Raw genomic sequence first — 56,434 nt, 5'->3', positions numbered from 1 at the left:
CTTCGTTGATCTTGGCGATCAGCTCGGCTTCCTTGGGCGGCTTGATGATATAGCCGGCTGCGCCCTGGCGTTGCCCCCAGACCTTGTCGGTCTCCTGATCCTTGGTCGTCACCAGGATCACCGGAATCTGTTCGGTAGCCGGGTCACGGGTGATTTTGCGGGTGGCCTGGAAGCCATTCAGTTCCGGCATCACCACATCCATGAGGATCAGGTCAGGCTTTTCCTCACGGGCTTTTTCGATACCTTCCATACCATTGGTGGCGGTGATGACCTCATGGCCTTCGCCCTGAACGATCTTGACTAGATTGGTCAGTTGAGTCGGCGAGTCGTCCACCACAAGAATTTTGGCCATGTTGCTCTCCTCGCGCCGATCCTGCTGTGCGTCGGCGGTACTTTGTTTTTGTCTGTTTGCTTTCAGACGCGAATAATACCAGTCACTGGTCAAAAGGTAAGCTGTCGAATTATGGCACTGTGATGCCGTTTTCGGTCAGCGTGTCAGGGTATGGGCGCTGCGCCGACTCCAGAACAGCAATGGCAGTACGATTACGGCAGTGAAAAGGCTCCAACCTGCCAGTGACCAGAACGCGCCAGCCAGCAACTCCCCTTGCCGGCCTGACAGAGGCGCCAATGCCGCTATCAGCAGACTGCCGAAACCTGTCACCAGCAGCCAGTGTACAGCCAGCCCGGTGGCCCGCTGCCGGCGGCGGAACAGTTGCCACAGGAAGGCGCCACCCAGCCCCATCATTACTAGCCACAGCAGCGCGGAAGGCGCTATCACCAGCAGCCCGGCATCGGCTTTCAGTGCCTGCAGCAGCAGCGGTAGTTTGCCCACTATCGTCAGTAACAGCCAGGGGCCGAGAATCATCACCCACCACAGGTGCCCACCCAGCCCCTGGGGACCCGCTTGCTGGCGGTAATGGATGGGGTCGAAACGCCAGGCGCGGCGGGCCAGTTCGCCCCAGTTGGTTGGCGCCAGGTGCGGGCCCAGGCCCTGAAAGCGGTCACGCTGTTCTTCGATCAGCATCAGCATGGCCGGCACCACCAGCAGGATCAATACGGTGCCGAACAGCAACCCGAAGACAATGCTCACCGCCATGGGCTTGAGGAACTGGGCCTGCAGGGAGCTTTCGAACAGGATCGGGGTGAGGCCGGCGATGGTGGTGATGGAGGTCAGCAGCACGGCCCGCAGTCGCCGCACACAGGCCTCCACGATGGCCTCGAACCGTTCCATGCCTTCGGCCACCAGTTGTTGGTAGAAACTCACCAGCACGATGGAATCGTTGACGATAATGCCGGACAGGCCGAACAGCCCCATGGCCGAGAACATGGAGAACTTGATGCCGAACGGTGCGGTGAGGATATGCCCGATCACCGCGCCGGTGAGGCCGAAGAAAATGGCGGTCATGATCGCCAGGGGCCAGGAGTAGGAACTGAATACCCAGGCCAGGACCACGTAGATCAGCGCTAGCCCGAGCAGGGCGCCGGTGGCCATGTCCTTGAGGTTGTCAGCCTGCTCCTGCAGCTTGCCCTCGTAGCCGACACCGATGCCGTATTTGGCTTTCAGGTCGGGCAGGGTGCTGTCGTTGAGGCTGGCGATGATTTCGTTGGCATTGCCCTGCTCCGGGTCCAGATCGGCGTAGACCGTGACCGCCAGTTCGCCATTCACTCGGCGTAGCAAGTCCACACCCTTGCGGGCGTCGAAGTTCACCACGTCACGCAGGGCGATGGCTTCCCCCTGGGGGGTGATCACGGGCAGACGTTCCAGAGCGCTGAATTGTCGCCGCTCGTTGTCCGGCAGCATCACCCGCACCTCGATTTCCTCGTCTTCCTCGTTGTACAGCTGGGCCAGGTTGCCGTCGAAGGCAGCACGTAACTGGCTGGCCACCTCATTGAGGGTCAGCCCCAGGGCCCGGCCCCGGGCGGTCAGTTCAAAGGTCAGCTGTTCCTTGCCGTAGGGCAGGTCGTCGTCCACGTTGCTGACCCCGGAGAAATCGTTGAGGCGTTCCTGCAGGGCAAGGGAGGCCTGTTTCAGAGTCGGCGCATCGCTGCCGGTTAGCTTCACCTCGATGGGCTTGCCGGGCGGGCCGGCTTCCGGCTGGGAAATGGTTAGCTGGTCGAGGCCGGCGGGCAGGGTCAGTTTGTCCCGCCAACTCTGGATCAGTTCGTCATTGCTGATCTGTCTGTCGGAGCCCACATAGACTTCCACCACCAGGGTGCCGTATTCGTCGCCGTATTTTTCCATCCGCCCGCCGGGGTTGGGGAAGCCGGCGGCGGCGCCATGGTGGCTGATCACGGTTTTGACCAGATGGCCGCCCAGTTCCTCATTGGTCTCGTTCAGGGCGGTTTCCAGTTGCGCCAGGAAGCGGTCCACCTGGTTGCGGTCGGTGCCGGAGGAAAATTCCACCACGGCGCGCAGCTGGTCGCCATCCACCGGCGGGAAGAAGGTGAACTTGAGCCAGCCGGTGGCGATCAGGCTCAGCGCCAGAATGAAAGCGGCCACGGCGGAGACGCTGACCAGATGGCGGTGGCGGATGGCCCAGGCCACCAATGGCCGGAAGCGTTCTTCGCGCAGTCGGTTGAAACCCGCGTCGATGCGTTCGCGTAGCCCAGAGGCCTTGACCTGAATGCCCCGGAAGCTGTGATGCAGATGGCCGGGCAGCACCAGAAAACATTCCAGTAGCGATGCCAGGATCACGCAGATCATCACGAAAGGAATATCAAAGGCGATCTTGCCCATGGCGCCGCTCATCATGCCCAGTGGCAGGAAGGCGGCAATGGTGGTGGTGCTGGAGGCCACCACCGGCCAGAACATGCGTCGGGCACCGCCCAGGGCAGCGCGCTGGGCGGATTCCCCCTGCTGTAAATGGGTGAGGGTGTCCTCGCCCACCACAATGGCATCGTCGACGATGATCCCCAGGGCCAGAATCAGACCGAACAGGCTGATCATGTTGATGGTGCCGCCGAACAGCCACACCAGCCCCAGAGTGGCCATGAAGGACACCGGGATGCCCACGGTGACCCACCAGGCGACCCGGGCATTGAGGAAGAAGTAGAGCGTGGCGATGACCAGCAGCAGACCGGTGATGCCGTTCCACAGCAGGGTGGAAATACGCTCTTGCACCAGCTTCCAGGCCTCGAAATAGAAGGTCATCTGTACGCCTTCCGGGAGGGTGGCGCGGTAGTCGGCCCCCCAGCTGCGCACCTTGTCGGCCAGCTCCAGCATGTCGCCGTCTTCGCCGCGCATCACCTGCAGCTCGATGGCCGGGTTGCCCTGGTAGGTGAGGGTGGGTTGGTCATCCCGGGGGCGCCGTTCGATGATGGCCACGTCGCCCAGGCTCAGCTGCTGGCCGTCGGCGGTGGTGATCAGCGGCAGGTCGGCGAAGGCCCGTTCGTCACGGCGCTGACCGAGGGCGCGCAATTGTTTGGCGGCGTCATCCCGGCCCACGGTGCCGGCGGGAATGTCCTGGCTGAAATTGCGCACCCGATTACCGATCTCGCCAAGGCTCATGCGCAGATCATGGAGGGCAGCGGCGGGCACCTGGATGGCCATTTCCTCTTCCGGCAGGCCGAGGAAGTCCACCTTGCCGGCACCCAGGGCAAGGATCTCGTCCTCCATGTTGCGCACCAACGGGCGCAGCTCCTCCAGGGAGCCGTTTTCCGTGGACACCATGATGGAGGTGACCAGCGAATAGTTGGTGATCTTCTGGATAACCGGTCGTTCTGCGTCCTGGGGCAGGTTGCGGATGGAGTCGATACGCTGGCGCACTTCATCCAGGGCCAGGCCCAGGTCGGTGCCGTCCTCCAGTTCGATAAAGATGGCCGAGGCACCCTGCTGGGAGCGGGCGATCAGTTTCTTGGTGTTGGGCAGGGTCTTGATGGCCTGCTCCACCGGAATGGTGATGGAGCGCTGCACATCCTCGGGGCTGGCGCCGCGCCAGGGGATAGTGACGGTGATGTAGTCAAAATCGAAATTCGGGAACAACTGGGTGTTGAGCCGGTTGAGGCCGAGAAACCCGAGCATCACCATCAGCAGCATCAGCAGGTTGGAAGCAACCTTGTGCTGGGTGAAGCTGGCGATCAGACCCCGTGGCTCACTCACCCTGATCACCCTCTTTTTTACTATTGATAGCAGGCGTAGCCGGCGCGTCTTTCACATCCGCCTTGTCGGTGTCGGCGTTGCTTCCCGGTACCGGTTGCGGGTCCACCGGCAGGCCGACGATAGCCTGGGGGAGCTGGGTGGTCATGATGCGCTCGCCGCCCTGCAGGTCGGGGACCTGCAGCAACAGTTGCGACTGCGTCTGCGTCATGGCTTCGCCGACGATGTCCGCTGCGGTTCTCTGCAGACGGTTGTCGTCATCAATGAGGTAGAGCCGGTTGAGTCCGTGCAGGGCGGTGGCGGGCACGGCGATCAGGTTGTCCCGGGCCGGCAATGTCAGGGTAATGGTCAGCGGGCGGCCCAGGGCCGCCGCGGGCACGCCGTCGACAAATTCGAATAACCCATCAATGCCGCCACGGGCATCGCTGGCTTCGCCGGCCAGCCGTTTCAGATTCAACGCCAGGGTGCGGCCTTCCAGGTCGGTGCTGGCGGCCAGCTCACCCTGGTCGAGACCATCGCGCACGGCGGCCAGGTAACGCTCGGGAATCTGCGCGCGCACTTCCAGCTCGGCGTCGGCGAACAGACTGAGCAAGGGGTCGCCGGGGCGCACCCGTTCCCCGGGCGCCACCGGGATTTGCGTCACGGTGCCATCGAAGGGGGCTTCAACGCGAGTGCGGGTCAGGTCCAGTTCGGCCTGCTGCAGCTGGGCTTCAGCGCTGGCCAGGCGGGCTTCCATGCGGGCCAGCTCATTCTTGAAATCGCTGACACTGAGTTGGCGCTGACCCAGCGACAACTCGGCGCGTGCCTTGGCTTCTTCTGCCTGATCCAGTTGGGTCTGGGACACCAGTTGCTTGCCACGCAGGGATTGCAGCCGTTGCAGATTATCTTCACTCAGTTGCGCCAGCTTTTTTTCCAGCGCCAGGTTTTTCTTGTCGCTCTGGTAGCGCAAGCGGGTGGTCTGCAACTGGGCGGCGGCTTCATCGCGGGTGGCCCTGGCCCTGTCTCTGGCCAGGGCGGCTTCGGTGTCGTCCAGCTGGATCAGCAACTGGCCGGCGCTGACCTTGCTGCCGGCCCGCACCGGGATCGTTGCCACGTTAGCGGTGACCACGGCGGTCAGACTGGCGGCACGGGGTGACTGCACCCGACCAAAAAGCTGGATCTGGGGCGAATGGGCGCCGGGGTCGGCCAGTATAAAACGTACCCGGTCGTGACGTTCACTGACATCGCGGGTGGGGGCCGAGGGTTTGAATACGGCCAGCAGCACAATGGCCAGAATCGTCCCCAGGATGACCAGGGCCACGGGCGGAAGCTGTTTCAGGCGGTCTCGCAAGGGAGGAATCCTTTATTGATAGCCATTCTCATTTGTCGCGTACTCTAGCGATTTCTTTTTCTCGTGCCTACTTTGGCGGTGCTTCTGCACCGACCACAATGACCCAGATTCGCAGACTGCAATGTTTTTATACAATCTGCTCAGACCATTATCTTGCACGTTCGGTCCACAACGCGTAAATCAGAGTCTGCGATAAGTGGAGGCACCGTGACAGAACAACAGGACAAGATTCTCGTCGTCGATGATGACGCCCGCCTGCGCAGTCTGCTGCAGCGTTTTCTTGAAGAGGCAGGCTATGCCGTGAAGGCAGTAGGTGATGCGGAACAGATGGATCGGGCCCTGTCCCGGGAGCTCTATTCGTTGATGGTGTTGGACCTGATGCTGCCCGGTGAGGACGGCTTGTCCATCTGCCGCCGGCTCCGGGAGGCAGAAAACCGTATGCCGATCATTATGCTCACCGCCAAGGGCGATGACGCGGAGCGTATTGAAGGGCTGGATGCCGGTGCGGATGACTACCTGCCCAAGCCGTTCAACCCCCGTGAGCTGGATGCGCGCATCCGGGCGGTGTTGCGTCGCCATGTGCGTGAACTGCCGGGGGCGCCGAGCAAGGAAGAAGGCGAGGTGAGCTTCGGGCCGTGGGAGCTGGATCTGGGTAACCGCACCCTGCTCCGCGACGGTGACCCGCAGAACCTGACCACCGGCGAATTCGCCGTGCTCAAGGCGCTGATACAGAATCCCCGTGAGCCGCTGACGCGCGACAAGCTGATGAGCCTGGCCCGGGGTCGCGAATGGTCTGCCATGGAACGCTCCATCGACGTGCAGGTGTCGCGCCTGCGCCGCCTGCTGGAAGACGATCCCTCCAAGCCCCGCTATATCCAGACCGTGTGGGGCGTGGGCTATGTGTTTGTGCCTGATTAAGAGACGCTTCAGGCCGCACGCAGCAGGCATCATGCGCGTGTTGCGTGCGGCGTGGAGCGTGTAAGCTTTGCCGATGAAAATCTATCCTCGCACTGCCTTTGTCCGTTCCGCCATCGTGGTGGGGCTGGTCATCGGTATCAGCCAGGCGCTGACCCTGTGGTTCTTCGCCCGCAATGCCTACCTGCCCGGTATTCGTGAATACGCTCGCCTGACGGTGCTGCAAGCGGAGCTGGCGTTTTCTTCTTCCGGTGAGGAAGACGCCCGCCTGGCCCAGCGACTGGCCGGCGCCACCGGTATTGAAGTGGCCACCCCGGACAACCTGCATCAGGGTACCGTGCTGTTATCCCAGCCGGTGGTCAGTCGGTTTCGGGAAGAGGTGCAGGAACGCCTGCGCGAACCGGTCACGGTAAGGCTGGAGGACAGTCGCCAGCCAGTGCTGTGGGTCAGTGCGCCTTCTTTTCAGAAGCAGTGGTTGCGGGTGCCGATGGAATTCTTCCGCGACTATGACCGCTATCTGCTGCTCGGCTGGGGGGTGACGGTGCCGCTGCTGGCCATTATCGGTGGCTTGCTGATTGCCCGGGGGCTTAACCTGCCGTTGCGGCGGTTGGCCCGGGTCGCCTTGAAAGTGGGGAGAGGTGAAGCGGTGCCGGTATTGAATACCAGTATCGGGCCGGAGGAAATTCAGGCGGTGAATGCGGCCTTCAATCGCATGACCAGTGACCTGCAACAGGCCCAGCGGGATCGGGCGCTGTTACTGGCGGGGGTATCCCATGACCTGCGTACGCCGCTGACCCGATTGCGTCTGTCGGCGGAATTCATGCAGGACGAGGAACTGGCCCACGGCATTATCGAAGATATTGAGGACATGGATGCCATTCTTGATCAGTTCATTTCCTTTATCCGCGATGGCGCCGATGAGCAGCCCGACCTGGAAAATCTCAACGAGCTGATACAGGAAGTGGCCGGCAAGTACCCCACGGAGCAGACCCGTTTTGAGCTACAGGATCTGCCGCGCCTGATGCTCAAGCGGCTAACGGTAAAACGGATGCTCGCCAACCTGATCGGCAATGCACTCAAGTACGGCGCGCCACCGGTGGAGGTGCGTACTGCTGTGATGGAAAACGTGGTGTGCCTGACCGTCCGTGATCATGGCAAGGGCGTTCGCGAAGAGGATATTCCCCTGTTGCTGCAGCCGTTCTCGCGGGGTGAGAAAGCCCGCACCCTCAGTGGCAGCGGCCTGGGTCTGGCCATCGTCAAGCGCATCGTCGATATGCACCACGGTGAGATTCGTCTGGCGAACCATGAACATGGTGGCCTGTTGGTAGAAGTCCGATTTCCGGTTACCGGCAAGTTTGTTCAGCCGGAATCACTGTCCGCCGGGGTACGTTAAGGAACCTGCCGATAACAAAAAAGCCACATTTTCGGGTCGGGAATGTGCGCTGGCGCAAAGTCTGTTTTTGCCGAGCAGCGCATTCTATTGAACACGTCACCGAGCGTACTGCTAAAACAAAAAAACGACAGGAAAAATGAAAGAGATACGCTGTCGGGAAACAATAATACTGCTCCGGAAATATTGCCAAATGGACTTGGGAGAGCCCGCCATGATTTATCCCCCGCACCAGCATCATGCCGATGTGCTGATAACGTTTTCTACTACCTGATCGCTGATTCCTGACCGGGAAAACCCGTGTTATGAATGCCGATAGCCTGTCGCTGCAGTAGCAGAAACAGGTCGTTGGGCCGCACTGTTTTGCGGCCTTTTTTTTGTGTCGGAATAATGTCATAGGACCTATGAAAATAGGGTTTCATAACGATACTCTTGATGTGCGAGAAAAACTGACCAAGGAGAGATCATGAAAAAAACGTTGCTGTTGCCTTTGCTTGTTATTGCTGTCCCTGGCTTTGCCTCTGATGTGTATCAACAGGATGGATATTTCGGCGTGCAGTACAACATGCTGAATCAGGAAACAGGGGGTGATGATCTTGAGCCGTCGGCTCTGCAGGCCCGTTTTGGTTTGCAGTTCAATCCCTTTGTGGGGCTGGAAGGGCGTCTCGGTTATGGCTTTGATGATGATGACATCAGTGATGGTGCTGCCTCGATATCACTGGACCCTGAATGGCTGGTAGGCGCTTATCTAAAGGTGGGCCTGGACCGGAGTCTGCCGGTGGTGCCCTATGTTTTGCTGGGCCACTCCACGGCCACCGCTGAAGTCACCACGGAATTCAGCACCTTGCTCGGAACGGCACGTAACACAGAAGAGCGTACCGCCAGTGATCCATCTTACGGTGCCGGGGTGGAAGTGAATCTCAGCGAGGAAACGGCGATTACCGCCGAATGGGTGCAGCTTGACGATGATGATGACTTTGATCTGACCACCATCAACATCGGTTTCCTGCAGCGTTTCTAGTCTCTGTCGGAGAGGGCGGGCGCAGCGTGCGAGCTGCGTTTCTCCAGCGCCCGCCCGGACAGAAAGATCAGTAAACCGCCAATAGCCAGTGCCGCGCCTACCAGGCCGGTGCTGGACCAGGCCAGTCCCTGTTTGACGGTGATGCCTGCCAGCCAGGCGCCCAATGCATTGGCCAGGTTGAAGGCGGCATGGTTCATGGAGGCGGCCATGGTCTGGGCGTCCTCGGCCACGTCCATCAGGCGGGTCTGCAGGGCTGGCCCCAGCGCCATGCTGGTGCCCACCAACCCCACGAAAAGGATGCCTGCCACCGTCCAGTTCGCCGCAAAATAGAAGCCCGCCTGGATCAACGCACACCAGATCAGAATTAACGGAATGGCCCGCAGCAGATTGCCGTCGGCAGCGCGGGCACCGGCAAAGTTGCCAATAATGGTGCCAATGCCGAACACCATCAGCACCAATGGCCCCCAGCGCTCCGCCATGCCGGCCTGTTCGGTGAGGGTGGGCATCACATAACTGAATACCGCAAACATGCCGCCGAAACCGATACTGGCCACGCCCAGGGTGAACAGCACCCGCTGTTTCACCAGGGCAGACAGTTCGCGGCGTGGGCTGGCGTTCGGGTCCGGGGATTGGGCGGGCACCCACAGGCGTATCAGCAGGGCGGTGCACAGGGCAATGACGCCGACGCCGATAAAGGCCACCTCCCAGCCAAACAGGTTGCCGGCCCAGGTGGCCAGCGGTGCGCCCACCACGATGGCAATGGTCAGCCCGCTCATCACCCGGGCCACGGCCCGGGCACGCATGTGATAGGGCACTGCCGATGCCGCCACCAGAGCGGCTACGCCGAAGTAGGCACCATGGGGCAGCCCGGCCAGAAAGCGCAGGCCAACAAAGGTCCAGAAGTCCGTTGCCAGGGCGCTGGCCATGTTGCCCACGGCAAAGACCAGCATCAGGGTAATCAGCAGACCCCGGCGTGGCACCCGGGCTGCCAGGGAAGAAATCAGCGGCGCGCCCACCACCACGCCCAGTGCATAGCTGCTGATGGCGTAGCCCACATCTGGCACCGGCACCTGCAGGTCGGTGGCCACCCGTTGCATCAACCCCATGATGACGAACTCGCCGCTGCCGATACCGAAGCCGCCCAGAGCGAGGGCCAGGGAAAGGCGAAGCAGACGAGCAGAGTCGGTGGTCATAGGGGCTCCTGCGCAGGGCTGCGAGTTGCGTTAGGGGTGGCAAGGGGGAATGGGATTACCGGAATTGAAGAGAGTTCATTCTAGCACGGAGAAAAATGCCCTAGGGTGGCTGATGAGAGGGCGGGCATGTTCGAAGGCGCCCTGAAAGCAGACCAGGAGAAAGCATGAAGGTGAAACGCATCATGGCCAACCTGGCCACCCCGGATCCGGAAAAGGCGGAGGCCTTTTATGGCGGCATTCTGGGGCTGGAACGGATCATGGATCACGGCTGGTTTCGCACCTATGGCTCGCCAGAAACCATGCGGGTCCAGGTGAGTGTGGGGTCAGAAGGCGGCTCAGGAACGGCGGTACCGGACCTGTCCATCGAGGTGGACGACCTGGAGGCGGCGCTGGAACGAATCCATCAGGCCGGCGTGGCCGTGGAATATGGCCCGGTGAGTGAGCCCTGGGGCGTTCGACGGTTCTACGTGCGCGATCCCTTTGGTCGGCTGCTGAATATTCTCCAGCACCAGTGACGGGTGCTGGCCCTGCCCGCTAAGGCAGGGCCACCGGGTTAGAGTGCGCTGGCCGGCACCAACGGAATATTCACCCGTGACGGCATGGCCGGGGTGCTGTAGACGGTCATGGCGCCCAGCAGGCTGGTGAGCAGATCCGGGATCGGGCTCAGGCCGTGGGGCAGGTCGCTGGTGCCCACGCTGATACGCAGTTTTTCCCCGGCCTTGATCCGGGCGCTGGTGGGGAACACTTCCACATCGGCCCGGAACGGTTGCAGGGGCGTGATGGTCTTTTGCGACGCTTCGGTGAACGGGTGCCAGGGTTGAACCAGTTTGCCGTTCATAAAGCGCGATTTGCTGGCATCGAAGGCACTCATGGACGCCATCTGAATGCCGTGGGTCAGCGGCCGGGCAATGCCGTTTTCACCCACCACGCTCACTCTGACGGTGACGTTGGTATCCAGGGCGGTGGTGGAGGCCCAGATCTGCCCGGTGATCGGCCCGTTGATAACCATGTCTTCTTCCAGCGGCTCGCTGGTGTATACCGCTTCCAGCAAATTCACCACATTGTCCTGGGCCGAGCAGGGCGGCAGGATCAGGCCGAGCACGCCGGCGGTCCACTGGCTGGCACTGGCGGAGCACAGGCCATTCACCGGGGTCTGCAGCAGGCTGGTCTGCTTGTTGGTGACGGGGGCGCTCGGTGAAATACTGCCGAACAGCGGGGCGCCGGGCTGGCCGTGGAGGAAAAAGGTTTCTGCTTTTGCCTCAGGGTGCGGCCAGTCGGCGGCAGTGACGTAGCGTTCCTCACCGGTGTAGTACTGGGTGACAGGCGGGTAATCGCCGGCACCGCTGTCCATGCCTTTCAGGTACTGATCAAACCAGGCTAGGCGGATAGTCGACAGCGCCGGCACCCCGTCGGCGGGCAGTCCGGCGCCGGAAGAGCCGTCCAGATGTTCCCAGGGGCCAATCAACAGCTTGGCGGTGGTGTGATCTTTCAGGCCCTCGTAGATCAAGGGCTCGCCGCGCTGAAAAATATCGTTGAGCCCGCCCACCACAAAGGTCGGTGCGGTGATCTTGTCGATTTGCTCCAGCGGTGAGCGGATACGCCAGAATTCAGTGTCGTATTTATTTTCATCGCCGATCAGGGCGCCAGCCACTACCGGCACCTGGAATTCTGTCAGGGCGCCCTGCAGGTGTTGCAGTGTGGTGTTGAGGTAATACCCCGGTTCATTGTTATCCAGCCCGGCGGGGGTGGGAATGATGCCGAGGCCGGTGACCAGGGTGACCCACAGGGGGATGAAGCCGGCATTGATCTGGCCACCGGTGAAAACGATATCCCGGTAGGCATCGCCCATGGGCACAATGGCAAAAATGGCTTTCACTGCCGGGTCTTCCCGGGCACCGGCGAGCAGCCCGGTAATGCCCATATAGGAAGCGCCGTTCATGCCGATGCTGCCGTTGCTCCAGGGTTGGGTCTTGATGTGGTTCAGCAGTTCGCCGATGTCATCCTGATCTATCTGGCTGAACGCCTGCCAGCTGCCTTCGGAGGCACCGGTACCACGCAGATCGACGATGATGTAGGCGTAGCCCCGTTTCACCAGCGCCGGGTCGGCGGCACCGATGGCGCCGAGCGCCTGGTTATAGCCGGTAAAGGTGGCGATCACCGGAAACTGGCCGTCGATGGCATTGCCGTTTTCATCCGCTGGCAGGGTCACGGTGGCGGCCAAGCGAATGCCGTCGCGCATGGTAATCAGCTGCTGGGGGAGGTCGACGGTGTTCGGGTACTGCTCGTCGCGCTGATAGGGTTCGCCCCAGCTCAGGTTCCGCGGTGCTGGATCTTCCGCCGACCCGCTGCCGTCCCCGTTGCTGCCATTGGTATCGTTACCGGCGTTGGCTTCCGGGGTGTTGCTGTTGTTGGAGACGGTGGCCGCACTGCCTCCACCGCCGCCACAACCGGTCAAGGGCAATGCGATGCAAAGCAGGGTTGCCAGGAGCCATGGCCCGGGCCGCAGAAAGGATGAAGGCATGGTGCTATCCCCGAATTGTTATACATGTTTTAGCCTATGAGGATAGAAGCGGAACCGGGACGGGTCTGTTGGTACACTGGTACAAGAAAGTGAATGAGCCGGCGGGTTTTGTGTCGGACTGTAAGGCCCCGGCAGGCGTCGGGGCGGTGTATTAGCGAGAGGATTTGACGCGCAGCAAGGCGCCATTGCTGCTGTCGGTGAGCAGGTAAAGATAGCCATCCGGGCCCTGGCGAACATCACGGATGCGATCGCCCCTTTCTTCCAGCAGGCGGACTTCCGACAGCGGTTTGTGGCCATCAAAGGCCACCTTGTTCAGATGGGTCAGCTTCAGGGCGCCATGGACGGTATCGCCCTGCCAGTCCGGGTAGCGATCGCTGGTCACGAAGGCCATGCCTGACGGTGCAATAGAAGGGGTCCAGTGCAGCAGCGGCTGGGCCAGGCCTTCCTGCTTGGTGTCACCGATGCCGGGGCCATAATACTCCCGGCCATAGGTAATCTCCGGCCAGCCATAATTCTCGCCGGCTTCCACAGCATTGATTTCGTCTCCGCCGCGGGGGCCGTGCTCATTGAGCCAGGGTTTGCCGGTGTCGGGATGCAAGGCCAGCCCCTGTGGGTTGCGGTGGCCCCAACTCCAGATGGCCGCGGCCTTGCCAGACTGACCGGCCAGCGGATTGTCATCGGGAGTGCGGCCATCGTCGTGCAGACGCAGCACGCTGCCGGCCGGGTCTGCGGTGTCTTGGGCGCGCTCGCGCTCACCCCGGTCGCCCACGGTGACAAACAGGTAGCCGTCGTTATCAAAGAGGATGCGCCCGCCGAAGTGTTTGGCGGTGTTGGTGCAGGCTTTTTCCGCCACGTAGATATCGCGAAAGTCTTTCAGGGCGCCATCCCGGTAAGTGCCGTAGCCCACCGCCGTGGTGCCGCCATTGTCGCCACAGGGTTTGGCATAGCTCAGATAAAGGCGCTGGTTGTCGGCGAAATCCGGGTGTGGCATTACATCGAATAGCCCGCCCTGGCCACTGGCCACCACCTCTGGTACCCCGCTGACCGGATCTTCCTGCAGGCTGCCATTCACCAGTCGGCGCAGGGTGCCGCGCCGTTCAGTGATCAACCATTCGTTACCGGGCAGAAATGCCAGGGACCAGGGGTGGTCCAGGCCATCGGTGATTTGCTCGGTCTTAACCCTGTCATTGCTTTGCGGGGTCAGGGTGGCGGCGTTGTCGGCACAGGCGCACAGGCTCAGGGCCGTGAGGGTGACGGTGATCAGTGATCGCATGAGGAGCTCCCTTGTTCGGACTGGCTTGAGCATGCCATGCCCGGCGTGAAGGGTGAACCATCGTCACTAACGCTGGCGTTTTCGATTCACCGCCCAGGCCAGGGCAACAGGAACCAGAAATACCACAAAGAAAATAGGCAGTTCGGCCATAAAGGAATAACCGGCATGGACAATGCCCACGGTCATATTGATGGCCGAGGCGATAAACCAGAACAGGGTGAAGACGGCGAGCAGATGGTGTCGCAGCCAGGGGATGGAGCGGCCGATTAGCGCCAGTATGGCGAACAGCAAAAGACCACCGAGAATGACGATAAGCGTATGCATGTGCGGCTCCCAGTGAGATGGGCGGCAGGCACGGTACGTGCCTGCCTGTTGGCGCTAACGGGTAGTGTAACCGCCGTTGGCAAAGATTGTCTGGCCGGTGATCCACCAACCCTCGGTGGCCAGGAATTTGATGATGGGGGAGATGTCCTCGATTTTGGTCAGGTCCCCGTTCATGGCCTGGGACTTGTGGAAGGCCACCCGTTCCGGGGTTTCCTGGCCGTAGAAGAAGGGCGTGTCCATGGGGCCGGGGGCCACGGCGGAAACCGAGATGCCGCGACCTCCGAATTCCTTGGCGGCTGCACGGGTGAAGTGCTCTACCGGTGATTTGCCGCCGGCATAGGTGGAATAGCCATCGGTAAAGGCAGCCAGCAGAGAGGTGAGCACGGTGACGATCTTGCCGTTGTCGTTCAGGTGTTTGCCCGCTTCCTTGATGAAGAAGTAGGCGGATTTGGCGTTGATATCGAACATGGAGTCGTATTCATCTTCACTGGTCTCCATGATCGGTTTGCGCAACACCTTGCCCACGGTATTGATGGCGATATCGATGCCGCCGAATTTGTCCTTGGCTTCCTGGAAAAGCGCTTCCACATTGGCAGGCCGGGTCAGGTCGCCCTGAGTCATGTAGGCCTCGCCGCCCAGGTCTTGCACTGCCTTGACCGTGTCTTGCGCATCGGCGCGGCTGGCATCGCTGTTGTAGTGCACCACCACTTTGGCGCCTTCGCGGCCGACTTCCCGGCTCAACAGGCCGCCCAGGTTCTTGGCGCCGCCGGCAATCAGTACCACCTTGTCCTTGAATCCGTAGTCCGTCATCAGTCTTGCTCCAGGTTGTTTGTGGTGGAGCTATTGTCGGCAGGCTTGGCAGGGGCATAAACCGGTGTAAGCTGACAGCACTTGTCGAAAATAACGAACAATGAGAAGCCATGGATCGTCTTGAAAGAATGCATATCTTCGTCCGGGTGGTGGATTGCCTGAGCTTTACCAGGGCCGCTGAAAGCCTGGAGATACCCCGTTCCACGGTGTCCACAGCGATCAAGGAACTGGAGTCCGAGATGGGCGCGCGTCTGCTGAATCGCACCACCCGGGCTATCAAGGTCACCGAAGAGGGCCGCTTCCTCTACCGGAAAAGCCAGTCACTGTTGCAGGATTATGAACAGTTGGCAGGGGCGTTTGCCGTCAACGATAGCCGCCCTCAAGGCAAGCTGCGCATCAATGTGCCCGGGCGCCTGGGACGGCGTGTGCTGGCACCGGCGTTGCCGGATTTCCTGGATCGTTACCCGGATATCGATATTCAGATGGGTGTCACCGATCGGGCAGTGGATCTGGTGAGCGAAGGCGTGGATTGTGTGATTCGGGTGGGCGAGCTGGCAGACAGCAACCTGATCGCTCGGTCGCTGGGAAGCTTGCCGTTGTGTAATTGTGCCAGCCCAGGCTATCTGACCCGTTATGGTCGACCTGACACGGTAAAGGACCTGTCATCCCATCGCATCGTGGCGTTTGCGTCGTCCATGACGGGCAGGGTGGAAAGCTGGGAATACCGGCAGGGAGACAAGCTGGACAGCCTGGCGCTCCCCGCCCGTGTCACTGTGAATACGGCGGAGGGGATGATCGCCTGTGCCCTGGCGGGGCTGGGGATGATCCAGGTGCCGCACTACGATGTGCGCCACCATCTGGATTCCGGTCGGCTGGTCAGCGTGCTACCTGACACCGTGCCGCCCCCCATGCCCATCACCCTGCTGTATCCGCATCGCGAACATATGACCCGGCGTCTGGAGGCCTTTATCGACTGGGTCATCCCTGTGCTGGAAGACAAGGTGCTGGGCATGGCGCAGTGAGTCTCGGCGCCGCCTGGGATTTCTGCTGTTTGTTGTCTTGCCGGTTACGGCAGGATGCCGATACGAGTAAGCACGTCCTTGCCCGGAAATCCGTCGGCGACCAGCTCGTTGGCCTGCTGGTAGCGGGCGATGGCCTTGCGGGTGCCGGGGCCCATCAGGCCATCTTCTTCGCCGGCATCAAAGCCCTGTTCATTGAGGATCTTTTGCAGACGGGTCACCTGATCCCGGTTGAGGCGCGGTGCCTGCGGTGGCGTTTTGGAGAGGGGGCCGGCGCCGGCAATGCGGTCGGCCAGGCGGCCCACAGTAATAGCGTAGGATTCGGAGCGGTTCCAGCCCATGATCACCCGGAAGTTGTGATAGGCCAGAAAGGCGGGGCCTTCATGGCCAGACGGCACGATCACGGCCGCCTCCATGTCTGCGGATGGCAGGGGCTGGCCATTGGGCAATGTCAGCCCCAGTTCGGCCCAGTCGGCGAGCGGGCGTTTGTTGCCGAAGCCGGTGAGCTGGTAGTCGAAATCCGTTGGCAGACTGACTTCCCGGCCCCAGCGAGCTTCCCGTTCCCAGCCCAGAGCTTGCAGAAAGTGCGCGCCGGAGGCCAGAGCGTCGGCGCTGCTGCCCCACAGGTCGCGGCGACCGTCGCCGTCGTGATCCTGGGCGTGTTTGAGAAACACGGCGGGCATGAACTGGGTCTGCCCCATGGCGCCGGCCCAGGAGCCTTTCATCTGTGACGCGCTGACATCGCCGGCCTGCAGAATACGCAGGGCATTGAACAGTTCACCCTGGAAATACTCACCGCGCCGGCCTTCGCAGGTCAGCGTGGCCAGGGCGTCGAGGGTAGGGATGTTGCCCAGGTAACCGCCATAGTTTGTTTCCAGTCCCCAGAAGGCCACCAGGTAATGGCCGGGGATGCCGTATTCCCGGGTCAGGGTGTCGAGCAATTGACGATGGCTGCGGTATTTTTCGCGACCTTTTTCAATACGTTGCTCGCTGACGCGCCGGTTGAAGTAGTCGGCAAAGCTGCTGGTGAACTCCGGCTGACTGCGATCCAGTTCCACCACCTTGTCATTCAGTGTTGCATCATCCAGGTGCTGGCTGATCACCTGGGCAGGCAAGCCGGCTTCCAGGCCCGCCTGGCGCAGTTTGCTGATGCACATGGCAAAGCTTTCCTGGTCCAGAGCGAGGGCCGGGTGGCTGAAAAACAGGAACAGGGAAATCAATAAAAAGCGGGTGGCCATGGGGACTCCGAAACCGTGGCAGGGGCATCAATGACAGGGAGTTTACGACGGCCCCGCCAGGGTTTCATCGGGAGAATTGCAAAATTGCCGGCTCGTTCAGGGGGTTTCCTGTGGCGCTTCCCAGTGAATGGTGACGGTTTGCTTGCCCCACTCACGAGCCTCGGCCCTATCCGCCATCAAGATGTCGATTTTGTCGGTCCAGCGTTTGTTCATCTTGTCGAGCACTACATAGGTACCCATGCCTTCCACTTCCACTTCGGTGCGATGGGTGAGCCCTTTGGGAATCAGGTCGCGGGACACAGCGATGGCTTTCATGCCGGGTTCCAGCTGGTCGCCCCAGGCGGCAAGACCCACATTGCCTTTCTTGGTTTCCGCTTCGGACAGGGTGTACGCCGTGGCGGTGACTTCCTGGCTAATGGTGTTGTCGCTGTCACTGCATGCAGAGAGAAACAGGGCCAGCAGGGTCAGGCTGATTATGGAAAACGGTGCTTTTAGTGTCATGAGATCCCCCTTGTTGGAATGATACCTTACCGTGGCAATCCGACCGTGAAGGGGGCATGAACCCTGCCAGGCGGCTGATTCCGCAGCCTGTCAGGCAGGGGTTTCGTGAATTTCCCGGCGGACCCTGACGGCAGTGGAGCGGGCACGGATAACCCGCCCCCGGGCTTCACTGTGGGCGCGGCTGAAGGCGGCGCCGAGCAGCAGGATCATGGAGGAGTAGTACACCCACATGAGCAGGATCACCAGGGAGCCGGCAGCTCCGTAGGTGGAAGCGGTTGCCGTGTGAGACAGATAGAAGCCGATCAGGGCGCGGCCAATGGCAAACAGCACGGCGGTGATCAGGGCGGCGGGGGCCACGTCTTTCCAGCTCAGTACCACGTCGGGAAGCAGGCGAAAGATCATGCCGAACAGCAGGGCGATGACGATGATGGAGACCATGACCTCAAGTGCCAGGGCCACGCTGGAATGGAAGGGAATCCAGTTTTCCGCGTAGACCAGCAGGGTCTGCACGGCCACGTTGAGCAACAGGGATACCAGCAATACAAAGCCCAGGGACACCACCACGGTCAATGACAGCAGGCGGCTTTTGATCAGAGCCACGAGGGTATTGCGTGAGGGCCGTGGCACCACTTCCCAGATGGCGTTCATGGAGCGCTGCATCTGAGCGAATACGGTGGTGGCGCCGATGATCATGACCGTCAGGCTGAGTATGCCGGCGAGAACTCCCTGGCTGGGTGCGCGGGTGTTCATGATGGCATTGCGGATTTCTTCGGTGGCGGCGGGTCCTACGGTAGCTTCCAGCTGGCCGAGAATTTCCGCCATGGCGGCTTCGCTGCTCATCACCAACGAGATCACCTTCACGGCGAGGATGATGACCGGGGCAATGGAGAAAAGCGTAAAGAACGCCAACGACCCGGCATAGCTGGCGGCATTACCTTCCAGCCACAGGCGTATGGTGTTTTTGAGAATGCCGAACCAGTAGAGAAAGGTTTCTTTCATCGTGGCCACCGTCGTCCATGGGTAGCAGGGAGTGTATCGGTTGCGGTGGTCGCTAACTACCGGTTGTCTCTACATGGTAGCTGTAGGAGCGCCTCTTGAGGCGCGAATCCGCGTGTGAACGCGGAAGAGCCAGCAGAGCGGGCAATCGTTCCAGAAGGGATGGTTGCTTTCTGGAAGTGCTCCTTCGCTTAGGCTCGGGTTCGCGCCTCAAGAGGCGCTCCTACAGGTGCTACGGTTAATGCAGTTTCAGTCGTGGGCGCACCAGCTTGTTGAAGCGGCCGGCGATCAGCAACATGATCGTGCGGGGCCAGCCGTACAGGGCGGCCTGGTGCATGCGATACAGACTGATGTACATCATCCGTGCCAGCCAGCCTTCCACGAAGAAGTTACCACCCTTCAGGTTGCCCATCAGCATGCCCACCGAGCTGTAATTGGACAGCGATACCAGCGAGCCATGGTCCTTGTACTGGAACGGCCGCGGTTCACGTTTCATGATCAGTTGCTGCAGGCTGCGGGCGGTGTGTTGGGCCATCTGCTGGGCGGACTGGGCCCGTGGCGGGATGGGCCGCTCTTCGCCTTCCGGGATCAGGAACGCCGCATCGCCGATGATGAAGATGTTCTTGTGTCCCTTGGCCTGCAGGGTCGGCTCCACTTCCACCTGGTTGATGCGGTTGGTGGTCAGGCCTTCGATCTGGCCCAGCCAGTCCGGGCACTTTACCCCGGCGGCCCATACCAGCAGGTCGGCGTTGATGGGGTCGCCTTCCTTGGGTACCAGCGCCTCAGGGGTTGCCTCGGCCACCATGACACCGGTGCGGACTTTCACGCCCAGGGATTCCAGCCGCTGGGTGGCGGTGGCAGAGACCCGTTCGCTGAGCACCGGCAGGATCCGTGGCGCTGCTTCGATCACGTCCACCTGCAGGTGTTTGCGATCCAGCTTTTCGTGGCCGTAGAAATTGAGCATGGACACCGCATGATGCAGTTCCGCGGCCAGCTCCACGCCGGTGGCGCCGCCGCCGACAATGGCTACGGACACTGGCTTGCCTTCATAGTTGGCGTGCAGACAGGCATTCAGGAAGCGTTCGCGAAAGCGTTCCGCCTGGGCGCGGCTGTCCATGAACAGGCAGTTTTCACGCACCCCGGGGGTGCCGAAGTCGTTGCTCTGGCTGCCGGTGGCCAGTACCAGGTAATCGTAGGGGAGTTGTCGTTCCGGCAGCACTTCCGAGCCGTGGTTGTCCTGGAGCGGAGCCAGCGTCAGAGTCTGCGCCTCCACGTTCACCTGGGTCATGGTGCCCGGCTCAAAACGGTAATGGTTCAGCTGGGCGTGGGCGCGGTAGTCCACCGCATCCAGGTCCGCGTCGATGGCGCCGGTGGCCACTTCATGAAAACGCGGTTTCCAGACATGGATGCTGGAGGAATCTACCAGGGTCACGTCCGCGTGGCCGTATTTGCCGAGCTTGCGACCCAGGCGGGTGACCAGAGGCAGACCACCGGCGCCACCGCCGACGACAACAATTCTGGGTTTGCTCATTGGGGCTCCTGTCGGGCCAACCCTCATGGGTTGCCAGTCAATCATATCCACCTTGGCGGTGAACAGGTCCGGGTTAAAGGAGCCTCTGAATGACGCTGGGCGCACTCAGTGGCTCATCAATGAGGCAGAGCCCTTGTGGGGCAGGGAGCGATGACGGTTGTCGCCACTCCGGGGGTGCAGTCTAGCGCGTGTGGTAAACAAGTCCAGACCAGGTGTTTCCTTTTTGCCTTCCCGGGTGGGCGGGTCTGCCCGCCGGGCGGCAATGAAAAAGCCCGCCGGTGGCGGGCTTTTTCAGTGATCCTTACGGATCAGGCCTTGGGGCCGGCAGCACGGATCTCGTCGGACACGTCCGCATACTTCTCGGCAAAGTTCTTTTCGAACTGTTCTGCCAGATCGCGGGCGCGGGCCTCGTAGTTTTCCGGGTTGGCCCAGGTGTTCTTGGGCTGCAGCAGCTGGCTGTCCACACCGGGAACGGCTTTCGGCACGTCCAGGTTGATGATATCCAGGTGCTCGGTTTCGGCGTTGTCCAGGTCGCCGGAGAGGATCGCGTTCACCACGCCACGGGTAGTGGGGATGCTGAAACGCTCGCCTTCGCCGAAGGGGCCGCCGGTCCAGCCGGTATTCACCAGGAACACGGTGGAGCCGAAATCTTCCATCCGCTTGATCAGCAGCTCGGCGTATTCGCCGGCGCGACGGGGGAAGAAGGGGGCGCCGAAGCAGGTGGAGAAGGTGCTCTTGATGCCGCCACCGGAACCCATTTCGGTGGAGCCGACCAGCGCGGTGTAGCCGCTCAGGAAGTGGTAGGCCGCCGCTTCCTTGGACAGCTTGGATACCGGCGGAAGCACACCGGTCAGGTCGCAGGTCAGGAAGATGATGTGCTTGGGCTCGCCGGCACGGTTGGCTTCTACCTTCTTGTCGATGTTTTCCAGCGGGTAGGCGGCGCGGGTGTTCTGGGTCAGGGACACGTCGGTGTAGTCGGCGGTGCGGCTTTCGTCATTGATGATGACGTTTTCCAGTACCGCGCCGAACTTGATGGCATCCCAGATCACCGGCTCGTTTTTCTGGCTCAGGTCGATGCACTTGGCGTAGCAACCGCCTTCGATGTTGAACACCACATCCTTGCCCCAGCCGTGCTCGTCGTCACCGATCAGGTAACGGTTCGGATCGGCGGACAGGGTGGTCTTACCGGTGCCGGACAGGCCGAAGAACAGGGCCACGTCGCCATCGTCGCCCACGTTGGCAGAGCAATGCATGGGCAGTACGTCTTTTTCCGGCAGCAGGAAGTTCTGCACGGAGAACATGGCTTTCTTCATTTCACCGGCGTAACGCATGCCGGCGATCAGTACCTTGCGCTGGGCAAAATTGAGGATCACACAGCCATCGGAATTGGTGCCGTCACGCTCCGGCTCACACTGGAAGTGCGGGGCGTGCAGGATCTGCCATTCTTCCTTGCTGCGCGGATTGTACTTTTCCGGGCGGATGAACATGGTGTTGGCGAACAGGTTGTGCCACGCGGTCTGCGCGGTCACTTTCACTGCCAGGTAATGGTCCGCATCGGCACCCACGTGCAGGTGGGAAACAAAGGCATCAGCGTCGGCAACGGCAACGCTGACACGATCCCACAGGGCATCGAACTTGTCGGCGGGGAAGGCACGGTTAATAGCACCCCAGTGGATGTGCTCGCTGGTGCTGGGCTCGTCAACGATGTAGCGGTCCATGGGGGAGCGGCCGGTGCGATGACCGGTTTCCACTACCAGGGCGCCGGTGTCGGACAGGCGGCCTTCGTTGCGCTGAACAGCCAGCTCTACCAGCTGGGCCGGGCTGAGGTCGTTATAAACAATCGGGTCGGTCATGGTCATTCCTGGGCTTGTGGCCGTGCCGTTTCAGCGTGTATGGGCGCCGAAACTCTGGTTCGCATTGCGGATAACAGTGCCGGTCTCGTGCCCGTTACTGCCACCGGGCAAGACCAAAGGGGACCGGGGGATGAAACCTCCAGTCAGCACAGGCGCGCGATTATGCCAGAAAAGGAAATCAGTGGCGATTCCCCCTTGGACCGGGCGGTCACGGCAGCACGGCCAAGTTAACAGTTAATAGTGGACAGTTGACAGCTACGCGGGTTAGCCGTGACACACATTTAACCGCAAGAGGCCGCGCTCAAGGTTCGAGCGCGGCCTCTTGCACTTCAGAAACTGATACGCCGGACCGCGACGCTGTCAACTGTCCACTATCAACTGTCAACTACTCTCCCGGATCATCTCCGCCAGATCCACCGCATCAAAGCGTTCCCGGTTGCGGCAGAAGTCGCAGGTCAGGGTCACTTCGCCGTCTTCGTCGAGCAGGGTCTGCAATTCGTTGCTTCCCAGGGAGATCAGGGCATTGCGGTTGCGGTCCCGGGAGCAGGTGCAGCCGAACTGCAGGGCCTGGGCGTCGGGCAGCTGTGGTGGGGTGTCGTGGAATAGCCGGTGGAGGATGGTCTGATCGTCCAGGTTGAGTAGCTCTTCCATTTTCAGGGTGCCGGCCAGAGCTTCCAGGTGCTCCCACATCTGTGTGTTGGCGTCGCTGCTGGCCAGCTGGTTGGGCAGCCGTTGCAGTAGCAGGCCGGCGGCCCGGTTATTGCCGCTGGCCAGCCACAGGCGGGTGGGGAGTTGTTCGGATTGGTGGAAGTAGGCTTCCAGACACTGGGCCAGGGAGTCCCCGGCCAGGGGGACGATGCCCTGATACTGGCGGCCCTGCTCCGGGATGATGGTGATCACCATGTTGCCGTCGCCGATCAGGGTCTGGATGTCGCCATGGCTCCAGTCCTGGCCGTCGCTGTGGCGGGCCAGGGCGCGCAACTCGCCCTCGTTGGTGCACTCGGCCAGCAGCAGGGACACCGGGCCCTTGCCCTGGGCCTGCAATGCCAGGCGGCCCTTGAATTTCAGGGTGCTGGCCAGCAGTGCCACGGCGGCTACCGCCTCGCCGATCAGCCCCTGTACTGCCAGCGGGTAGTTATGCCCTTCAATAATACGGGTGACGCTGCTTTCCACCTGCACCAGTTCGCCGCGGATATCGGAGTCAGGGAACAGAAAGCGTTGTTTGTGATCTTGCATGGTCGTGTCCTGAGGGCTGTTGCTGTCTTCGCGATGCCTTTATGGGGGCGCGATAGCGGTTATTCCAGGTTGTCTCTCTTGAAGCGCTGGATATCCCGGCGTTCCTTCTTGCTGGGCTTGTGGTCCGGTGCGGCGGCGGCCGCCCGTGCCAGCTTGCGTTGCTCGCTGCTCTGTTCCCGGCGGCTGCGGCTTTGTTCGGTTTCCTGATAGAGGGTCTGGGCCACGCTGGCGGGGCCGCGCTTGCTACTCAGGCCTTCTACTATTACCTCGAAATGTTCGGTGCCCTTGGTAATGGCAATGGTCTGGCCGGGTTGCACATTCTTGCTGGGCTTGGCCTTGCTGCCATCAATCTGCACCTTGCCGCCTTCGATGGCGGCCTTGGCCAGGCTGCGGGTCTTGAAGAAACGGGTCGCCCACAGCCAGGAGTCGATACGAACGGTCTCGCTCACGGCATTTCTCTCATGGTAAGACCCGCAGAAAATCGTCGATGGCCGGGAACGGATGGGTATGGTCCCGCTTGGGCAGGCTGGAATCCGGGTGCAGGATGCTGACCGGCTGGCCGATCCCGTAGAGCTGGGCACTGTGCAGCACCGGCAGGGAGTCATCCACCAGCAGGGCGCGGGCCGGGTCAAAGGGCAGGTGGCGTTGCAGGTGCTGCCAGAAGGACTGGGCTTCCTTGGCGTGGCCATAATCGTGGCTGGAGACGATTTCATCGAAATAGCGGTCGATGCCGGTACGCTCTACCTTCAAGTCCAGGGCATCACGATGGGCGTTGGTGACCATGATGACCTGTTTGTCAGACTCCTTCAGCGCCTGCAGAAACGTGTCCGCGCCGGGTCGCACGGCAATGCGATCGCCGGCTTCCCGTTTCAGGCTGGCGATTTCCAGGCCCAGCTCCGCGGTCCAGAAATCCAGGCAATACCAGTTGAGGGTGCCCAGATGGCTGGTGATCCAGTCGTGGATGATGCGGTCGGCCTCGGCCCGATCCAGCCCTTGTTGGCGGGCGTAGCACTCGGGGACATGTTTTTGCCAGAACCAGTTATCGAACTCCAGGTCGAGCAAGGTGCCGTCCATATCCAGTAGCACGGTGTCGACGGATTGCCAGTCAATCATGAATTTCCTGCGTATTCGGGTTAGTCTTCGGCCTCAAGGAGCTTCTGAGTAACTCCCTACAATCATTGCCGCGAGATCTGACGCTGATTATGGATGAGAAACCGGAGATTCTCGACACCCGACTGGTCGCAAAAAGCCGCCTGTTCGGAATCGAAGAGCTGCACCTGCGTTTTCGCAACGGGGTGGAGCGGACCTATGAGCGCCTGCGCACCCCGCCCATTGCGGCGGTAATGATGGTGCCGTTGCTGGATGACGACACCGTGGTAATGATCCGCGAGTATGGCGCCGGCACCGAAAGTTACGAACTGACCCTGCCCAAGGGCGCCTACGAACACGGCGAGGACTGGCGTGACGCAGCTAACCGGGAATTGAAGGAAGAGGCCGGTTATGGCGCCCGTCACCTTACCTTGATGAAGGACATGACCCTGTCGCCAGGTTATATGGGGCACCGCATCAAGGTGGTGTTGGCGGAAGACCTGTATGAAGAGTCCCTGCCCGGGGATGAGCCGGAAGAACTGGAAGTGCTCACCTGGAAACTGTCCGACCTGGACCGTTTGATTGAGCGGGACGACGTGACGGAAGCCCGGGTGATCGCCGCGTTGCTGATGGCGAAGCGGTTGCTGGAGCAACGTCGATAATTGATCTGTAGGAGCGGCGCCTGAGCCGCGATCCTCGCCTCAGGCGAGGAAATCTATCGCATATGGATGCGATTTTCCGGACTTCGCAGCCCTGTTCGAGGCTCATACTCGCAGAGCACAGAGGGCGCCGCTCCTACAGGTGGCAAAATCTGAATCACAGGAAAAACGAAATGACCGACTTTAATACCCTGCTGGAACCGCTCGCCGAGATCGCCCGTGAAGCGGGCAAGGCTATTCTCACTGTGTATGAGCGTGACGACCTGGGGGTGGAAACCAAGGACGACAAGTCGCCGATTACCGAAGCGGATATGGCGGCGCACAAGATTATCGAAGCGCGCCTGCAGGCGCTGACCCCGGAGATCCCTGTGTTTTCCGAAGAGTCCGGTGGCATTGCCTACGCGGATCGCAAGGACTGGCCCCGTTTCTGGCTAGTGGACCCGCTGGATGGCACCAAGGAATTTATCAAGCGCAATGGCGAGTTCACCGTCAACATCGCTCTGGTGGAAGGGGATACCCCGGTGCTGGGCGTCGTGCATGTGCCGGTAACGGCAGTGACCTACCTGGGTGGCCGCGGTGTGGGTGCTTATAAAGAGGAAGGCGGTGAGCGCAAACCAATCCAGTGCCGTGCCCGTACCGCCCCGGTGGTCATGGTGGCCAGCCGCAGCCATGGCGGTGAAGCGGTGGAAAAGCTGGAAGCCTTTATTCGCGAAGAAGTCGGTGACGTGGAGCGTGCCTCCATGGGCTCGTCCCTGAAGTTGTGTCTGGTAGCCGAAGGCAGTGCCGACATCTACCCCCGTCTGGCGCCCACCTCTGAATGGGACACTGCTGCTGCGCATGCGGTGGTAACGGCTGCTGGTGGCGTTGTGGTCAATACCGCGTTCGAGCCATTGCAGTATAACAAGGAAGACATCCTCAATCCTCACTTCCTGGTGCTGGGGCAGAGCATTGAGGAATGGCGCTTTATCGCCCCGGCGATTGCCGGGTAAGGCGTATTCACCACAGAGGACACAGAGTTCACCGAGGGAAAACAGAACCTGTGTTGATAGGCGTTAACTCCGTGTTCTCTGTGTCCTCTGTGGTAAGAAAAAACAAGGAGTTTCCATGAGCAAAATGCATGAGCTGCGATTTGTTAGCGACGGCCAGTCCTGCCGGGGAGATCTATATCTTCCCAAAGGCGACGGCCCCTTCCTGACCGTGGTCATGGGCCACGGTTTTGGTCTCACCAAGGCCTGTGGGCTGGAGCCATTTCGGGATGCCTTTTTGCAAGCCGGCTACGCGGTGTTCCAGTTTGACTACCGGCACTTCGGTGAAAGTGAAGGCATGCCCCGTCAGGTGTTGCTGCCCAACCGGGAAGTGGCGGACTGGCAGGCGGCGCTGGCCTGTGTGCGCAAGCAGGAGCAAGTGGATAACCAGCGCATCGTGTTGTGGGGGACCTCCTTTGGCGGCGGTCTGGTCACCGCCGTGGCGGCCCGGGAACCGGACGTAGCCGGTATCATTGCCCAGTGTCCGATGATGGATGGCCTGGCCTCGGTGGAGGAAGTAGTGCGTTACGCGGGGGTCGGCCAGGCGGTGAAAATGACCGGTCTGGGTCTCTGGGATATGACCAGCAGCCTGCTGGGGATGGGGCCGCGCATGTTGCCCTCTGCCGGCAAGCCCGGCGAGTTGGCGGCCATGTCCAGTCATGATGCCTACGATGGTTATACCGCGCTGATGCCGGAGGGTGTGCCCAATGAAGTAGCGGCTCGTATCGGCCTGGTGCTGCCCTTGTTTCGCCCTGTGACGCAGGCGGCCAAGGTGGCCTGCCCGGCGCTGGTGCTGATCTGTGAAACCGATACCGTGGCGCCGGCTTCAGCCGCAGAAAAGGCCGCTGCGGCCATGGCGAAAGCGACAGTGAAGCGCTATCCGATTGGTCATTTCGATATCTATCAGGGCGAGGCCAGGGATATCAGTGTGGCGGATCAGCTGGAATTTCTTCAGGGTTTGTAGCGTGGGCAAGTTTCAAGTTGCAACGCGCCATACCTTTGCCCTTGATTTCAAACGCATGAGGCCGCGCTCCAGTCATTGGGCGCGGCCTCATGCGTAGCGGCTGACAGCAGCGCTGATCCGCGTTGAAACTTTCAACTTGTCACTTGCGACTCTCAGAACGGCAGTAAGGCCACCAGATCCAGCGTCAGTTGATCTGCGGCAACCAGCGCGCCGGTGGCGATCATGCTCAGGTTGATGCAGGGCAGTATCAGGCCAACGGCGAACAGGTTGACCATGCCGGGCTGGCGGATGCGACCGCTCCATAACAGCAGGCTGATAATGGTGGCGCAGGAAATCGGTATCCATAGCCAGGGGTGAGAGGCGAACGTATCCCCGAAGGCAGTCAGATCGAACATGCCGGAACCCTTATAATTATAGTGTGTAATCCATCCCCGTAAGCGCCTTTCCCCTATGGCGCGCAGGCAGTATGCAGAAGTGGGCAGGGCAGCAATGTGTATGAGGTCACAAATCGGTGATGGCACGATGATATTGGATCGTCCGTACCACTTTATTATGAAAATCAGCGAGTAATAGCTGGTCGCCAACCCCATGGCCGCCATGTGGGTAGACAGGCGGTCAGGGAAAGTAGATCCAGTGTTAATGCTGGTTGCGCCACACCTGCCGTCCCTAGCGGCACTTTTCCCCGTCTCCAGGGCCAATTAACGGCCTGTTTTGGCCTTTTCTCATACCCGCCAGTACGGCTATTCTGTCTGTCAGTTAACGGTGCCATTGAATGATGTCAATGTTTTGCACTGCCGAGACCAGGCGGCCCAAGGGCTGGAGGTAAAAGAGAATGTCTAATAACCACGTTGATGTATTGATTATTGGTGCCGGCCTTTCCGGTATCGGGGCAGCTTGCCACCTGACCCGCAAGAGCCCGAATCGTAGCTATGCCATTATCGAGCGCCGCGAACGCATTGGCGGCACCTGGGATCTGTTCAAGTACCCGGGTATCCGTTCCGATTCCGACATGTTCACCCTGGGTTACAGCTTCCGTCCCTGGACCGAGCCCAAGGTGCTTGCTGATGGCAACTCTATTCGCCAGTACGTGGAAGACACGGCGGAAGAGTACGGGGTGAAAAAACATATCCGCTTTGGTCGCAAGGTGATCAAGGCGAACTGGTCCAGTGCTGATAATCACTGGGCAGTGGAAACCACCAACGAGAAAACCGGCGAGCAGGAAACCTTTACCGCCAATTTCCTGTTCTCCTGCAGTGGTTATTACAACTACGACGAAGGCTACAAGCCGGATTTCCCCGGTGAGAAAGACTTCAAGGGCCAGGTGGTTCATCCCCAGCACTGGCCGGAAAACCTGGACTATAAAGGCAAGAAAGTCGTGGTGATCGGTTCCGGCGCCACCGCCGTAACCCTGGTCCCGGCCATGGCCAAAGAGGGCGCCCAGGTCACCATGCTGCAGCGCTCCCCGACCTATATTGCCACCGTGCCGGAAGTGGACCCGATCTCCGTGGGTATGCGCCGTTTTATGCCCGAGATGATGGTCTATCGTTTGGCTCGCGCCCGTAACATTGGTATCCAGCGCCTGGTGTACAAGCTGTCCAAGCAGCGCCCGAAACTGGTGCGGCGAGCTCTGTTGGCGGCGGCGAAGCGTCAGCTTGGCGATGATGTGGATATGACCCATTTCCGCCCCAGCTATAACCCCTGGGATCAGCGTCTGTGTGCGGTGCCCAATGGTGACCTGTTCAAGACCGTTCGCCGGGGTGAGGCCGATATCGTTACCGATCATATCGAGCGTTTCACTGAGAACGGTATTCTGCTCAAGTCCGGTCAGGAGCTGGAGGCGGACATTATTATCACCGCCACCGGTCTCAATGTTCAGATGCTTGGCGGGGTGGAAGGGACCATCGACGGCAAGGCCGTAGAGCCCCGCGAGTCGCTGGTCTACAAAGGCATGATGCTGCGTGATGTGCCGAACATGGCGCTGGTCTTCGGCTACACCAACTCTTCCTGGACCCTGAAAGCGGACCTGGTCTGCGAGTATGTGTGCCGCCTGCTTAACCACATGGAAAAAACCGGCGCCCAGACCGTGATTCCCCGTGACAACGAAGATTGCATCACCGATGAAAACTTCCTGGGTTTGCAGTCGGGCTATGTCATGCGTGCGGACGATCGTCTGCCCCGACAGGGCTCCAAGCAGCCATGGATGGTCGTGCAGAATTACCTGGTAGATCTGCCGAAGCTGCGTTTCGGCGCCATTGATGATGGTGTGCTGGAGTTCAGCAATTTCCAGCCAGTGAAAAAGAAAGGGCTGGTTGCATCGGTGCTTGGCTCCGTTACAGGCTGAAGCGAGCGGTAAACCACAACGCGGCAAGACGTGTTGTGGCTGCAAACCAGAGAGGCCGTGCCCGGGGATCGGGCGCGGCCTCTTTGGTTTCAGTCCTCTGCTTTTTTCTGACGCGTTGTTGCTTGCCGCTTTTTACTTCCAGGGCAGCTGATCCATCCGCTGGCGAGCGCTGCTGTATTCCTGCTTGAGTCGCTCGATCAATTCACTGGCCGGACCGATTTTCTTGATGGCGCCGATACCCTGGCCGCTGCCCCAGATATCTTTCCAGGCTTTTGAGCTGCCGTCGCCGAAATCCATCTTGGATGGGTCGCTTTCCGGCAGGTCGTTCGGGTCCAGCCCGGCCGCTTCGATGGAGCTGCGCAGGTAGTTGCCGTGAACGCCGGTAAAGAGGTTGGAATAGATGATGTCGCTGGCACTGCTGTCGACGATGGACTGCTTGTAGCGTTCGTCCGCGTTGGCTTCGTCGGTGGCAATAAAGGCGGAGCCGATATAGGCCAGGTCCGCACCCATGGCCTGGGCGCCGAGAATGGCGTCACCCTTGGCGATGGAGCCGGACAGCAGCACGGGGCCGTCAAACCATTCGCGGATCTCCTGCACCAGGGCAAATGGCGACTGGGTACCTGCGTGGCCACCGGCACCGGCGGCCACAGCGATCAGGCCGTCGGCGCCTTTTTCGATGGCCTTCTTGGCGAAGAAATTGTTGATGATGTCGTGAAATACCAGGCCGCCGTAGCTGTGAATCGCCTCGTTCACGTCCACCCGGGCGCCGAGTGAGGTGATCACGATGGGCACCTTGTACTTCACACACATTTCCAGATCGTGTTCCAGCCGGTTGTTTGACTTGTGCACGATCTGGTTGACCGCAAAGGGCGCTGCCGGCTGGTCCGGGTTGGCCTGGTTCCAGGCGTCCAGCTCTTCGGTGATTCGCTCCAGCCATACTTCCAGCTCTTCTGCCGGGCGGGCGTTGAGTGCCGGGAAAGAGCCGACGATGCCCGCCTTACACTGGGCGATGACCAGATCCGGGTTGGAGACGATAAACATGGGGGAAGCAACAGCTGGCAGACGCAGCCGCTCTTGCAGGGACGCGGGTAGCGACATGGTAACTCCTTGTTCTGGGTGAGGGCGCCATGGCGGGCGCCTGCAGGAGAGAAATTACACCTGAAAAGAGCGGCAATTGCGATGGTTGGATACGACGTTCATGCTGATTCAGACGCTGCCTAGCGAATCGTGGGGGCTTTCAGAAAAGCCAGTAGGCGAGATGGAAAGCCTGCTGAGCGCAGCAAAGGCCGCACGTGCATCAGGTCCTGGTGAATGTCCTGAACATTATCTGTCAGGCTGTCCACTTGCCGGGTGATGCCGTCTACCCGGTGAGACAGCCCCCTGACCTGATCAGGCAAAGCGTCCATGCGTTCAATAATTCGCATGATGCGGTGAGCCATGATCAAGTATTCCAGAGCGGCACGTACTACCGCCACTATCACCAGCAGTAGCAGGGGGGCTACCGCTGAGGCGATTAGCCCAACCGGTGTGGATATCCAGAAGCAGGCGGCGGCGGTGCCGGCCACAGCCACGGCCGCTCCGCCTACCAGTAGGAGATAGAAGAGCGGCAGTAGGCGCATGGTGAGGTAGTGCTCGAAACGCCAATCCGCCAGATTGGGAACGAGTGAAGGCGGTCGCTGCAAACGTTGGTCCGGTTTCATGATGAATTCCCTTTTGTTGTAATGGAATTCAGTCTAGAACCGTAGATTCTTGGCACAATCACCGCAGCGCCGCCCCCTCATGCGGTGAGGTGATTACAGTGTTTACTTGTCGCCGCCGTTTTCCTTGCTGTCGCCCTTGCGCAGTGATTCGATAAAACGTCCCGGCAGCCCTGCAGAACGCAGCAGCGGACGCAGTTGCATCAGCATTTCGTGCAGGTCGATGACGTGCTCGTTGAGGGCATCCACTTTGTTATCCAGGCTTTCCACACGCTCGGGCAGGGGGCGCATGCTTTCGACAATGCTCATGGTGCGGTGGGCCATGACCAGATATTCCAGGGCAGCCCGGACGATGGCGATCATCACCAGCAGGATCAGGGGGGAGAGGGTGGCGGTGGCCAAACCAAACCATAACGAACTGGAAAAGCTGGCAGCCACAAAAAAGCCCACCAGCAATACCGCGCCAATAATCATCAGCAGGTAGAGCAATGGCAGCAACTGCATGGACAGGTAGCGATTAAACTGCCAGTCCACCATTTGCAGGACTTTTGATTGGTTCAGCTTTTCCTTGTTGAACATAGATACCCCGATGACGATTCATTTGCTTCATTGTTGCCGGGCTACCGGGCTTTTCCTACCCATAGATTGTAATGCTCTGTTATATGGAAAAGCCTCTATGGCCGCTCCATAGGGGAGCGAATACTAGGCAAATCGTGGCCTATCGTGCGGCCTAAATCCGAACGCTGTGCTCGGTTTTGGCGATGAGCGAGGGGTGGGCTGCCCGGGTTGTGGAAAGCAGGCTTGGAGAGGGGCAGGTGATGGCGTTTTCAGATGCCCCCGGGCAATTGGAGTTTAACTATTAAAAACAAAGAGTTGCATTTCCTTTTGGGGGTTTTTAGGCCCGTTGTTATACCTTCTGACGGACATGGCTGAATAATGACAGCAGGCATGACAGAGGAAGGTTGAACCGAGTTGAACCCGAACAAGCATTCGCTTTATTGTGTCGCTCGTCAATGTAACAGTAGTGCGCGCCCAACTAACGTCAATGGCGCGCAACTTTATCGGCTTTGCCCTTATTGGACAGGTGACCTAATGACGACTGCAACGATTCATCAATACGTGTCGAAAACCGCTCAGAAACGGCCTGAGATGCCGATTCGCCACATGGATTTTCAGTTCGATGCCAAGCAACTGGACGATACCTTCTTTAGGAACACGGAGCTGGCATCGGCGTATTTCGAAGCCCTGTCCATCTTTCTGACCTTTGGCGAAGATCTGGTGATCGACACCGCCCGTTACCACCGTCAGTTTGTGAAAGATCCGGAGCTCAAGCGTCTGGTAACCGCCCTGATCGGTCAGGAAGCCATTCACTCCAAGATGCACAACGAGTTCAACGAGGTACTGGCCCAGCATCGTTATCCGGTAGGCCTGTATCGCTATCTTGCCGACAAGGTGTTCGAGCACGGCTTCAAGAAACTGTCCAACCGCATGCAGCTGTCATTGATGGCAGGCATTGAGCATTTCACTGCGGTGATGGCGGAATACATGATGAAGAACGAAGACATCTTCTATGAATCCCTGGACGAGAAGCAGCGGGCCCTGTGGATGTGGCACATGCTGGAAGAGTCGGAGCATAAGGATGTTGCCTACGACGTGTTCCAGGAATTGTCCGGTGATTATTATCTGCGCATGCGTGGTTTTGCCCTGGCGGCCTTCACTATCACTTTCCTGATTCCGGTTGCGGCGTCGTTGATTCCGGTAATGCGCAAACCGCGTAACTTGCTGAGCCCCAGATACTGGAAAGATGTGAAGCGTAGCCTGGCGGTACTGGCCGGGCCTGAAGAGGGGGTCTTCGGCAGCACCATCAAGCATATTCTCGATTACACCCGTCGGGACTTTCACCCCAGCGACCACGATACCAGTGCCTACCTGGAGTACTACAAGGAAAAGCTGCTGCACCCGAAAACCGGGTTGTTGACGCCGTATCTGACCAAGGAATTCGTACCGGGCAAGCGCGCCTGAACGAACGCTGAATACTCAACCTGAAAAGGTAGAAAATAATGCTGAATATTCTCAAGTTTCGTTCCAGCAAGCCGAGCTATAACGGCTACGCTGTTGTCACCGGTGCTGGCAGTGGTATTGGTCGCAGTTTTGCCCTGGAACTGGCGAGACGAAACAGCGCGGTTGTCTGCGCGGATCTGAAGCTGGAAAGTGCCGAGGAAACCGTGGCGCTGATCGAGAAGGCCGGCGGTAAAGCGTTTGCGGTGGCCTGTGACGTGGGCAAGGCGGCCCAGGTAAAGAAGCTGTCCGAGCAGTCTGAAAAACTGCTGGGCCACCCGGTCACCATGGTCATCAATAATGCCGGTGTGGGCATTGGTGGCAAGTTCGAAGAACTGAGCCTGGAAGACTGGAAATGGGCCATGGATGTGAATCTGTGGGGCGTGGTGCATGGCTGCCACTACTTTGTACCCGGGTTCAAGAAGCAGGGCCGTGGCGCCATTATCAACGTGGCCTCTGCTGCATCCTATACCGCCGCGCCGGAAATGAGTGCCTATAACGTGACCAAGGCCGGCGTGCGGGCGTTGTCCGAAACCCTGTACGCTGAGCTCAAGCGCGACAATATCAATGTCAACGTGCTGTGTCCGACTCTGGTGCCCACCAACATCATCAAGGATGGCCGCATTCCGGCGCGTTATTCCAAGCTGGCCGATCATGCGCTGATGAACTACGCCATGACCACCAGTGATTCCGTGGCCAAGCTGACCCTGAATCGTCTCGACAAGGGTGAGCTGTACACCACGCCCCAGGTGGACGCCAAGTTGTTCTGGATGATGAAGCGTGCCACTCCCAATTTGTACGCGAACCTGCTTGGGTTCTCTTACCGGTTTGTTAAGAATTGATCGAGGAATTTCATCATGGCAGCAGCAAAGAAACGCAAAACCCCTGAGGCCAGGATTTACGACACCTTTATCGTCGGCGCCGGCATTTCCGGCCTATGCGCTGCGATCAAGATGAAAAAAGAGGGCTATCACGATTTCAAGATCATCGAGAAAGCCACCCGCGTCGGCGGTACCTGGCGGGAAAATACCTACCCGGGCTGCGGCTGTGATGTGCCTTCTTCCCTGTACTCCTTTTCCTTTGCCCTGAGCAGCAAGTGGAGCCATCTGTTTGCTCGCCAGCCGGAAATTCTCAGCTACCTGGAAGAGGTCAGTGAAGATTTCGGCATCAAGGAACTGATCGAGTTTGGCACCGAGCTGGAACATGCCGAGTGGGACGAAAGTCGCCACCTGTGGGTGCTGGATACCAAAACCGGTGAGGAAAAAGGCCAGACCCTGGCACGCACGGTTGTCTTCGCCACTGGCCCGATCACCGAAGCCCAGATTCCGTCCCTGCCGGGCCTGGATAGCTTCAAGGGCGAAATGTTCCACTCCGCCCAGTGGAACCATGACTATGATCTGACCGGAAAACGGGTGGCGGTGATCGGCACCGGCGCCTCGGCGATCCAGTTTGTGCCGCAGATCCAGCCCAAGGTCAAAGAGCTGCACGTATTCCAGCGTACCGCGCCCTGGGTACTGCCCAAGCCGGATATGGATCTGGGTGACACCAGCAAGCAGCTGATCGAAAAGCTGCCTATTATTCAGAAAAGCTGGCGCAAGGCGGTGGCTACCTCCCTGAACGTGATCAACTTCGGGCTTCGTAACCCGGCGGCTCTGCAGCCGGTGAGCACGGCTGCCAAGCAATTGTTGCGCGTCCAGGTGAAAGACAAGACCCTGCGCAAGGCGGTGACCCCGGACTTTACCCTGGGCTGCAAGCGTATCCTGTTTGCCAACAACTATTACCCGGCCCTGCAGGCAGACAATGCCAACCTGATTCCCCATGGTCTGGTGGAAGTGGAAGGCAATACCGTGATTGCTGCCAACGGTGAGCGTCACGAGGTGGATGTGATCATTTGGGGTACCGGCTTCGAGGTATCCCATCCCCCCATTGGTCGCAAGGTTATCGACGCGAACGGCGATCGCCTCTCCGACCTGTGGAAAGACACCTCACCAGAGGCCTATCTGGGCGCTACCATGAAGGATGTGCCGAATGCCTTCCTGGTGCTGGGCCCTAATGTGCTGGTGTACGATTCCTTTATCGGCCTGGCGGAAGCCCAGCTGGACTACATCATCGATGGCCTGAAGAAGGTGAAAGAGAAGGGGATTACCCGTTTTGCCATCAAGCCCCAGGTGCTGAGGGCCCACAATGACAAGGTTCAGAAACACCTGAAAACTACGGTGTTCAACAGCGGTGGCTGCAAGAGCTACTACCTGGACCAGAACGGCCGCAACTTTGCCGCCTGGCCCTGGTCGCTGAAGGAACTCAAGAAGCGTTTGAGCCGTTTCAAGGTAGGAGACTACGAAGTGGTCTACCAGAGCGCGGAGAAAAAGAAGGCCGCCTGATGCACATCAGGAACAGGCTTGTTGAATGAGGGGAAGCGCAATGTTTCTCCTCATGCTTTCCGGGCTGCGGCAGCCCTTTTGCCGGATGGATTTACCCTGCGGCTTCCACCTTCTTCTCCACGTAGCTGGCGAGAATGTCCCCGAACACTGTTGCCAGCTCCTCAAAGCTTTGTATCGGATTGTCCTCGGAGAGATGCCTGACCACAGTGAAAATGCCGCCATTAATATAGAAATAAGCCACGGTGGGAATATTCGGCAGTTTAAGCAGCTGCGGATGATGCATCAGGTACTGGGTGAAAAGCTCCATGAGGGCGCTATTGATCGGTGACTGGTAAATCACCATGTCCATGCTGAAGGCGTGGCGGGCGCAGCGCAGGTAGAGCTGATTGTTCTCTTCCAGAAAGTCGCGAAAGCTGAACAGCAATTTCTCGATAGCCTCGCGAATGTCCAGACGCACCAGTTCCGGGATCAGCGGCTTGATCAGGTCAACGGTATCGCTGACAAAGCGCTTGCTGGCCGCATCGATGATGGCGTCCTTGTCTTCGAAATATTCATAGAGTGACCCCACGCCGATTCCGGCCTTCTCTGCGATTTGCCGGGCGGTGATGCCGCTCGGCCCGTGATTGGCAATGGAGATCAGGGCGGCCTGGACAATGGCGTCCACGGTGGCTTTGGAGCGTTGTTGTTTGGGTTTGCGAGCCATCAGGTTATCCGAGTTGAATCCGAACGAGCATTCGCTTTATTGTTACATCAACCAATGTGACAGTAAATAATTTTGTCACCAGTAACGGTGCGCCGGGCAGACCGGGCCCCTCGTTCAACTCGCAGAATAATCCGTAAGGAGTGCATCATGGCTTCCATCGATCTGGACAAAATGCTGACCAAAATCAAAAGCACCCAGTGGGCCCTGTCGGATATCGACTGGGACGCCCCGGGTGCCGAACTGATTACCGAAGAGCAGTGGCCCAAGCTGAAAGATTTCATGGCCGACCTGATGTGGATTGAGCACGTGGGTGCCCGGGCATTTGCCGCCATGGCCAAGAAAGCCCCCACCGATACCCTGCGCCAGATCTACACCTACTTTCATGCGGAAGAACAGCGCCATGCCAATGCCGAGATGGCACTGATGAAGCGCTGGGGCATGCTTGAGGGTGATGAAATTCCCGAGCCCAACATCAATCTGCGTCTGGTGATTGAATGGCTGGATCGTTACAGCGATGACATGCCGGTGTATGTGCTGGGCACGGTGGTGCCGATGTTGGAAATTGCCCTGGACGGTGCCTTGTGTACCTTCCTGCTGGAGACGGTGAAAGATCCGGTTTGCCACCAGGCGTTCGAAAAGATCAACGACGATGAGTCCCGTCATCTGGGCGTCGGCTTCAGTGTGATGGAAATGCAGGGCCGCGGGAAAACCTTTATTGGTGCCACCAAAATGCTGGCACCGTTACTGGATCCGCGTCTGATGCTGGGCATCGCCTCCTATGTGCCGCTGCTCAATAAAATGCGCGACAACATTATTACCATGGGGCTGCCGGAAGAGCGGCTGTATGCGGCCATGGCCAAGTTCGAAAAAATTGGTGGCCGTACCGAAGATGGCCGTCGTAACCCCTGGTTCCAGGTCATTCGCCAGCACGCCAAGCTTGTGGTGAATCGGCGTAACCGTGCCTATCACGTGCCTGTGGATGGCATGGTCAAACTGACCGGTCTGATTCCGCGCCGGGCGCTGCCTGCTGTGCCTTCCTGGGTGAAAGAGCTGACCTACCAGCCCACTGCCTGATATCGCCATGACGGCGCGCCATGTGCACCCGGCACATGGCGCGGCCACCTGATTGCTGAAGAGATTCTGTTATGACTACGTCCTCTGCCTCCCCGAAAAAGGCCCCACGCAAGGCGGCGACCCGCAAACGCTCCGCCACGGGAAAACGCCCGGCGGCAAAGAAAGCACCAGCGGTAAAGCCGGCCGCCGTATTGATTGTGGGGGCGGGCTTTGCCGGCCTGGGGATGGCCATTCGTCTGAAGCAGGCAGGCATCAAGGATATCGTGATTCTGGAGCGAGCCAGTGCGGTGGGCGGCACCTGGCGGGACAATCAGTACCCCGGGGCCGCCTGCGATATTCCCTCCAATCTGTATTCCTATTCGTTTGCGCCCAACCCGAACTGGTCACGGAGCTTCTCGGGCAGCGAGGAAATTCTCGGCTATATCCACCATCTGGTGGCCGAGTTTGGGCTGGAATCGCACATCCGTTTCGAGAAAAATGTGGAAGACCTATCCTTTGATGAAAAGAAAGGCATCTGGACCGCCACCACCGACAAAGGTGAGCAGTTTGCCGGGCGGGCCGCGGTGATGGCTCAAGGCCCCTTGTCCAACTGCAGCTTCCCGGCCATTACCGGCATCGAGGATTTCACGGGCCACAAGATTCACAGCGCCCGCTGGGATCACGAGTACGATTTTACCGGCAAGAAAGTGGCTGTCATCGGTACCGGCGCCAGCGGCATCCAGATTATTCCCGAACTGGTGAAACAGGCGGGCCACGTGAAAGTGTTTCAGCGCACTCCGGGCTGGGTGATGCCGCGCCCGGATTTTGCCACGCCCGCCTGGAACAAGAAGCTGTTTGAAAAACTGCCAGCCAGTCAGCAGGCCATGCGCAATCTTCTCTACTGGACCCATGAGAGCATGGCGCTGGCTGTTATCTGGAAGTCACCGCTGACGCGTATTGCCGAACGGGTGGCGCGCCTGCATCTGCGTCGCCAGGTGAAAGATCGCTGGCTACGTCGCCAGCTGACTCCGGATTTCACCATCGGCTGCAAGCGGGTGCTGGTCTCCAACGACTACTACCCGGCCCTGCAGAAAGATAATGCCAAACTGATCACCTGGCCCATTGCCCGCCTCAGCGAAAAGGGTATCCGGACGGTGGAAGGCATCGAGCATCAGGTGGACTGTATTGTCTTTGCTACTGGTTTCGACGTCAGTCATTCCGGCACGCCGTTCCGGGTGAAAGGCCGTGCCGGCCGGGTGCTGGGGGAAGAGTGGCAGGGCGGAGCCCAGGCCTACAAGAGCATCAATGTGTCCGGTTACCCGAACCTGTTCATGACTTTCGGACCCAACTCGGGACCCGGCCATAACTCGGCGCTGGTGTACATGGAATCCCAGCTCGACTATGCGGTGAAAGGCATCCGGAAAATTATCGAAAACGATCTGAAAATGCTGGACGTGAAAGAAGACGTTCAGCGCCGACACAACAGGGCAATACAAAAGCGCCTGGCCCGAACCAACTGGAACTCCGGCTGCAAAAGCTGGTATCTGACCGAGGATGGCTTCAATGCCACCATGTATCCGGGTTTTGCTACCCAGTACGCGGCCCAGATGTCGGAATTTGAAGAGCGCGATTACGAAGCCGTCTGACCTCCTGGTCTGGTTTCTTCCGGTGAACGCGGCCTCTGGTCGCGTTTTTTTTGCGGCCAAGGTCATGTTCTGGCGCAGCTTCCTGCTTCTGCCATAAAATCATCACGCTACTGTCGCATCGATTTCATCCCGCCCGGCTATAACCCCAGGTTCACTGATCAACAAATAACACGAACCATTGGGGAATTCACAATGACATCCTGGTATAGCCTGGGCGCCGGCGTACTGCTGGCGACTGCCTTGACTGCCTGTGGCGGTGACAGCAGCGATAACAATCCTGCTGCGGGTGGCGAGCAAGTGAAGACGCCGGATAGCCTGCGCTTGTCCTTTCTGAGCCGCTACGAGTCCGGCAGTTTCGATACCTCTGCTGCTGAAATTCCAGCCTATGACAGTGCCAGCCAGCGCCTGTTCGTGGTCAACGCCAGGCTGGGAGTGCTCGATGTGCTGGATATGAGCAACCCGGCCAAGCCTGCCTTGATCGCGTCGCTGGGCGTTGAAGAGGTTGCTGCCGGTGCGGTGGTCAACAGCGTGGCGGTGAAAAATGGGTTGGTGGCGATCGCCATTGAGGCCGACCCGAAAACCGATAACGGCTTTGCCGCCTTGTATCGTGCCGATGACCTCAGCCTGCTCGGTAGTGTAGAAGTGGGTGCTCAGCCGGACATGATTATCTTCACCCCGGATGGCAGCAAGGTGCTTACCGCTAATGAAGGGGAGCCCAGCGATGATTATCAGATCGATCCGGATGGCTCCATCAGCATTATCGATATCAGCAACCCGCAAGACCCTCAGGTTAGCACGGCGGATTTCAGTGCATTTGATGCGGACACACTGCGCAGCAGTGGCGTGCGTATCTATGGTCCCGGCGCGGATGTGGCCAAGGATCTGGAACCGGAATACATCGCCGTGTCCGCCGATGGCACAACCGCCTGGGTGACCCTGCAGGAAAATAATGCCCTGGCCAAGGTCAATATCGAGACGGCTACCGTTACCGGTATCCTCCCGCTGGGAGAAATCGATCGCAGCGTGGAAGGCTTCGGCATTGATGCCAGCGATGACGATCAAGAGATCAACATCCAGACCTGGGAAGGGGTAGTGGGCCTGTACCTGCCTGATGCCATTCATGCTTACCGCGCTGATGGCAGTACCTATCTGGTCACTGCCAACGAAGGCGACGCTCGTGCCTGGGGCGAAGATAACGATGCTTACTGGGGTGAAGAGGGCGAAGGTTGCGCCGGTGATGCTAGTCAGGGATTCGTGGAAGAATTTCGCGTCAAACATCTGGTGCATAAGAGTGGTTTCGACCGTCGTTGTGGTGACGATTTACCTCCCCAGCTGCGTGAACTGGGTGCCGGTGCGCTGCTGGATCCGGCGGTGTTCGATTACTGCGGCGCCACCGCCGGTGATCCCGGGGATTGCCGTGAAGACGATGTGCTGGGCCGTCTCAATATTACCTGGACTCAGGGCTACAAGGTCGACGAAGCTGGTAATCCTGTGATGTATAACGATGCGGGAGAGGCAGATGAAGCCGGAACCCGCATCATGTATGACACCCTGTACAGCTATGGGGGTCGCTCCTTCTCCATCCGGGATGAAAACGGCAACCTGGTATTCGATAGCGGTGATGCCATCGAACAGTTCCTGGCCAGCGATGAATGTCGGCTGGGCACCAACCGCAGCATTGCCTGCCAGGATTACTTCAACAGTGGCCATGATGAAATCAATGCCATGGACAGCCGCAGTGATGCCAAGGGCCCTGAGCCGGAAGGTTTGACCATCGGCGCCATCGGCGACAAGACCTTCCTGTTCCTGGCCCTGGAGCGCATGGGCGGGATCCTGGTCTATGACATTACCGATCCGCAGCAGCCCCAGCGGCTGGATTACCTGAACAGCCGCAACTTCTGGGGCGGCGGCGGTGATGGCGAGGATATCGAAGACCTGATCGATGATGGACTGCTGGCAGAAAGCGATGTGGGCGCCGTGGTGGGGGATCTGGGACCGGAAGGGCTGGTGTTCATCGCCGCCGCCGATTCCCCCAATGGCATGCCGTTGCTGGTGGTGGGTAACGAAGTCAGTGGTACCACCGCTGTCTACCAGGTGGAAATGCTATTCGACGAGGAGTAATGCTCGTTAGCTATATCGAGGCGGCCTGTGGGCTGCCTTTCAAGCTACAAGCTATAACGCGTGGAAGGCTGTGCAATACAGCCTTTCACGCACTTTGGGCGCTTGTTTATTGCATTGCCGCGCGGAGTCATATCATCCCGTTTGGGGCAAGGCTCTCCACATGCGGCGGCTTGCCGCTTTCCACGATCAATTTTTCTGTTTGGCCTCGAACGCTGCCAGTTGTTCCGGGGTAGCCGGTGTCTGGTATTGCGCTTTCCAATCGGCGAAGGGCATGCCGTATACCCATTCCCTTGCGGCGTCGTAATCCAGTGTCACCTGACGCTCATCCGCAGAGGCAACCAGCCATTTTGACAGGCAGTTACGGCAGAAGTCCGCCAGTATCATCAGATCAATATTTTGCACTTCCTTGTGATCATCCAGATGCTGCAGCAAGCGGCGAAAGGCGGCGGCTTCCAGTTCGGTGCGTGTGGCCGTATCCAGCGTAGTCATGGGCTTCTCCTGCAATGGGGGAGCCATGATACGGTCTGTACACGGCGGGCGTCGACGTTGGCCCCTTACCGTGCATACTATAGGGCATACTTGGGATACCCATATTGAAATCCGCATGGAGGAAGGGTGATGTCATTGAAACGAGGCGCAGCGATTGTCGGTCTGTTTTTGGCAGCAGCGTGGCTGCTCGTCAGTTGCGGCATGAATAGCGAGGAAAAACGCCTGGCAGCAGCCATCGACCAGGCGTTGCAAACCCGGGAGCTGGGTTACTGGCAGGTAGCTGATCTGGATATCGCAGACCAGAAAAAAAACCAGACCGGCCCCGAAGAAATTACCACCTACAAGGTGGAGGCCGTGCTGGCTCTGCAGAGCCCGTTGCGCGAAGTTCGCTATGTGGATGACATCGGCCAGCGCGTGGTTACCCGCACGGCCATGGAGTCGGGTGAAGAGCGGGAGCTGACCGCTTCTGTACAGGTCATCAGCGGTAATGGTGAAGAAAACATGGTGACCACGCTGGATGAACAGGTTCTGCCTCGCGGTATGGTGGCAGACGATTTCGAGCGCCGCTTTGAAGGCTGGCAGGTCATTGCCGAAGACAGTGATGAGTTCGCTGAGCTGGAAAAGGAGCTGGAGGCGAAGCTGGATAACAGCCTGTCCGCCCTGGCGGAAGCGGATCACACCCTGCGGCAGATCCAGGTGCAGTTGATGGCGGCACGGGCCGAACTGGCTGTGCTGGAAGAAAACGCCGAAGCTGTCGGTGGACTGGGTGAGCCCATGGAAAAGGCCAGCCAGGAGGTGGAAGCCCTGATTGAGCGGGTGGAAGAGCAGGAAGCCGCCCGAGACAGCCTTGGCGAAGAAGTGGATCGTCGCAAAAAGGCCCTGGCCAGTTTGCGTGGGGAATAAGATGACGACTTGCCGGCCCGGGTGCTGCTAAAGATTCAGGCCGGGGGGCGTCTCGGGTATCATGACGCCCCCGCAGTCCCCATGAGAGCGTCCCCATGTTTGAACTCACCGTCACGCCCCGCTTTTACGAAACCGATGCCTTTGGTCATGTGAACAACACCGTTGTCACCGGCTGGTTTGAAACCGGGCGGGCGCCCCTGTTCCAGTTGTTCGGGGGCGGCAGTGATCCGTCAGCGCTGCCACTGATTCTGGCCCGGGTAGAAGTGGATTTCGTCGGTCAGATTTATTACGGCAGTGATGTGTTGTTGCGCACTGGCATTGAGAAAATCGGCAACAGCTCCTTCGTGGTGGCCCAGCAGGCCTGGCAGAACGGCAAACTGGTGGCCCGGGGCAAGGCGGTGCAGGTCTACTTCGAGCACGACAAACAGGCCTCGGCGCCGATCCCCGACGAGTTTCGCCAGGTACTGAGCGAGCATCAGGGAGAGCTGGCAGAGACCCTGTAATTTCCGGTTCTGATCAGACCGATAGTCATGGCGCGTATGTCACCTTGACGCCGCAGCGCTACACTACCGGTCACACTGATCCCCCAACGTAACGGCAGCGAGGAATGGATGGCTTATCAGGGGCAGAACAATTTTGATCACCGCCAGGCACAGAAACTGGGAGTGCTGGTCACGAATCTGGGTACGCCGGATGCACCGGAGACTGGTGCCCTGCGCCGTTATCTGCGCGAATTCCTGTCCGATCCGCGGGTGGTGGAAGTCCCCCGGCTGATCTGGTTTTTCATACTGCACATGGTGATTCTGGTGATCCGCCCACCGCGTTCCGCCCATGCCTATAAAAGTGTCTGGACGGATGCGGGCTCGCCGCTGATGGTGCACACCGAAGCCCAGTGTGCGGGCATCCGTGAGCGACTGCAGAGCCAGTTCGGAGACGACATCGAGGTCCGCTTTGCCATGCGTTACGGCAACTCCTCCATCGCCAGCCAGTTGCAGGCCATGGAAGAGGCCGGCGTGCGCAAGCTGGTCGTGCTGCCCCTGTATCCGCAGTACTCGGCCTCTACCAATGCGTCCACCTTCGACGCTATTGCCAAGGACTTCATGCAGCGGCGCTGGCTGCCGGACTTGCGCTTTATCAGCCATTACCCGGATTACCCGCCCTACATCAATGCCATGGCCAAACACATTGAGGCCTTTCGCGCCGAACACGGCACGGCAGACAAGCTGATTTTTAGCTACCACGGGGTACCGAAAAAATACCTGCTCAATGGCGACCCCTACTTCTGTGAATGCCACAAGACCTCACGGCTGCTGGCGGAGCGCCTGGGGCTGGGCGACGACGACTGGCTCACCACCTTCCAGTCCCGCTTCGGCCGTGAGGAATGGCTGAAGCCCTACACCGATCACACCCTCATGGCGTTGCCGGAGGAGGGAGTGAAATCCGTGCAGGTGTTCTGCCCGGGCTTTTCTTCTGACTGTCTGGAAACCCTGGAGGAAATCGACGTGGAGAACCGTGGCTATTTCGAGGAAGCCGGCGGAAAAGCGTTTGCCTATATCCCGGCATTGAATGCTCAGCCTGGCCACCTGGATGCGCTCACCCAGTTGATTGAAGAGAATCTGCAGGGCTGGGAATTGCCGGAAAATGATGCCGTGGGCCTGAGCGAGCGACAGCATCGAGCCCGCCAACAGGGCGCGGACCGCTAGCCCATATCGCCCTCTCTTGCCTCAAACGCCCGCTTATGCGGGCGTTTTGCTATCGGTCCCCCATTTGGGGGATGCGCGGATAGCGCTGCCAAATTACTCTGAATTCCAAGAGATAGGGAGGGGCCTGGGGTGTCGAGTGACAAGGATCTGGCAGAGATTATGGACGCGATTTACTTCGCGGCGCATCAAAGGGATGGATGGCAGGATTGCCTGGACCGGATCAGTGTATTGAGCGGCGGGCAATCCGCTCAACTGTTGATGCTGGACAAGGAGAACCACCAGCGAATGGGCTGTTATCAGAGTCCCCGCTCCCTCGCAGAGTCCCGTAATCATGGCGGGCAAGCGCTCACCCTGTGTGATGTTCGCCATGATGCGGGCGATGCACTACTGGTGCTGACTGTGCAGCGTCCAGCAGAGCAGGGTGGGTTTGGGGGCGCTGAAAAGGAATTGATTGAAGGGCTGATGCCGCACATTGCCAGAGCACTGCGTCAGGAGGAGGCCGCCAGACTGATAGACGATCGTCAGATGGCGGTCTACCGGCAAAAACAGGGAGCCATGCTGCTTCTGGACGGTCAGCGAGATGTGGTTTTCGTGTCCACGGAAGCAGAGAAACAATTAATGGAAACAGCCTCGGTGAGGCTCGAAGCAAGTCGCCTGAGAGTGTTCCGTCGACAGTCTCAGGCTGAGCTGGATACTCTCATACAGGAATGCCTAACGCGAAAATACACCGGGATGGTGAACATTGGCGACGCCGGTAAGGAGTCCATGCGATTATTGGTCAGCACGGTACAGCATCGGGATGAAGCCTTGTTTCTGTCACATGGGTTACTGGCGATCTTTATCGTTGCGGACCCGGGCGAGGGAAACAGTGAAGAAGAGTTGATTGGACAGTGGCTGGGGTTGACCGAGTCGGAGTCGCGGATTGCCAATGGAATTGCGCGCGGTCAAAAGCCAAGGCAAATTGCTGATCAGCTGAGCCTTTCTGTGCACACCGTCCGCCATCACATCAAAAATATTTATCGTAAGACCGGGGCGCATTCCCAGTCACAGCTGACGGCGCTGGTGCTTAACTTGCCGGTATAAAGCATCAAATAGAGGCGATAATCTTGTAATGTTGCCATTGAACAGAGGGTGAAAGAGGCGATTTATGTTTGTTGGCAAAGGGCTGAATGCGTTGCTGGATGCCCTCTATTACGCACCCTATGAAGCATCCGGCTGGCAGGAGTTTCTAAACCGGATGGTGAGCTTGTCTGGCAGTCGTTCGGCGCGAATCCTGGTGATGAACAAGGATGCCGACCAAGTGTTCAACGGCGTGCAGGTCAATACCGATGCCAGTGCTCACAAGGCCTTTGTAGAACATTATGTGAATCTTTGCCCCTGGCGACCCGGATTGGCTTCGCTGCCGCCGGGTAAATTCTATTCCTCGTTTCTGGATGGTATCTGCGACCAGAAAACCTTCTACCGGTCCGAATTTTTCAATGACTGGGCCCGTGGGCTGGATATTCACCATGGCGCCAGTGGAACCGTCTGGCAGCACGAAGGCCAGACCATACAGATGTTTATGCAGCGTACCGGTGGCCAGGGTCATTTTACCCGTGACGAGACCAATGCCTTCAATGCCCTGACGCCACATATCCGCCGTGCTCTTCGGCTTGAGGCGATGATTCACCAGCGTAAACAGCAACAGGATTATCTGGAGCAACAGGGCCGGTTCAGTTCCATGTTGTTGCTCAATGCTCGCAAAGAGGTGGTGTACGCCTCCGAGTCCGCTTGGGAAATGCTACGTGCGGAACCCTCTCTTCGCATGCACGCCAGAAAACTTCGCCTACAGGACAAGGCCGCACAAGATCTGCTGGACAGGCTGCTCGTCGCTTCTTTCGATGACAGTCATGTGCATACCCCGGTCACCGGCGGCGTCGTCCCGGTTTGGCGTTACGGGCGCACGCCCTTGCTCATGCAGGTCATGCCCTTGCACCCGGATGCAGACAGCGGCCTGATGCCGGTTCCTGCCCACGTGGCTATCTATCTGGTGGATGGTGAACAGCAGTCGCAGATGGATCTTGGCAAACTCGCCTCCTTGCTGGATCTTACCCCGGCGGAAGCGCGTGTTGCGGCCCGGGTTGCGCAGGGCGAAAAGCCGGCGGATATTGCCGCTAGTGGCAATGTTTCACTGCACACGATACGTAGTCAGATAAAGAGCATCTTTATCAAGACCGATATCACCAGTCAGGCCCAGCTTACCAAGCTAGTCAGGGCTCTCCCTGTGCAACGACAGGTCCACCAGCCCCGCGTTCCTTTTCTGCTATCAAGTGTAGGCTGATTCTCTTTTTTTATTCCCTTTCAATAATGCAAAAAACGGTTTTACGGTGAGTGAATGCTTATCCCCAATTTGGGGGATGTGCGGCGCGAGTGGCTTGACTAGCCTAGTGCTACTGTTAAAAAAACCGGAGGGATAATGAAAACATTCCAGTATGGAGCCTTGGCGCTGGCCGTGACCTTGACGGCCTGTGGTGGTGGCGGATCATCGTCTGGCGGTAATGGCAGCACTGAGCCAGAGGCGCCTTCTAAAACGGGTGTATTCACGGATAGTGCGGTAGCGGGCATCCAGTACCAGACCCAGCCAGGCAACAAGAGTGGCAAGACCAATGCGTTTGGGGAATACGACTATGTCGAAGGGGACACCGTCACCTTCAGGATCGGTGATACTCAGTTGCCCGCCGTAACGGCGACCGGGCGCGTCACGCCAGCGGATATGGCTGATGGCAACGATGCGGATGTTGTCACCAATGTGCTGCGCTTGCTTCAGACCCTGGATGATGACGGCAATCCTGACAACGGCATTTCCATTAGCCAGCAAACCCTTGATGACTTTATTGGCAAGGAGGTGGAAGTTAATCAGCCTGCTGCCGCCTTTGAGACCGAGGCGCAAACGGCTATCGGCGAGACCCTGGTAACCGAAGAAGAGGCCGAGGCGCATTTCGCCGCCTCTCAGCAGGCGGATTTGCGCGGAAGCTGGCTGTTTAAAGACGATTTTGGCAGCAATGTATTGAGTTTCCTGGACGGTGGTCGCTATATCATTGCTCATTCGAATGCTGATGATGGTGATCAAGAGGCAGCGACTGCTGAATGGGGAACATACACTTGGGATCCCGTATCGGGCGACTTCTCCCTTACGGTGTCCGGCGAATCAGATGGTACTGGTGGGTTGTCTGATCTGTCAGGTGAGACTGTAACATTACAGTTAGTTGATAATCAGTTCATTCTTACTGTGTCTGAAGAGCTGGCTGATGATCAGTTTGTGGAAAACACGGTGACGTTTTCAGCGGTTGAAAGCTCGACGGACTCCCTTGTCGGGGCCTGGTACCTGGCAGAAGAGGGCGGCGCTTTCAATGTGCTAACCATTCTGGACAGTTCCCGCTACACCATCGCTCACAATGCCAATGAGGAATCCTATGAGGGAGACTCCCCGATAGCCGTTTCTTCCGAGTGGGGGACCTATTCGGTTAGCGGTGACGCTTTCAATATTACCAATGTTGAGGTTGAAACGGATGGTCCGGGTGGTCTGTATGATGCAGATTCCCCTAATGCACTTGAGTCCTATGAGACCCCTCCGTGGGGTGACCTGACTTTTACTCATGCAGTGGACGGAGCCTTTAGTTTCAGTCGTGTTGGTCGTTTCGCTGTGGAGCTGGAGGACCTTGACGGTAACGCCAGTACTGTTATTGTCGAGCGTGAGGAAGATGGCTTCTTGGAAGGGATGGAGATTGACTTCAGCATTGATCTGGTTGGCGAAGATGACAATGCCAATATTTCTCTCAACGCGGATGGCACGGGCACGATGACCTTCTCTCCCGGTACCGAGGACGAAGAATCAAGCACCATTGATGCGCCCTGGGAAGCCACAGAAAGCGGCACCTTGGTATTTATTGAAACCATGCCTGACCAATCCACCGGTAGCTGGAGAATTGCTCCCATCAAGAGCGGCGATTCTGATTCAGCGCTTGTTGATTTTCGTCATGTGGATGGTGGTACGGAGAGTTTTCTCGGGTTTTTCATGAGTGATGTGTCAAGCCCGATTAAAGAAAATGCGCCTGCCCAATAATGCCTAGCAAAAACTAAAGTAAAAAAGGGGGCGAGCAGTCCCCTTTTTTATATTTATTGGCAGGCCTTTTGTAAAAAGTCGTCATCGATAGACCGATCTCGAACTCTTTGGTAAGAGGTTAAGCATTGTCTATGGCACGACCATAACTAAAGGCTCTGAAGTCTTCTCACCAGCTCATCGGTAAATTCGCTGGTGCTGGCACGGCCGCCCAGATCCGGGGTGACGATTTCGCCTTCGCCTACCACCTGACGCACGGTGCGACGTAATTGTTTGGCCTTGTCATGCAGCTCGATGTAGTCGAGCATCAGGGCCCCGGCCAGCATGATGGCAGTTGGGTTGGCGATGCCCTGGCCGGCAATGTCCGGGGCGCTGCCGTGCACGGCTTCGAACAGGCCGCCATGCTCGCCGATGTTTGCGCCGGGAGCCACGCCGAGGCCGCCGATCAGGCCGGCACACAGATCGGAAAGGATATCGCCGAACAGGTTGGTGGTAACGATCACATCGAAGCGATGGGGGTTCATGGCCAGCTGCATGGCGCAGGCGTCCACGATCATTTCTTCATGCTCCAGCTGCGGATAGTCTTCGCGCACCTTGCGGGCCACGTCGAGGAACAGGCCGGAGGTGGACTTCATGATATTGGCCTTGTGCACCACAGTGACCTTCTTGCGGCCCTGTTTTACCGCCGTCTCGTAGGCAAAGCGCAGCAGACGCTCGGATTCCGTGCGGGTGATGCGGCTGCGTAGTTCGGCGGTTTCGCCATCGTCGCTGACCGTCTGGCCCAGGCCGGAATAAATACCCTCGATATTTTCCCGCACGGTCATGATGTCCACGTTGTCGTAACGGGATTTGACCCCGGGAATGGACAGGGCCGGGCGCACGTTGGCGAACAGGTCGAAGGTTTTGCGCAGGGTCACGTTCACGGACGTGAAACCACCGCCCACTGGCGTGGTGATGGGGCCTTTCAGGGCCAGGCGATTGCGGCGGAGTACGGCGAGGGTTTCTTCCGGTACCAGATCCAGTCCTTTGTCCAGCGCGGCCTGACCGGCAATGGCATATTCGAACTCGAGTCCGCAATCCAGGGCTTTCAGTACCCGTACCGTGGCATCGACGATGTCCGGTCCGATTCCGTCGCCGGGAATAACGGTTACGGTGTTCTTGTTCATGCTGCCTCCTGATTGCGGAAAGGGTGTTGCAGGAATCACATTGTGCCCGCTGCAGATGGCAAAATGAATGCCGACCAAGGTCGGAAGGGTTGCCGGCCGGGGCTCTGAAAGGGCGAAAAGTCCCTAGAAATGCGGCCCCGGGCCTTTCTCGGACAAGGTGTCAAAGGGATTGCGTAGTCGGCAGGCCTTGATGGACAGGCAGCCGCAGCCGATACACTCATTGAGCTGGTCGCGCAGCACGGTCAGATCATTGATGCGCTCGTCCAGATGCCCGCGCCATTTGGCCGACATGCGCTTCCAGTCACGGGCAGTGGGGCTGCGGCCATCGGGCAGTTCGTCCAGAGCCTCGGCAATTTCCACCAGCGGGATGCCGATGCGCTGGGCTACCTTGATGACGGCGACCCGGCGTAATACATCACGGTGATAGCGGCGCTGATTGCCGGCGCTACGTGAGCTCTGGATCAGGCCTTTCTTCTCATAGAAATGCAGGGCTGAAACAGCCACGCCGCTGCGTTCGGCGACCTCGCCCACGGTCAGGGCCTTGAAGATATCGTCTGTACAGGTCAGCGTCATGGGGATCCCTTGGACATGTTGGATGACCTTAATCTAACTTGAGGTTTTATGCTGCCAAATTCTGATCGTTGATGCCAGCGAGAGGGTGCCATTTCGGGCATAATGAGGCTCCTCGACGGGCCCAGTGAAGGAGAAAGTGGTGAGTGCTGTCATTTCCGTGAAAGACCTGAACAAGATCTATCAGGGAGGCTTTCAGGCCCTGAAGAACATCAATCTGGATATTCACGCCGGGGAGATTTTTGCCCTGCTGGGCCCCAATGGTGCCGGCAAGACCACCCTGATCAGCATCATCTGTGGCATCGTCAATCCTTCCAGTGGCACCGTGCTGGCGGACGGTTACGACATTGTTCGTGACTATCGGGAAGCGCGCACCGCCATCGGCCTGGTGCCCCAGGAGCTCTCCACGGATGCCTTCGAGACGGTCTGGGATACGGTGAGCTTCAGCCGTGGCCTGTTCGGCAAACCCCGCAATGATGCCCATATCGAAAAAGTGCTGAAGGTTCTGTCCCTGTGGGACAAGCGAGACAACAAGATCATGATGCTGTCCGGCGGTATGAAACGGCGAGTGATGATCGCCAAGGCCCTGTCCCACGAACCCAAGATCCTGTTTCTGGATGAGCCCACCGCCGGGGTGGACGTGGAACTGCGCCGGGAGATGTGGGAGATGGTGCGCCAGCTCCGCGAGCAGGGGGTTACCATCATTCTTACCACCCACTACATCGAGGAAGCCGAAGAAATGGCTGACCGGGTGGGTATTATCCGTGAAGGTAAAATCATTCTGGTGGATGACAAGGCCCGCCTGATGCAGAAGCTGGGCCGCAAGCAGCTCACCGTCCACCTGGCCGAGCCACTGCAAAGCCTGCCGGCCACCCTGGATGACGACGCCCTGGCGCTGTCGGAAGATGGCTACGGGCTGGTTTATACCTACGACGCCAACCAGGAAACCACCGGCATTGCCGAGTTGCTGCGGGCTCTGAATGCGGCCGGCATCGAGTTCAAGGATCTGCATTCCCGGCAAAGCTCACTGGAAGATATTTTTGTGGATCTGGTCCACAACGGCCAGCCTGCACCTGCAAACGCCAGCTCAGCTGGAGAGGTCTGATGAAATTGAACATGTACTCCATTCGCGCCATCTACAAATTTGAAATGGCGCGGACCTGGCGCACCCTGATGCAGAGCGTGGCGTCGCCGGTGATCTCCACCTCCCTGTATTTTGTGGTGTTCGGTTCTGCCATCGGTTCGCGCATGGTGGAAATCGACGGGGTCAGTTATGGGGCTTTCATTATTCCTGGCCTGATCATGCTGTCGCTGATGACGCAGAGCATCTCCAATGCCTCGTTCGGTATCTACATGCCCACGTTCTCCGGCACCATTTATGAAGTGTTGTCGGCACCGGTTTCCTATGTGGAAATCGTCGTCGGTTATGTTGGGGCAGCGGCCACCAAGTCCACCATTCTGGGAATACTGATCCTGATTACCGCCAGGCTGTTTGTGGACTACGAGGTGCAGCACCCGCTGATGATGATCAGCTTCCTGCTGCTCACTGCGATCACCTTCAGTCTGTTCGGTTTTATCATCGGTATCTGGGCAGATACCTTTGAGAAGTTGCAGATCATTCCGCTGATGATCATCACCCCGCTGACCTTCCTGGGTGGCAGCTTCTATTCCATCGGCATGCTGCCACCGTTCTGGCAAACCGTGACTCTCTTCAATCCCGTGGTTTACCTGATCAGTGGTTTCCGCTACAGCTTCTTCGGCAGCGCTGACGTACATATCGGTATCAGCATCGGCATGACCCTGTTCTTCCTGGCGATCTGTATCGCGCTGGTGTGGTGGATCTTTCGGACGGGATATCGGCTTAAGAGTTAACAGTAAATAGTTAAAAGCTTGAGGAATACTGTTCCTGGCTCCTGAAACGAAAGAGGCCGCGCCCATAAATTGGGCGCGGCCTCTTTGCTTACCTCTTTATTATTAATATCGCCAGGTTTCGGCAGTTGCGGTGGAACCCAGTGGTTCCGAAGCCGCTATCGGGTAGGTGTCAGTCGATCACGTTGAAGGTCATGCCGGCTTTTTCCTGTAGGCGCTTGAGCAGGGAGTCGCCGAGCAGGGACGCGGTGGTCCAGAAACCGCCGGGGGCATCCGCAGGCAGATCCTGCGCCAGACAGGCTGCCGCCTGGCCCAGCAGCTTGGCGGTGGAGCCGTAGCCCGGGTCCGCATCGCCGGTGACTTTCACGCGGATGCTGTCGTTGTTGTCGGTAACGCCGAAAAAGCGGATGTCATAGAAGCCGGCTTTCTGGGCTTCCGGGCTGGGGCCTTCGCCGGGTTGTGGCACCACGAACTTGTTCAGCAGCCAGCGGGTCGGTTTGATGGCAGCGGCGGCGAAGAACAGGCCGGTGCCGGTGCCGATACCCAGGGCCTTCATGCGCCCGCCCATGCCCGGTCCGGCCAGCATGGCTTCGTTGTAGGTGAAGTTGTCGCCGTAGGCCTTGCCGTTGAGTGCATTGGAGCGATGCACGATACGACTGTTGATGGCGTCCATCACGAAAGGCGCGGCCCAGGCATCGAAGTCTTCATCCTTACGCGGCATGCTGATGCTGTCCTGACGGGCATTGAAACCATGATTCGGCGGACACAGCAGATAGGGGTTGGCCAGTTTCTTGCGCAGGGCCGGGTCTCCTGCGGCTTCTTCGGCAATATTCATCATGCTCGCCACTGTGCCGCCGGAGACGCCGCCTTTAGCGACCTTTACGCGCATTTTTACGCGGGTGGCGGGCGCCTTGAAGCGGGCCTGGGCCTGCTGCTGTAGGAAGTAGGTGCCCATGTCCGAGGGAATGGAATCGAAGCCGCAGCAGTGCACGATGCGGGCGCCACTCTGTTTGGCCTGGTCTTCATATTCTTCCAGCATGGCGGCAATCCACTGCACTTCACCGGTCAGGTCGCAGTAATCGGTGCCGCTGGTTACACAGGCACGAATCATGGGTTCACCATAGAGCGCGTAAGGGCCCACGGTGGACACCACTACCCGGGTTTGGGCGCAGAGGCTGTCCAGGCTGGCGTCGTCGTTGGCATCGGCGGTGAGCAGTGGCAGCGCGCTGCCGGCCTGGCCCAGCTGGGCCTTTACCTGTTCCAGCTTGTCTTTGGATCGGCCTGCCGCCGCCCATTTCAGGTCGCCATCCACCCCATAAGTGTCAGTGAGGTACTGGCAGAGAATCTGGCCGACAAAACTGGTGGCGCCAAACACCACCACGTCAAACTGTGCATCACTCATGGGAACTCCTTGGAAATGAACGCAAAGCGAAATCGGAACGACTGTCCAATGATGGTCCTATCCTAAGGGATTGATAGGGGTAAACGTAACCGGGAAAAGGCTCAGTACCCCTACCCTTTGCCAAACAGCGGGTGTTCGCGACAAAAAAAGCCCCACCAAGGAGGGTGGGGCAAATGCCATACCCGGTGCAGACTACGTGGTCTGTTTGATCTGGTATTTACGAATCAGTGCATCGCGCCGTGCCGGATCAAAGTTGATGTTGGCGGCGTCATAACCGGCGTGTTCCAGCATGCGTCGGTCCATGACCTTGAACCACAGCGGCGGTATATAGCTGATCAGGAACATACCGAAGTAGCCGTTGGGGAGCGTCGGCAGGCCCTCGAAATGACGCAGGCTCTGGTAACGGCGTGCGGGGTGCGCGTGATGATCGGAATGACGCTGCAGGTGGAAGGACGCCCAGTTGGAGAACATATGGTTGCTGTTCCAGCTGTGGTGCGGCTGGGTGCGTTCATAGCGACCATTGGCATCCTTGTGGCGGAGAAGACCGTAGTGTTCCACGTAATTGGCGGAGGTCAGCTGCAGGTAGGACCACAAGGTAGCGGCGGCAATAATGGGCAGCATTTTCCAGCCAAACAGGGCGATGATGCTGCCCCAGATGATCAGGCTTAGCACACCCGGTTGCAGAATCTCATTGTCCAGGGACCACACGGATTTGCCTTCCTTGTGCAGCCGGGCTTTTTCCAGGTGCCAGGCCCGCTTCATGGTGCCGGGAATTTCCCGCAGGGCAAACTTCCAGATGGATTCTCCCAGACGAGAGGATGCCGGGTCTTCCGGGGTGGCCACATCACGATGGTGGCCCTTGTTGTGCTCAATGGGGAAGTGGCCGTAGCCCACCGGCGCCAGTACCAGCTTGGCTAGCCAGCGCTCGGTGCGCGTTTTCTTGTGGCCCAGCTCATGGCCCAGGTTGATACCGGCGGCACCGCAGATGGTGCCGGTGAGCAGTACCATGGCAATGATGCCATGTAGTGGAAGTGAGTGGGTGCCAACAAACCACATGCCGAACAGGTACGCGCTCAGCAGGATCGGCACCAGGGCATAGGTCATTCGCCGATAGAACAGGTCGGCTTCCAGCTGTGGCACCACCTCTTCCGGCGGGTTGCTGCGGTCCTGGCCAATCAGCATATCAAGCAGCGGAATAGCCAGATAATAGAATGCCAGTGGTAACCACAGCAGCCAGGGCTCTCCGGTTGCCATCACCAATAGCGGGCCGAGGAAAACGGTGCCCGGAACAAAGAGAGACACAATCCACAGGTGCCGCTTGCGATCGCGGTACTCGACGCCGGAAGGGCCGACAAATACGCCAGCTTGACTCATGGTATGACCTCATTGGTTATTGGTGGTATCTGAGTTTCTTCATAGTGTTCCGGAAAGACCGGGGCGAGCACCCCTAGAGGTGGCAAAAAATCGTCATAAAGTGACAGATTAAACAGGGCGTTTAGGGGTAGGCTAGGGACTCACTCACTGACAGAAGAGGATCCGATGGCGCTTGGGGAAATGGACCGGTTGAAGCCGGCCATTCATCCGACCTACAGCCGTGTGCTCTGCGCGCACCTGAAGCGGGAAGGCTTCAGCGATGGGGATATCTTTTCCGGTACCCGGCTGGCCTGGCAGGAATTGTTGAGTGAGCATCGCTATCTCAGCCTGGAACAGCTGTCGCGGTTGATCCGTCGGGCCTTGCGGTTGACTCAGGAACCCTGGATCGGTGTGAAGATTGGCGGCAATACGCCGGTGTCATCGCACGGCGCGCTGGGCTATGCGGTGGTCTCGGCGCCGGATATACGCACTCTGCTATCCGTGGTGGCCCGCTATGTGGGGGTGCGCCTGCAGCTGATCGAGCTAACCTTTGAAGAGCAGGATGGCTGGGGCCGGTTACAGCTGAAGGAACAAACGGACCTGGGCGACTGCCGGGAATTTTTGCTCGGCGCCCTGCTGGGCAGTTATTTCCAGATGACGGATGCGGTGTCCACCGGCCGCTCCCGTGGCGCCCGGGTCCACCTGCCTTTCGAGCGCCCGGCCTGGGCGGAGCACTATGAACGTTTGCTTGGCTGTCCGGTGGCGTTTGATGCGGAGTGCTTTCTGATTGAGGTGCCAGCAGAGCAACTGGCATCCCCTTGCCTGACCGCAGACCCGGCCATGCACCGCAATGCCATTCGTGATTGTGAACACCAGCTCAAACAACTGGAAAAAGGCGGGCCGTTCAGTCAGCAGGTCAGCCTGGTGCTACTGGATTGTCAGGGTGAGTTCCCTTCCCTGGAAATCATGGCGGAAAAATTTGCCATGTCGCCCCGCACCCTGATCCGCAAGTTGAAAGCGGAAGACACCCGTTATCAGCAATTGCTGGATGATGTGCGCAGTGAGTTGGCAGCCTGGTGGTTGACGGAAACCCAGTTGCCCATAGAGCGCATCGCCGAAAAGCTTGGCTACCAGGATACATCCAACTTCAGCCGAACCTTTCGACGCTGGTTTGGAATGCCCCCTCTCGCCATGCGCAAGGAGGGGGCGCTGTAAAAGACCCCGGCGTACACGGGGGGGATATTTAGGTTCGCCGGGGTTGTCCTCTCAGTGTTTCCTGAGGACAAAATCCACTTTTTCGCGCACCGCACAATCCGGGCACGGCCAGTCATTGGGGATTTGCAGCCAGCGGGTGCCCGGCGCAAAACCTTCCTTTTCTTCGCCGCGACTCTCGTCATACACATAGCCGCAATTGGGGCACTGGAACTGGTGTGGGGTGTCGATTTCCTGCTCCGCCTGATGGGCTTCCGCCACCGCGCCTTCCGCCACATCCGGTTCCGAGTCGGCGCTGTGATAGGTCGCCGCCGGCTGTTGCCATTTCTTCAGCAGCTTTTCCCGTTTGCCCGGCTGCAGGTTGGCCTGGGTCAGGTCACCCTTGTAGTGCTGGTATACCAGCGGGTCCATCTTCTGGTACCAGACAAAAGGAATGTAGGCCGGCATCAACATGGAGGCATAACCCGAGGGCAGTTGTGGGCTGTCATCAAAGTGGCGCAGCGCCTGGAAACGCCGGGTCGGGTTGGCGTGGTGATCAGAATGGCGCTGCAGTTGATAGAGGAACAGGTTGGTCACGATGTGGTTGCTGTTCCAGGAGTGTCTTGGTTCGCAACGCTCATAGCGGCCGTCGGCTTTCTTCTGGCGCAGCAGCCCGTAGTGTTCCGCGGTTTCAAGTAATAACTG

The 56,434-nt window shown here is 58.9% G+C and carries 51 protein-coding genes (1 of these 51 cut by a window edge); 24 read left to right on the top strand and 27 right to left on the bottom strand.

Translation table 11 applies throughout. The features are described 5' to 3' along the window. From B3Q33_RS13225 to B3Q33_RS13215, 3 genes are all read right to left on the bottom strand, one after another. A protein-coding gene (locus B3Q33_RS13225; RefSeq protein WP_035246181.1) for a response regulator crosses the window boundary here: on the bottom strand, positions 1 to 352 show its 5' portion. The gene continues 11 nt to the left of window position 1, outside the view; only the first 352 of its 363 coding nucleotides appear in the window; its start codon is at positions 350 to 352; the stop codon falls past the left edge of the window. 135 nt (positions 353 to 487) lie between these two features. Continuing rightward, complete coding sequence (locus B3Q33_RS13220) at positions 488 to 4,099, bottom strand: efflux RND transporter permease subunit (RefSeq protein WP_273010168.1); 3,612 nt, start codon at positions 4,097 to 4,099, stop codon at positions 488 to 490. Further along, positions 4,092 to 5,426: an efflux RND transporter periplasmic adaptor subunit gene (locus B3Q33_RS13215; protein WP_272962590.1), complete on the bottom strand. Its 1,335-nt coding sequence runs from the start codon at positions 5,424 to 5,426 to the stop codon at positions 4,092 to 4,094. Before B3Q33_RS13215 ends, B3Q33_RS13220 begins: the two co-directional genes overlap by 8 nt. Positions 5,427 to 5,633: 207 nt before the next feature. Here B3Q33_RS13215 and ompR point away from each other — a divergent pair, with 207 nt between their 5' ends. From ompR to B3Q33_RS13200, 3 genes are all read left to right on the top strand, one after another. Further along, positions 5,634 to 6,344: a two-component system response regulator OmpR gene (gene ompR / locus B3Q33_RS13210; RefSeq protein ID WP_272962591.1), complete on the top strand. Its 711-nt coding sequence runs from the start codon at positions 5,634 to 5,636 to the stop codon at positions 6,342 to 6,344. A 73-nt stretch (positions 6,345 to 6,417) separates the two neighbouring features. Next, complete coding sequence (locus B3Q33_RS13205; protein ID WP_272962592.1) at positions 6,418 to 7,734, top strand: ATP-binding protein; 1,317 nt, start codon at positions 6,418 to 6,420, stop codon at positions 7,732 to 7,734. A gap of 463 nt (positions 7,735 to 8,197) precedes the next feature. Next, positions 8,198 to 8,752, top strand: a complete 555-nt coding sequence (locus tag B3Q33_RS13200) for an outer membrane beta-barrel protein (protein WP_272962593.1) — start codon at positions 8,198 to 8,200, stop codon at positions 8,750 to 8,752. Here B3Q33_RS13200 and B3Q33_RS13195 read toward each other — a convergent pair. Next, entirely contained in the window at positions 8,749 to 9,945 is a 1,197-nt protein-coding gene (locus B3Q33_RS13195; protein WP_272962594.1) for an MFS transporter, read from the bottom strand. The genes B3Q33_RS13200 and B3Q33_RS13195 overlap by 4 nt on opposite strands. A 164-nt stretch (positions 9,946 to 10,109) precedes the next feature. On the opposite strand from B3Q33_RS13195, the gene B3Q33_RS13190 reads away from it, so the two are divergent. Beyond that, complete coding sequence (locus B3Q33_RS13190) at positions 10,110 to 10,460, top strand: VOC family protein (protein ID WP_272962595.1); 351 nt, start codon at positions 10,110 to 10,112, stop codon at positions 10,458 to 10,460. Between the two features lie 38 nt (positions 10,461 to 10,498). Here B3Q33_RS13190 and B3Q33_RS13185 read toward each other — a convergent pair whose 3' ends face one another. The 4 genes from B3Q33_RS13185 to B3Q33_RS13170 all read right to left on the bottom strand — a co-directional run bounded on the left by B3Q33_RS13185 (position 10,499) and on the right by B3Q33_RS13170 (position 14,873). After that, positions 10,499 to 12,466 (bottom strand): CocE/NonD family hydrolase, encoded by a 1,968-nt coding sequence (locus tag B3Q33_RS13185; protein WP_272962596.1) that lies wholly within the window; start codon positions 12,464 to 12,466, stop codon positions 10,499 to 10,501. A 151-nt stretch (positions 12,467 to 12,617) separates the two neighbouring features. Beyond that, on the bottom strand, positions 12,618 to 13,739 hold the full coding sequence (locus B3Q33_RS13180; RefSeq protein WP_272962597.1) for a PQQ-dependent sugar dehydrogenase: 1,122 nt from the start codon (positions 13,737 to 13,739) through the stop codon (positions 12,618 to 12,620). A gap of 66 nt (positions 13,740 to 13,805) precedes the next feature. Then, complete coding sequence (locus B3Q33_RS13175; protein ID WP_272962598.1) at positions 13,806 to 14,063, bottom strand: hypothetical protein; 258 nt, start codon at positions 14,061 to 14,063, stop codon at positions 13,806 to 13,808. A gap of 54 nt (positions 14,064 to 14,117) precedes the next feature. After that, positions 14,118 to 14,873 (bottom strand): SDR family oxidoreductase, encoded by a 756-nt coding sequence (locus B3Q33_RS13170; RefSeq protein WP_272962599.1) that lies wholly within the window; start codon positions 14,871 to 14,873, stop codon positions 14,118 to 14,120. Between the two features lie 110 nt (positions 14,874 to 14,983). Here B3Q33_RS13170 and B3Q33_RS13165 point away from each other — a divergent pair, with 110 nt between their 5' ends. Next, positions 14,984 to 15,895 (top strand): LysR family transcriptional regulator, encoded by a 912-nt coding sequence (locus B3Q33_RS13165; protein WP_272962600.1) that lies wholly within the window; start codon positions 14,984 to 14,986, stop codon positions 15,893 to 15,895. 44 nt (positions 15,896 to 15,939) lie between these two features. Here the strand turns inward: B3Q33_RS13165 and B3Q33_RS13160 are convergent, their stop codons facing one another. The 8 genes from B3Q33_RS13160 to yrfG all read right to left on the bottom strand — a co-directional run bounded on the left by B3Q33_RS13160 (position 15,940) and on the right by yrfG (position 24,360). After that, positions 15,940 to 17,130: a lytic murein transglycosylase gene (locus tag B3Q33_RS13160; protein ID WP_272962601.1), complete on the bottom strand. Its 1,191-nt coding sequence runs from the start codon at positions 17,128 to 17,130 to the stop codon at positions 15,940 to 15,942. Between the two features lie 96 nt (positions 17,131 to 17,226). Beyond that, positions 17,227 to 17,631: a 3D domain-containing protein gene (locus B3Q33_RS13155; RefSeq protein WP_035246192.1), complete on the bottom strand. Its 405-nt coding sequence runs from the start codon at positions 17,629 to 17,631 to the stop codon at positions 17,227 to 17,229. Positions 17,632 to 17,721: 90 nt separating this feature from the next. Further along, entirely contained in the window at positions 17,722 to 18,630 is a 909-nt protein-coding gene (locus tag B3Q33_RS13150; protein ID WP_272962602.1) for a YihY/virulence factor BrkB family protein, read from the bottom strand. Positions 18,631 to 18,865: 235 nt separating this feature from the next. Further along, on the bottom strand, positions 18,866 to 20,158 hold the full coding sequence (locus B3Q33_RS13145; protein ID WP_272975267.1) for an NAD(P)/FAD-dependent oxidoreductase: 1,293 nt from the start codon (positions 20,156 to 20,158) through the stop codon (positions 18,866 to 18,868). Positions 20,159 to 20,466: 308 nt separating this feature from the next. Beyond that, positions 20,467 to 22,011, bottom strand: coding sequence for a phosphoenolpyruvate carboxykinase (locus B3Q33_RS13140; protein ID WP_035246197.1), 1,545 nt, complete (start codon positions 22,009 to 22,011; stop codon positions 20,467 to 20,469). A 381-nt stretch (positions 22,012 to 22,392) separates the two neighbouring features. Beyond that, positions 22,393 to 23,247: an Hsp33 family molecular chaperone HslO gene (gene hslO / locus B3Q33_RS13135; protein WP_272962604.1), complete on the bottom strand. Its 855-nt coding sequence runs from the start codon at positions 23,245 to 23,247 to the stop codon at positions 22,393 to 22,395. A gap of 59 nt (positions 23,248 to 23,306) precedes the next feature. Continuing rightward, positions 23,307 to 23,696 carry an RNA-binding S4 domain-containing protein gene (locus tag B3Q33_RS13130; RefSeq protein WP_035246200.1) on the bottom strand — a complete coding sequence of 130 codons (390 nt, stop codon included), beginning with the start codon at positions 23,694 to 23,696 and terminating at the stop codon, positions 23,307 to 23,309. Positions 23,697 to 23,706: 10 nt separating this feature from the next. Further along, positions 23,707 to 24,360 (bottom strand): GMP/IMP nucleotidase, encoded by a 654-nt coding sequence (gene yrfG, locus B3Q33_RS13125; protein ID WP_035246202.1) that lies wholly within the window; start codon positions 24,358 to 24,360, stop codon positions 23,707 to 23,709. Positions 24,361 to 24,449: 89 nt separating this feature from the next. Here yrfG and nudE point away from each other — a divergent pair, with 89 nt between their 5' ends. The 3 genes from nudE (at position 24,450) to B3Q33_RS13110 (ending at position 26,984) form a co-directional block, all read left to right on the top strand. Then, positions 24,450 to 24,998: an ADP compounds hydrolase NudE gene (gene nudE / locus B3Q33_RS13120; RefSeq protein ID WP_035246337.1), complete on the top strand. Its 549-nt coding sequence runs from the start codon at positions 24,450 to 24,452 to the stop codon at positions 24,996 to 24,998. 170 nt (positions 24,999 to 25,168) lie between these two features. Further along, positions 25,169 to 25,984: a 3'(2'),5'-bisphosphate nucleotidase CysQ gene (cysQ, locus tag B3Q33_RS13115; protein ID WP_035246204.1), complete on the top strand. Its 816-nt coding sequence runs from the start codon at positions 25,169 to 25,171 to the stop codon at positions 25,982 to 25,984. A 115-nt stretch (positions 25,985 to 26,099) separates the two neighbouring features. Continuing rightward, entirely contained in the window at positions 26,100 to 26,984 is an 885-nt protein-coding gene (locus tag B3Q33_RS13110; protein WP_272962605.1) for an alpha/beta hydrolase, read from the top strand. A gap of 152 nt (positions 26,985 to 27,136) precedes the next feature. Here the strand turns inward: B3Q33_RS13110 and B3Q33_RS13105 are convergent, their stop codons facing one another. Then, a complete protein-coding gene (locus B3Q33_RS13105; RefSeq protein ID WP_035246207.1) occupies positions 27,137 to 27,379 on the bottom strand; it encodes a hypothetical protein in 243 nt (80 codons plus the stop codon). A 437-nt stretch (positions 27,380 to 27,816) separates the two neighbouring features. Between B3Q33_RS13105 and B3Q33_RS13100 the strand changes: the two genes are divergently transcribed. Beyond that, positions 27,817 to 29,325 carry a flavin-containing monooxygenase gene (locus tag B3Q33_RS13100; protein WP_035246210.1) on the top strand — a complete coding sequence of 503 codons (1,509 nt, stop codon included), beginning with the start codon at positions 27,817 to 27,819 and terminating at the stop codon, positions 29,323 to 29,325. Positions 29,326 to 29,457: 132 nt separating this feature from the next. Here the strand turns inward: B3Q33_RS13100 and B3Q33_RS13095 are convergent, their stop codons facing one another. From B3Q33_RS13095 to B3Q33_RS13085, 3 genes are all read right to left on the bottom strand, one after another. Continuing rightward, on the bottom strand, positions 29,458 to 30,423 hold the full coding sequence (locus B3Q33_RS13095; RefSeq protein ID WP_272962606.1) for an NAD(P)H-dependent flavin oxidoreductase: 966 nt from the start codon (positions 30,421 to 30,423) through the stop codon (positions 29,458 to 29,460). A 119-nt stretch (positions 30,424 to 30,542) separates the two neighbouring features. Beyond that, complete coding sequence (locus B3Q33_RS13090) at positions 30,543 to 31,025, bottom strand: DUF4282 domain-containing protein (protein WP_272962607.1); 483 nt, start codon at positions 31,023 to 31,025, stop codon at positions 30,543 to 30,545. 102 nt (positions 31,026 to 31,127) lie between these two features. Further along, positions 31,128 to 31,601 (bottom strand): DUF4282 domain-containing protein, encoded by a 474-nt coding sequence (locus B3Q33_RS13085; RefSeq protein ID WP_272962608.1) that lies wholly within the window; start codon positions 31,599 to 31,601, stop codon positions 31,128 to 31,130. 513 nt (positions 31,602 to 32,114) lie between these two features. On the opposite strand from B3Q33_RS13085, the gene B3Q33_RS13080 reads away from it, so the two are divergent. From B3Q33_RS13080 to B3Q33_RS13070, 3 genes are read left to right on the top strand one after another with little or no spacing between them, the layout of a single operon-like run. Continuing rightward, positions 32,115 to 33,044 carry a metal-dependent hydrolase gene (locus B3Q33_RS13080; RefSeq protein ID WP_272962609.1) on the top strand — a complete coding sequence of 310 codons (930 nt, stop codon included), beginning with the start codon at positions 32,115 to 32,117 and terminating at the stop codon, positions 33,042 to 33,044. Between the two features lie 38 nt (positions 33,045 to 33,082). After that, a complete protein-coding gene (locus B3Q33_RS13075) occupies positions 33,083 to 33,922 on the top strand; it encodes an SDR family NAD(P)-dependent oxidoreductase (protein ID WP_272962610.1) in 840 nt (279 codons plus the stop codon). Positions 33,923 to 33,937: 15 nt separating this feature from the next. Next, complete coding sequence (locus B3Q33_RS13070; protein ID WP_272962611.1) at positions 33,938 to 35,461, top strand: flavin-containing monooxygenase; 1,524 nt, start codon at positions 33,938 to 33,940, stop codon at positions 35,459 to 35,461. 91 nt (positions 35,462 to 35,552) lie between these two features. On the opposite strand, the gene B3Q33_RS13065 is transcribed toward B3Q33_RS13070, so the two are convergent. Then, entirely contained in the window at positions 35,553 to 36,164 is a 612-nt protein-coding gene (locus B3Q33_RS13065) for a TetR/AcrR family transcriptional regulator (RefSeq protein ID WP_272962612.1), read from the bottom strand. Positions 36,165 to 36,311: 147 nt separating this feature from the next. Here B3Q33_RS13065 and B3Q33_RS13060 point away from each other — a divergent pair, with 147 nt between their 5' ends. From B3Q33_RS13060 to B3Q33_RS13050, 3 genes are all read left to right on the top strand, one after another. Then, entirely contained in the window at positions 36,312 to 37,238 is a 927-nt protein-coding gene (locus B3Q33_RS13060) for a reductase (RefSeq protein WP_035246221.1), read from the top strand. Positions 37,239 to 37,309: 71 nt separating this feature from the next. Next, complete coding sequence (locus B3Q33_RS13055; protein WP_273010170.1) at positions 37,310 to 38,863, top strand: flavin-containing monooxygenase; 1,554 nt, start codon at positions 37,310 to 37,312, stop codon at positions 38,861 to 38,863. A gap of 192 nt (positions 38,864 to 39,055) precedes the next feature. After that, positions 39,056 to 40,984: a choice-of-anchor I family protein gene (locus B3Q33_RS13050; protein WP_272961623.1), complete on the top strand. Its 1,929-nt coding sequence runs from the start codon at positions 39,056 to 39,058 to the stop codon at positions 40,982 to 40,984. Between the two features lie 186 nt (positions 40,985 to 41,170). Here the strand turns inward: B3Q33_RS13050 and B3Q33_RS13045 are convergent, their stop codons facing one another. Then, positions 41,171 to 41,473, bottom strand: coding sequence for a DUF1244 domain-containing protein (locus B3Q33_RS13045; RefSeq protein WP_035246224.1), 303 nt, complete (start codon positions 41,471 to 41,473; stop codon positions 41,171 to 41,173). A gap of 129 nt (positions 41,474 to 41,602) precedes the next feature. Here B3Q33_RS13045 and B3Q33_RS13040 point away from each other — a divergent pair, with 129 nt between their 5' ends. From B3Q33_RS13040 to B3Q33_RS13015, 6 genes are all read left to right on the top strand, one after another. Further along, complete coding sequence (locus B3Q33_RS13040) at positions 41,603 to 42,376, top strand: hypothetical protein (RefSeq protein WP_272961622.1); 774 nt, start codon at positions 41,603 to 41,605, stop codon at positions 42,374 to 42,376. A gap of 95 nt (positions 42,377 to 42,471) precedes the next feature. Continuing rightward, complete coding sequence (locus tag B3Q33_RS13035; protein WP_035246228.1) at positions 42,472 to 42,879, top strand: acyl-CoA thioesterase; 408 nt, start codon at positions 42,472 to 42,474, stop codon at positions 42,877 to 42,879. A gap of 108 nt (positions 42,880 to 42,987) precedes the next feature. Continuing rightward, complete coding sequence (hemH, locus tag B3Q33_RS13030; protein WP_272961621.1) at positions 42,988 to 44,079, top strand: ferrochelatase; 1,092 nt, start codon at positions 42,988 to 42,990, stop codon at positions 44,077 to 44,079. Between the two features lie 129 nt (positions 44,080 to 44,208). Further along, the gene (locus tag B3Q33_RS13025) at positions 44,209 to 45,162 is read left to right on the top strand and encodes a helix-turn-helix transcriptional regulator (protein ID WP_272961620.1); all 954 of its coding nucleotides are present in this window, start codon (positions 44,209 to 44,211) and stop codon (positions 45,160 to 45,162) included. A gap of 64 nt (positions 45,163 to 45,226) precedes the next feature. Further along, entirely contained in the window at positions 45,227 to 46,399 is a 1,173-nt protein-coding gene (locus tag B3Q33_RS13020) for a helix-turn-helix transcriptional regulator (RefSeq protein ID WP_272961619.1), read from the top strand. A 135-nt stretch (positions 46,400 to 46,534) separates the two neighbouring features. Beyond that, complete coding sequence (locus tag B3Q33_RS13015; protein WP_272961618.1) at positions 46,535 to 48,181, top strand: hypothetical protein; 1,647 nt, start codon at positions 46,535 to 46,537, stop codon at positions 48,179 to 48,181. Positions 48,182 to 48,327: 146 nt separating this feature from the next. On the opposite strand, the gene B3Q33_RS13010 is transcribed toward B3Q33_RS13015, so the two are convergent. Both B3Q33_RS13010 and soxR read right to left on the bottom strand, forming a co-directional pair. Continuing rightward, positions 48,328 to 49,344: an isocitrate dehydrogenase gene (locus B3Q33_RS13010; protein ID WP_272961617.1), complete on the bottom strand. Its 1,017-nt coding sequence runs from the start codon at positions 49,342 to 49,344 to the stop codon at positions 48,328 to 48,330. Positions 49,345 to 49,467: 123 nt separating this feature from the next. Further along, positions 49,468 to 49,917 (bottom strand): redox-sensitive transcriptional activator SoxR, encoded by a 450-nt coding sequence (soxR, locus tag B3Q33_RS13005; protein WP_052042567.1) that lies wholly within the window; start codon positions 49,915 to 49,917, stop codon positions 49,468 to 49,470. A 139-nt stretch (positions 49,918 to 50,056) separates the two neighbouring features. Between soxR and B3Q33_RS13000 the strand changes: the two genes are divergently transcribed. Beyond that, complete coding sequence (locus B3Q33_RS13000; protein ID WP_084573413.1) at positions 50,057 to 51,019, top strand: ABC transporter ATP-binding protein; 963 nt, start codon at positions 50,057 to 50,059, stop codon at positions 51,017 to 51,019. A 5-nt stretch (positions 51,020 to 51,024) separates the two neighbouring features. Continuing rightward, positions 51,025 to 51,786, top strand: a complete 762-nt coding sequence (locus B3Q33_RS12995) for an ABC transporter permease (RefSeq protein ID WP_272961626.1) — start codon at positions 51,025 to 51,027, stop codon at positions 51,784 to 51,786. 169 nt (positions 51,787 to 51,955) lie between these two features. Here the strand turns inward: B3Q33_RS12995 and B3Q33_RS12990 are convergent, their stop codons facing one another. Next, positions 51,956 to 53,185, bottom strand: a complete 1,230-nt coding sequence (locus B3Q33_RS12990) for a saccharopine dehydrogenase family protein (RefSeq protein WP_272961616.1) — start codon at positions 53,183 to 53,185, stop codon at positions 51,956 to 51,958. A 192-nt stretch (positions 53,186 to 53,377) separates the two neighbouring features. Continuing rightward, positions 53,378 to 54,559, bottom strand: coding sequence for an alkane 1-monooxygenase (locus B3Q33_RS12985; protein WP_272961615.1), 1,182 nt, complete (start codon positions 54,557 to 54,559; stop codon positions 53,378 to 53,380). Positions 54,560 to 54,724: 165 nt separating this feature from the next. Between B3Q33_RS12985 and B3Q33_RS12980 the strand changes: the two genes are divergently transcribed. Further along, positions 54,725 to 55,753 carry an AraC family transcriptional regulator gene (locus B3Q33_RS12980; RefSeq protein ID WP_272961614.1) on the top strand — a complete coding sequence of 343 codons (1,029 nt, stop codon included), beginning with the start codon at positions 54,725 to 54,727 and terminating at the stop codon, positions 55,751 to 55,753. Between the two features lie 51 nt (positions 55,754 to 55,804). On the opposite strand, the gene B3Q33_RS16585 is transcribed toward B3Q33_RS12980, so the two are convergent. Beyond that, the coding region (locus B3Q33_RS16585) for a rubredoxin (protein WP_349677894.1) at positions 55,805 to 56,434 on the bottom strand (630 nt) is incomplete at its 5' end.

The sequence above is a fragment of the Alcanivorax sp. UBA3183 genome (assembly GCF_002364155.1).
In the GTDB taxonomy this organism is placed as follows: Bacteria; Pseudomonadota; Gammaproteobacteria; order Pseudomonadales; family Alcanivoracaceae; genus Alcanivorax; species Alcanivorax jadensis.
Note: the sequence above shows the minus strand (reverse complement) of the source record. Positions and strands in the feature narration are given on the sequence as shown.

Excerpts from the sequence above, each read along its gene's own strand:
- B3Q33_RS13205 (WP_272962592.1), top strand. The coding sequence starts at position 6,418 with ATGAAAATCTATCCTCGCACTGCCTTTGTCCGTTCCGCCATCGTGGTG.
- B3Q33_RS13200 (WP_272962593.1), top strand. The coding sequence starts at position 8,198 with ATGAAAAAAACGTTGCTGTTGCCTTTGCTTGTTATTGCTGTCCCTGGC.
- B3Q33_RS13195 (WP_272962594.1), bottom strand. The coding sequence starts at position 9,945 with ATGACCACCGACTCTGCTCGTCTGCTTCGCCTTTCCCTGGCCCTCGCT.
- B3Q33_RS13190 (WP_272962595.1), top strand. The coding sequence starts at position 10,110 with ATGAAGGTGAAACGCATCATGGCCAACCTGGCCACCCCGGATCCGGAA.
- B3Q33_RS13185 (WP_272962596.1), bottom strand. The coding sequence starts at position 12,466 with ATGCCTTCATCCTTTCTGCGGCCCGGGCCATGGCTCCTGGCAACCCTG.
- B3Q33_RS13180 (WP_272962597.1), bottom strand. The coding sequence starts at position 13,739 with ATGCGATCACTGATCACCGTCACCCTCACGGCCCTGAGCCTGTGCGCC.
- B3Q33_RS13175 (WP_272962598.1), bottom strand. The coding sequence starts at position 14,063 with ATGCATACGCTTATCGTCATTCTCGGTGGTCTTTTGCTGTTCGCCATA.
- B3Q33_RS13170 (WP_272962599.1), bottom strand. The coding sequence starts at position 14,873 with ATGACGGACTACGGATTCAAGGACAAGGTGGTACTGATTGCCGGCGGC.
- B3Q33_RS13165 (WP_272962600.1), top strand. The coding sequence starts at position 14,984 with ATGGATCGTCTTGAAAGAATGCATATCTTCGTCCGGGTGGTGGATTGC.
- B3Q33_RS13160 (WP_272962601.1), bottom strand. The coding sequence starts at position 17,130 with ATGGCCACCCGCTTTTTATTGATTTCCCTGTTCCTGTTTTTCAGCCAC.
- B3Q33_RS13155 (WP_035246192.1), bottom strand. The coding sequence starts at position 17,631 with ATGACACTAAAAGCACCGTTTTCCATAATCAGCCTGACCCTGCTGGCC.
- B3Q33_RS13150 (WP_272962602.1), bottom strand. The coding sequence starts at position 18,630 with ATGAAAGAAACCTTTCTCTACTGGTTCGGCATTCTCAAAAACACCATA.
- B3Q33_RS13145 (WP_272975267.1), bottom strand. The coding sequence starts at position 20,158 with ATGAGCAAACCCAGAATTGTTGTCGTCGGCGGTGGCGCCGGTGGTCTG.
- B3Q33_RS13140 (WP_035246197.1), bottom strand. The coding sequence starts at position 22,011 with ATGACCGACCCGATTGTTTATAACGACCTCAGCCCGGCCCAGCTGGTA.
- hslO (WP_272962604.1), bottom strand. The coding sequence starts at position 23,247 with ATGCAAGATCACAAACAACGCTTTCTGTTCCCTGACTCCGATATCCGC.
- yrfG (WP_035246202.1), bottom strand. The coding sequence starts at position 24,360 with ATGATTGACTGGCAATCCGTCGACACCGTGCTACTGGATATGGACGGC.
- nudE (WP_035246337.1), top strand. The coding sequence starts at position 24,450 with ATGGATGAGAAACCGGAGATTCTCGACACCCGACTGGTCGCAAAAAGC.
- cysQ (WP_035246204.1), top strand. The coding sequence starts at position 25,169 with ATGACCGACTTTAATACCCTGCTGGAACCGCTCGCCGAGATCGCCCGT.
- B3Q33_RS13110 (WP_272962605.1), top strand. The coding sequence starts at position 26,100 with ATGAGCAAAATGCATGAGCTGCGATTTGTTAGCGACGGCCAGTCCTGC.
- B3Q33_RS13105 (WP_035246207.1), bottom strand. The coding sequence starts at position 27,379 with ATGTTCGATCTGACTGCCTTCGGGGATACGTTCGCCTCTCACCCCTGG.
- B3Q33_RS13100 (WP_035246210.1), top strand. The coding sequence starts at position 27,817 with ATGTCTAATAACCACGTTGATGTATTGATTATTGGTGCCGGCCTTTCC.
- B3Q33_RS13095 (WP_272962606.1), bottom strand. The coding sequence starts at position 30,423 with ATGTCGCTACCCGCGTCCCTGCAAGAGCGGCTGCGTCTGCCAGCTGTT.
- B3Q33_RS13090 (WP_272962607.1), bottom strand. The coding sequence starts at position 31,025 with ATGAAACCGGACCAACGTTTGCAGCGACCGCCTTCACTCGTTCCCAAT.
- B3Q33_RS13085 (WP_272962608.1), bottom strand. The coding sequence starts at position 31,601 with ATGTTCAACAAGGAAAAGCTGAACCAATCAAAAGTCCTGCAAATGGTG.
- B3Q33_RS13080 (WP_272962609.1), top strand. The coding sequence starts at position 32,115 with ATGACGACTGCAACGATTCATCAATACGTGTCGAAAACCGCTCAGAAA.
- B3Q33_RS13075 (WP_272962610.1), top strand. The coding sequence starts at position 33,083 with ATGCTGAATATTCTCAAGTTTCGTTCCAGCAAGCCGAGCTATAACGGC.
- B3Q33_RS13070 (WP_272962611.1), top strand. The coding sequence starts at position 33,938 with ATGGCAGCAGCAAAGAAACGCAAAACCCCTGAGGCCAGGATTTACGAC.
- B3Q33_RS13065 (WP_272962612.1), bottom strand. The coding sequence starts at position 36,164 with ATGGCTCGCAAACCCAAACAACAACGCTCCAAAGCCACCGTGGACGCC.
- B3Q33_RS13060 (WP_035246221.1), top strand. The coding sequence starts at position 36,312 with ATGGCTTCCATCGATCTGGACAAAATGCTGACCAAAATCAAAAGCACC.
- B3Q33_RS13055 (WP_273010170.1), top strand. The coding sequence starts at position 37,310 with ATGACTACGTCCTCTGCCTCCCCGAAAAAGGCCCCACGCAAGGCGGCG.
- B3Q33_RS13050 (WP_272961623.1), top strand. The coding sequence starts at position 39,056 with ATGACATCCTGGTATAGCCTGGGCGCCGGCGTACTGCTGGCGACTGCC.
- B3Q33_RS13045 (WP_035246224.1), bottom strand. The coding sequence starts at position 41,473 with ATGACTACGCTGGATACGGCCACACGCACCGAACTGGAAGCCGCCGCC.
- B3Q33_RS13040 (WP_272961622.1), top strand. The coding sequence starts at position 41,603 with ATGTCATTGAAACGAGGCGCAGCGATTGTCGGTCTGTTTTTGGCAGCA.
- B3Q33_RS13035 (WP_035246228.1), top strand. The coding sequence starts at position 42,472 with ATGTTTGAACTCACCGTCACGCCCCGCTTTTACGAAACCGATGCCTTT.
- hemH (WP_272961621.1), top strand. The coding sequence starts at position 42,988 with ATGGCTTATCAGGGGCAGAACAATTTTGATCACCGCCAGGCACAGAAA.
- B3Q33_RS13020 (WP_272961619.1), top strand. The coding sequence starts at position 45,227 with ATGTTTGTTGGCAAAGGGCTGAATGCGTTGCTGGATGCCCTCTATTAC.
- B3Q33_RS13015 (WP_272961618.1), top strand. The coding sequence starts at position 46,535 with ATGAAAACATTCCAGTATGGAGCCTTGGCGCTGGCCGTGACCTTGACG.
- B3Q33_RS13010 (WP_272961617.1), bottom strand. The coding sequence starts at position 49,344 with ATGAACAAGAACACCGTAACCGTTATTCCCGGCGACGGAATCGGACCG.
- soxR (WP_052042567.1), bottom strand. The coding sequence starts at position 49,917 with ATGACGCTGACCTGTACAGACGATATCTTCAAGGCCCTGACCGTGGGC.
- B3Q33_RS12990 (WP_272961616.1), bottom strand. The coding sequence starts at position 53,185 with ATGAGTGATGCACAGTTTGACGTGGTGGTGTTTGGCGCCACCAGTTTT.
- B3Q33_RS12985 (WP_272961615.1), bottom strand. The coding sequence starts at position 54,559 with ATGAGTCAAGCTGGCGTATTTGTCGGCCCTTCCGGCGTCGAGTACCGC.
- B3Q33_RS12980 (WP_272961614.1), top strand. The coding sequence starts at position 54,725 with ATGGCGCTTGGGGAAATGGACCGGTTGAAGCCGGCCATTCATCCGACC.